49 protein-coding genes (2 of these 49 cut by a window edge) are annotated in these 57,266 nt (G+C 65.7%); 28 read left to right on the top strand and 21 right to left on the bottom strand.

Translation table 11 applies throughout. The features are described 5' to 3' along the window. Positions 1-322: the 3' portion of a hypothetical protein gene (locus tag PXJ20_RS14455; RefSeq protein ID WP_126876015.1), read on the top strand. The gene continues 155 nt to the left of window position 1, outside the view; 322 of the gene's 477 nt are visible here — the last part of the coding sequence; its start codon lies beyond the left edge, outside the window; its stop codon occupies positions 320-322. Between the two features lie 67 nt (positions 323-389). On the opposite strand, the gene PXJ20_RS14450 is transcribed toward PXJ20_RS14455, so the two are convergent. The 5 genes from PXJ20_RS14450 to PXJ20_RS14430 all read right to left on the bottom strand — a co-directional run bounded on the left by PXJ20_RS14450 (position 390) and on the right by PXJ20_RS14430 (position 8,627). Next, complete coding sequence (locus PXJ20_RS14450; protein ID WP_421031326.1) at positions 390-842, bottom strand: nuclear transport factor 2 family protein; 453 nt, start codon at positions 840-842, stop codon at positions 390-392. Positions 843-1,208: 366 nt separating this feature from the next. Beyond that, entirely contained in the window at positions 1,209-3,236 is a 2,028-nt protein-coding gene (locus PXJ20_RS14445) for a sigma-54-dependent Fis family transcriptional regulator (RefSeq protein WP_421031327.1), read from the bottom strand. 362 nt (positions 3,237-3,598) lie between these two features. Then, positions 3,599-4,105 carry an acetone carboxylase subunit gamma gene (locus tag PXJ20_RS14440; protein ID WP_017773431.1) on the bottom strand — a complete coding sequence of 169 codons (507 nt, stop codon included), beginning with the start codon at positions 4,103-4,105 and terminating at the stop codon, positions 3,599-3,601. Positions 4,106-4,146: 41 nt separating this feature from the next. Next, positions 4,147-6,471, bottom strand: a complete 2,325-nt coding sequence (locus tag PXJ20_RS14435) for a hydantoinase B/oxoprolinase family protein (RefSeq protein ID WP_199542110.1) — start codon at positions 6,469-6,471, stop codon at positions 4,147-4,149. 11 nt (positions 6,472-6,482) lie between these two features. Next, positions 6,483-8,627 (bottom strand): hydantoinase/oxoprolinase family protein, encoded by a 2,145-nt coding sequence (locus PXJ20_RS14430; RefSeq protein WP_199542224.1) that lies wholly within the window; start codon positions 8,625-8,627, stop codon positions 6,483-6,485. Positions 8,628-9,067: 440 nt separating this feature from the next. Here PXJ20_RS14430 and PXJ20_RS14425 point away from each other — a divergent pair, with 440 nt between their 5' ends. The 4 genes from PXJ20_RS14425 to PXJ20_RS14410 all read left to right on the top strand — a co-directional run bounded on the left by PXJ20_RS14425 (position 9,068) and on the right by PXJ20_RS14410 (position 14,462). Next, positions 9,068-11,863 (top strand): helix-turn-helix transcriptional regulator, encoded by a 2,796-nt coding sequence (locus PXJ20_RS14425; RefSeq protein ID WP_421031328.1) that lies wholly within the window; start codon positions 9,068-9,070, stop codon positions 11,861-11,863. Between the two features lie 91 nt (positions 11,864-11,954). Beyond that, entirely contained in the window at positions 11,955-12,989 is a 1,035-nt protein-coding gene (locus PXJ20_RS14420; RefSeq protein ID WP_421031330.1) for an alpha/beta hydrolase, read from the top strand. Positions 12,990-13,005: 16 nt separating this feature from the next. Further along, the gene (locus PXJ20_RS14415; RefSeq protein ID WP_421031331.1) at positions 13,006-13,809 is read left to right on the top strand and encodes a sensor histidine kinase; all 804 of its coding nucleotides are present in this window, start codon (positions 13,006-13,008) and stop codon (positions 13,807-13,809) included. After that, positions 13,806-14,462 (top strand): response regulator transcription factor, encoded by a 657-nt coding sequence (locus tag PXJ20_RS14410; protein ID WP_413214081.1) that lies wholly within the window; start codon positions 13,806-13,808, stop codon positions 14,460-14,462. Before PXJ20_RS14415 ends, PXJ20_RS14410 begins: the two co-directional genes overlap by 4 nt. 129 nt (positions 14,463-14,591) lie before the next feature. On the opposite strand, the gene PXJ20_RS14405 is transcribed toward PXJ20_RS14410, so the two are convergent. The 4 genes from PXJ20_RS14405 to PXJ20_RS14390 all read right to left on the bottom strand — a co-directional run bounded on the left by PXJ20_RS14405 (position 14,592) and on the right by PXJ20_RS14390 (position 18,529). Beyond that, positions 14,592-15,266: a response regulator transcription factor gene (locus tag PXJ20_RS14405; protein WP_126876021.1), complete on the bottom strand. Its 675-nt coding sequence runs from the start codon at positions 15,264-15,266 to the stop codon at positions 14,592-14,594. Beyond that, positions 15,256-17,079 carry a PAS domain S-box protein gene (locus PXJ20_RS14400; RefSeq protein WP_421031332.1) on the bottom strand — a complete coding sequence of 608 codons (1,824 nt, stop codon included), beginning with the start codon at positions 17,077-17,079 and terminating at the stop codon, positions 15,256-15,258. Before PXJ20_RS14400 ends, PXJ20_RS14405 begins: the two co-directional genes overlap by 11 nt. Positions 17,080-17,127: 48 nt before the next feature. Beyond that, a complete protein-coding gene (locus PXJ20_RS14395) occupies positions 17,128-17,508 on the bottom strand; it encodes a response regulator transcription factor (RefSeq protein ID WP_413214079.1) in 381 nt (126 codons plus the stop codon). Between the two features lie 199 nt (positions 17,509-17,707). Next, positions 17,708-18,529: an alpha/beta fold hydrolase gene (locus tag PXJ20_RS14390; protein WP_421031333.1), complete on the bottom strand. Its 822-nt coding sequence runs from the start codon at positions 18,527-18,529 to the stop codon at positions 17,708-17,710. Between the two features lie 357 nt (positions 18,530-18,886). Between PXJ20_RS14390 and PXJ20_RS14385 the strand changes: the two genes are divergently transcribed. The 6 genes from PXJ20_RS14385 to PXJ20_RS14360 all read left to right on the top strand — a co-directional run bounded on the left by PXJ20_RS14385 (position 18,887) and on the right by PXJ20_RS14360 (position 25,768). Then, positions 18,887-19,801 carry a bestrophin family protein gene (locus PXJ20_RS14385; RefSeq protein WP_126876024.1) on the top strand — a complete coding sequence of 305 codons (915 nt, stop codon included), beginning with the start codon at positions 18,887-18,889 and terminating at the stop codon, positions 19,799-19,801. 71 nt (positions 19,802-19,872) lie between these two features. Beyond that, positions 19,873-20,388, top strand: a complete 516-nt coding sequence (locus tag PXJ20_RS14380; RefSeq protein WP_421031334.1) for a Dps family protein — start codon at positions 19,873-19,875, stop codon at positions 20,386-20,388. Between the two features lie 113 nt (positions 20,389-20,501). After that, entirely contained in the window at positions 20,502-20,861 is a 360-nt protein-coding gene (locus PXJ20_RS14375) for a hypothetical protein (RefSeq protein ID WP_421031335.1), read from the top strand. A 153-nt stretch (positions 20,862-21,014) separates the two neighbouring features. Further along, entirely contained in the window at positions 21,015-23,363 is a 2,349-nt protein-coding gene (locus PXJ20_RS14370; protein WP_421031336.1) for an FdhF/YdeP family oxidoreductase, read from the top strand. Then, complete coding sequence (locus tag PXJ20_RS14365) at positions 23,353-24,747, top strand: cytochrome ubiquinol oxidase subunit I (RefSeq protein ID WP_421031337.1); 1,395 nt, start codon at positions 23,353-23,355, stop codon at positions 24,745-24,747. Before PXJ20_RS14370 ends, PXJ20_RS14365 begins: the two co-directional genes overlap by 11 nt. A gap of 31 nt (positions 24,748-24,778) precedes the next feature. Beyond that, a complete protein-coding gene (locus PXJ20_RS14360) occupies positions 24,779-25,768 on the top strand; it encodes a cytochrome d ubiquinol oxidase subunit II (RefSeq protein WP_421031338.1) in 990 nt (329 codons plus the stop codon). Between the two features lie 43 nt (positions 25,769-25,811). Here the strand turns inward: PXJ20_RS14360 and PXJ20_RS14355 are convergent, their stop codons facing one another. From PXJ20_RS14355 to PXJ20_RS14345, 3 genes are read right to left on the bottom strand one after another with little or no spacing between them, the layout of a single operon-like run. Further along, positions 25,812-26,273 carry a DUF3331 domain-containing protein gene (locus tag PXJ20_RS14355; protein WP_421031339.1) on the bottom strand — a complete coding sequence of 154 codons (462 nt, stop codon included), beginning with the start codon at positions 26,271-26,273 and terminating at the stop codon, positions 25,812-25,814. A gap of 33 nt (positions 26,274-26,306) precedes the next feature. Beyond that, positions 26,307-26,516 carry a hypothetical protein gene (locus tag PXJ20_RS14350; RefSeq protein ID WP_421031340.1) on the bottom strand — a complete coding sequence of 70 codons (210 nt, stop codon included), beginning with the start codon at positions 26,514-26,516 and terminating at the stop codon, positions 26,307-26,309. After that, positions 26,503-27,483: a helix-turn-helix domain-containing protein gene (locus tag PXJ20_RS14345; protein WP_421031341.1), complete on the bottom strand. Its 981-nt coding sequence runs from the start codon at positions 27,481-27,483 to the stop codon at positions 26,503-26,505. The genes PXJ20_RS14350 and PXJ20_RS14345 overlap by 14 nt, the downstream gene beginning before the upstream one ends. Positions 27,484-28,106: 623 nt before the next feature. Here PXJ20_RS14345 and PXJ20_RS14340 point away from each other — a divergent pair. The 8 genes from PXJ20_RS14340 to PXJ20_RS14305 all read left to right on the top strand — a co-directional run bounded on the left by PXJ20_RS14340 (position 28,107) and on the right by PXJ20_RS14305 (position 36,648). Further along, the gene (locus tag PXJ20_RS14340; RefSeq protein WP_421031342.1) at positions 28,107-29,759 is read left to right on the top strand and encodes a cbb3-type cytochrome c oxidase subunit I; all 1,653 of its coding nucleotides are present in this window, start codon (positions 28,107-28,109) and stop codon (positions 29,757-29,759) included. A 1-nt stretch (position 29,760) separates the two neighbouring features. Then, the gene (locus tag PXJ20_RS14335; RefSeq protein WP_421031343.1) at positions 29,761-30,360 is read left to right on the top strand and encodes a cbb3-type cytochrome c oxidase subunit II; all 600 of its coding nucleotides are present in this window, start codon (positions 29,761-29,763) and stop codon (positions 30,358-30,360) included. Further along, positions 30,357-30,950 (top strand): c-type cytochrome, encoded by a 594-nt coding sequence (locus PXJ20_RS14330; protein ID WP_421031344.1) that lies wholly within the window; start codon positions 30,357-30,359, stop codon positions 30,948-30,950. The genes PXJ20_RS14335 and PXJ20_RS14330 overlap by 4 nt, the downstream gene beginning before the upstream one ends. Further along, positions 30,947-33,238, top strand: coding sequence for a heavy metal translocating P-type ATPase (locus tag PXJ20_RS14325; RefSeq protein WP_421031345.1), 2,292 nt, complete (start codon positions 30,947-30,949; stop codon positions 33,236-33,238). Before PXJ20_RS14330 ends, PXJ20_RS14325 begins: the two co-directional genes overlap by 4 nt. Further along, positions 33,235-34,479 carry a molybdopterin-dependent oxidoreductase gene (locus PXJ20_RS14320; RefSeq protein WP_421031346.1) on the top strand — a complete coding sequence of 415 codons (1,245 nt, stop codon included), beginning with the start codon at positions 33,235-33,237 and terminating at the stop codon, positions 34,477-34,479. Before PXJ20_RS14325 ends, PXJ20_RS14320 begins: the two co-directional genes overlap by 4 nt. 14 nt (positions 34,480-34,493) lie before the next feature. Then, on the top strand, positions 34,494-34,928 hold the full coding sequence (locus PXJ20_RS14315; RefSeq protein WP_421031347.1) for a c-type cytochrome: 435 nt from the start codon (positions 34,494-34,496) through the stop codon (positions 34,926-34,928). 311 nt (positions 34,929-35,239) lie between these two features. Then, positions 35,240-35,587 (top strand): DUF4148 domain-containing protein, encoded by a 348-nt coding sequence (locus tag PXJ20_RS14310; protein ID WP_421031348.1) that lies wholly within the window; start codon positions 35,240-35,242, stop codon positions 35,585-35,587. A 92-nt stretch (positions 35,588-35,679) separates the two neighbouring features. Next, entirely contained in the window at positions 35,680-36,648 is a 969-nt protein-coding gene (locus PXJ20_RS14305) for a LysR family transcriptional regulator (protein ID WP_421031349.1), read from the top strand. Here PXJ20_RS14305 and PXJ20_RS14300 read toward each other — a convergent pair. After that, positions 36,629-37,366 (bottom strand): SDR family oxidoreductase, encoded by a 738-nt coding sequence (locus PXJ20_RS14300; RefSeq protein WP_277599205.1) that lies wholly within the window; start codon positions 37,364-37,366, stop codon positions 36,629-36,631. The genes PXJ20_RS14305 and PXJ20_RS14300 overlap by 20 nt on opposite strands. 295 nt (positions 37,367-37,661) lie before the next feature. Between PXJ20_RS14300 and PXJ20_RS14295 the strand changes: the two genes are divergently transcribed. From PXJ20_RS14295 to PXJ20_RS14270, 6 genes are all read left to right on the top strand, one after another. Beyond that, complete coding sequence (locus tag PXJ20_RS14295) at positions 37,662-38,999, top strand: sensor histidine kinase (protein WP_277599204.1); 1,338 nt, start codon at positions 37,662-37,664, stop codon at positions 38,997-38,999. A 15-nt stretch (positions 39,000-39,014) separates the two neighbouring features. Next, positions 39,015-40,319 (top strand): MFS transporter, encoded by a 1,305-nt coding sequence (locus tag PXJ20_RS14290; protein WP_421031350.1) that lies wholly within the window; start codon positions 39,015-39,017, stop codon positions 40,317-40,319. A gap of 201 nt (positions 40,320-40,520) precedes the next feature. After that, a complete protein-coding gene (locus tag PXJ20_RS14285) occupies positions 40,521-41,558 on the top strand; it encodes a DUF4331 family protein (RefSeq protein WP_126876043.1) in 1,038 nt (345 codons plus the stop codon). Between the two features lie 77 nt (positions 41,559-41,635). Further along, a complete protein-coding gene (locus tag PXJ20_RS14280) occupies positions 41,636-42,715 on the top strand; it encodes a HoxN/HupN/NixA family nickel/cobalt transporter (RefSeq protein WP_421031351.1) in 1,080 nt (359 codons plus the stop codon). Positions 42,716-42,777: 62 nt separating this feature from the next. Beyond that, positions 42,778-43,683, top strand: a complete 906-nt coding sequence (locus PXJ20_RS14275) for an SDR family oxidoreductase (RefSeq protein WP_421031352.1) — start codon at positions 42,778-42,780, stop codon at positions 43,681-43,683. A gap of 143 nt (positions 43,684-43,826) precedes the next feature. After that, positions 43,827-44,567 (top strand): SDR family oxidoreductase, encoded by a 741-nt coding sequence (locus PXJ20_RS14270; RefSeq protein ID WP_421031353.1) that lies wholly within the window; start codon positions 43,827-43,829, stop codon positions 44,565-44,567. 57 nt (positions 44,568-44,624) lie between these two features. Here PXJ20_RS14270 and PXJ20_RS14265 read toward each other — a convergent pair whose 3' ends face one another. The 3 genes from PXJ20_RS14265 to PXJ20_RS14255 form a co-directional block, all read right to left on the bottom strand. After that, a complete protein-coding gene (locus PXJ20_RS14265; RefSeq protein WP_421032607.1) occupies positions 44,625-45,626 on the bottom strand; it encodes a malate dehydrogenase in 1,002 nt (333 codons plus the stop codon). Between the two features lie 122 nt (positions 45,627-45,748). After that, positions 45,749-46,900 (bottom strand): TDT family transporter, encoded by a 1,152-nt coding sequence (locus tag PXJ20_RS14260; RefSeq protein WP_421031354.1) that lies wholly within the window; start codon positions 46,898-46,900, stop codon positions 45,749-45,751. 117 nt (positions 46,901-47,017) lie between these two features. Continuing rightward, on the bottom strand, positions 47,018-47,605 hold the full coding sequence (locus tag PXJ20_RS14255) for a TetR/AcrR family transcriptional regulator (protein WP_421031355.1): 588 nt from the start codon (positions 47,603-47,605) through the stop codon (positions 47,018-47,020). 137 nt (positions 47,606-47,742) lie between these two features. Between PXJ20_RS14255 and PXJ20_RS14250 the strand changes: the two genes are divergently transcribed. From PXJ20_RS14250 to PXJ20_RS14240, 3 genes are read left to right on the top strand one after another with little or no spacing between them, the layout of a single operon-like run. Beyond that, positions 47,743-48,678, top strand: coding sequence for a type 1 glutamine amidotransferase domain-containing protein (locus PXJ20_RS14250; RefSeq protein WP_421031356.1), 936 nt, complete (start codon positions 47,743-47,745; stop codon positions 48,676-48,678). A 54-nt stretch (positions 48,679-48,732) separates the two neighbouring features. After that, positions 48,733-49,641 (top strand): alpha/beta fold hydrolase, encoded by a 909-nt coding sequence (locus tag PXJ20_RS14245; protein WP_421031357.1) that lies wholly within the window; start codon positions 48,733-48,735, stop codon positions 49,639-49,641. Between the two features lies 1 nt (position 49,642). Further along, on the top strand, positions 49,643-50,605 hold the full coding sequence (locus tag PXJ20_RS14240; protein ID WP_421031358.1) for an SDR family oxidoreductase: 963 nt from the start codon (positions 49,643-49,645) through the stop codon (positions 50,603-50,605). Positions 50,606-50,673: 68 nt separating this feature from the next. Here PXJ20_RS14240 and PXJ20_RS14235 read toward each other — a convergent pair whose 3' ends face one another. From PXJ20_RS14235 to glcE, 5 genes are all read right to left on the bottom strand, one after another. Then, positions 50,674-52,326 carry an L-lactate permease gene (locus PXJ20_RS14235; RefSeq protein ID WP_017773419.1) on the bottom strand — a complete coding sequence of 551 codons (1,653 nt, stop codon included), beginning with the start codon at positions 52,324-52,326 and terminating at the stop codon, positions 50,674-50,676. A gap of 143 nt (positions 52,327-52,469) precedes the next feature. Then, positions 52,470-54,644, bottom strand: coding sequence for a malate synthase G (locus tag PXJ20_RS14230; RefSeq protein ID WP_413214053.1), 2,175 nt, complete (start codon positions 54,642-54,644; stop codon positions 52,470-52,472). A gap of 46 nt (positions 54,645-54,690) precedes the next feature. Then, positions 54,691-55,095, bottom strand: a complete 405-nt coding sequence (locus tag PXJ20_RS14225; protein ID WP_017773417.1) for a heme-binding protein — start codon at positions 55,093-55,095, stop codon at positions 54,691-54,693. A gap of 1 nt (position 55,096) precedes the next feature. Beyond that, on the bottom strand, positions 55,097-56,341 hold the full coding sequence (gene glcF, locus PXJ20_RS14220; protein ID WP_421031359.1) for a glycolate oxidase subunit GlcF: 1,245 nt from the start codon (positions 56,339-56,341) through the stop codon (positions 55,097-55,099). Positions 56,342-56,357: 16 nt separating this feature from the next. Continuing rightward, positions 56,358-57,266 carry the 3' portion of a glycolate oxidase subunit GlcE gene (glcE, locus tag PXJ20_RS14215; protein ID WP_421031360.1) on the bottom strand. Its footprint extends 198 nt past the window's final position, so 909 of the gene's 1,107 nt are visible here — the last part of the coding sequence; its start codon lies beyond the right edge, outside the window — the gene reads right to left on this strand; it ends in the stop codon at positions 56,358-56,360.

The following is a 57,266-nucleotide window of genomic DNA, read 5'->3' as shown; positions in this document are numbered from 1 at the left end:
GCCGTATTACCTGCTCTACAAGTTTCACGCGAGCCGCGGCGAAATGGAGCCGGCGCACGAAGTGGCGCGCAAGGCGCTCGCGGCTGCGGCGTTGCAGGCGCATCTGGCCACGGACTGGCGCGCGGTGCTGCCGGGCGACGCCGATTTTTCGACGCCCGGGCCTGCGCGCTTCTGGCTGTTCACGCTGAAGGCGCTGGCGTTCATCAACGTACGACGCGGCGAGCGGGCCGCCGCGCTGGCCCTCGTCACGAAACTGCGCGCGCTCGATCCGGCGGATCGTATCGGGTTCGGCGTGGTGGAAGCGTTGCTAGCGCAGTCGTGATTGTCCGGCTCGGGCAAGGAGTACCGCACGAAACACCGGCCTCGCCGCGAGCCGCAGGCGGGTTGTCTCAGCGCTGCCCCTTGTAATACGCATCCGCCTTGATTACCTCGACGCCGCGCCAGCCCCAGTACACGCGATGGCGGCGAATCAGACCGTTCTCGATGTCCATCGCCTCGACGAAATCCATCTGCTCGCCATTCGGCGTTGCGCGCGGGTATTCCCAGATCAGCCGGCTTCCGTTCGTGAAGTAGCCCTCGCGATGGAACGACCGCGCATCCGGCTTGCGCGGCGCGGCGCGATCAAGCAGCTCGCCGATGCGCTCGCGCCCGTCGAGCGCGCCGTCATGGCCGCCGAGCAAATGAGGAACGAGCGGGCTTTCGAGCACCGCGTTCGGTGCGTACAAGGCGAGCATCGCCTTGAGGTCGTCGGCCGACCATGCACGGTCCCATTCGCGATAGATCCGTTCGACGTCGGCGGCGACGTCGGGCGGCAGGTCGGGTCGATTCAGGTTATCGGTCATCGTCATCTCCGGTGGAGCCGCGGCGGCACGCGTCCTGCGCGGCGTGAAAGGTACGCACCGTTCCCGATGGGAGGCGGACGCTACGCACGCTAATCGGACCATACGGTCTTCTGACGTCGCCACCATTGCCGCGCGTTCAGCCCGAGAGCCGTTCGTGCAATTCCGCAGCGAGATATCGCTCCACCTCTGCGAGATCGGCAAACCCATTGCAGTGCCGCATTACGCGTTCCTGGCTGCAATCGCCGGCGCCCTATGGCGCTTCTGCGCGTGCCTCGCCGCTACGTTCCGGCGCGCAGCAGGGTTTTGAACATGCGAGAAGAAACGACGCACGGAGCAGGGCCTTGCAGGTCGCGCAAGCTCCGACCTTCAATTCGCCGCGCGTCTGCGTACGTCGCTTACCCGCGCAATCAGATCGTAACGACGCAGTTTTTCGTACAGCGTGCTTTTCGCGATGCCGAGCTGATTCGCGGTTTGCGTGAGATTGCCGGCATTGCGATCGAGCGCGCGGCGGATCGTCTCGGCCTCCGCCAGCTTGAGCGAATCCTCAGCACTTCCCGGCTCCACGGCCGCTGCCTGTTTCGCGACGTATCCGGCAAGCGCGCCCGTCACGCGAACTTCGGCGGGCAACTTGTCCGCCGTGATGACGGAGCCGCTCGCCAGCAAAAGCGAGCCCTCTATCGCGTTGCGCAATTCGCGCACGTTGCCGGGCCACGGGTACGCCAGCAGACGCGCATAGGCTTCGTCGTCGAACGAGCGGGCCGGCACGCCGTATGACTGGCACAGGCGCTCCAGCCAGTACGCAATGAGGGCCGGCAAATCCTCGGTACGCTCGCGCAGACTCGGAATCGAAATGGTCGTCACAGCGATCCGGTAGAACAGGTCCATTCGGAACGTGCCGCTGGAGATCGCGTCTTTGAGGTTGCGATGGGTCGCCGCCACCAGGCGGAAATTCACCTTGCGCGGCGTATTTTCTCCAAGCCGGTAGATTTCGTTTTCTTCGAGCACGCGCAGCAGATGCGGTTGTATGTCCACCGGCATCTCGCCTATTTCGTCGAGAAACAGTGTGCCGCCGTCGGCTGCCTCGATCTTGCCCGCCGCGCCGGACTTGCGCGCGCCGGTAAAGGCTCCCTCGGCGTAGCCGAAGAGTTCGCTCGCGAGCAGATCTCTCGATAACCCGCCGCAGTTGAGCGCGATGAATGGTCCGTCCGCGCGTTCGCTTGCCTGGTGAATGCCTTGTGCAAAAAGCTCTTTGCCCACGCCTGTTTCGCCGAGCAACAGCACGGGAACCCGCGACCGCGCGAGTTGACGCGCCTTGTCGACGGCGTCCCGCAAGACGCGGCTCTCGCCCACGAGACGCTTGAATGCGCCGGTCGAATCAGGCTGCATATCGCGGCCGCGCGCGATCGGAACCGATCCGCGCACGACTTCGCTGCCCGGTATCACGATCATGAAGCCGAGTATCGCGTCGCCTTCGCGCAAGGTTTCCACGTGCGCGTGATGCAGCCACGCCGGCGCATTCGCCGACGGTCCCGCGTCGGCCAGGTGGCTCAAACCCGGCACCGTGAAACTCGCGTCGATCTGCACGTCGAAGCCGAAGCGCCGCAGCGCGGGCACGACCTGCGCATTGGCCTTAACGAGACGTCCGCGTTCGTCGACAATCAATACGGCATCCGAAGCAAGCGAACCGAAACGCGACGCGCACCGGTCCAGCATGCGCAGGCGGCGCTCCATCGCGTCTTTCGCGATGCGGCTTTCGATGCGGCCCGCGAGCGACACGGTCAACGCGAGGCTATAGCGGTTGTAGGTGTCCGCGAGCCCCGATACGTCGATCACGCCCAGCACTTGCCCGTCCAGCGGGTCGCGAATGACGGTTGCCGAGCAGGTCCAGCGCTTGATGCCTGCGCAGAAATGTTCCGCGCCATGAATCTGCACGGGCTGCCGCAGCGCGAGCGCGGTGCCGATCGCGTTGGTACCGCAATTGAGCTCGGTCCAGTTGCAGCCCGGCACCAGACCCACTTCACGCGCCGGGTCGATGATGCGCATGTCGCCTTCGTGCTGAAGGATCATGCCTTCGGGGTCGGCGAGCAGCATGACGGTGCCGGTCTGCGCAAGCAGTTCGCGCGTTTGCTGCATCAGCGGCAAGCTCGCGTTGACGAGCTGCGCATTCCCGGCCAGCCAATGTCTCAGTTGATTTTCGCCGATGGGCGGCGGCGCACGATCCACCGCGGGGTCGACGCGGCCCACAAGGCAGCGTTGCCAGGAATCGTCCACCACGCCGCGCACCTCGGACGAATGCCACTCGCCCCCTCCTACGAGATGCTCCCATGCGGACATGATGCTGCCGTCGCGCTCCGGACTGGAAAACCAGTCCATTGGCGTACCTGTATGTTGCATGCGTGTCTCCTGGCGATTCGCATGGCGCGAATCGCGTAGCCGTATGTTTCGGCCCTCTTTGAGGTGGAGCGTCGCGGCCATAGCCCGACCACCCCTCTCGCATCGTACTCTGATGCGCGGCTCGAACAAGCAATGTGCACGCCAATTCGGCGGGTACGCGCGCACAGGCTTCTTCCCCGCGCAGAGCACTGCACAAGGGGCTCACGGCCACAAATAGCGCAGGAAGACAGGCACACCGTTCGAAAATCGAACGTCCGAAAAACGAACGCCCCGCTTCGCCTGAGCGAAAGCGGGGCGGGTTGGCACCGTCGCCAACGCCATTCCTCCGGCGCCATTACGCGCCAGCCGGATCAAACGTCGTACTAATCGGCGCGTTCAGGCACCGGCAGCTTCAGCCACTCTGCGTAGAAACCCTCGATGTCGGGTTCGAAGTCGTGAACCACCGGATACCACGGCGTGGGCGCCTCGACGTCGTGCATCGCGCCGCAGGTGGGGCAGTAGTACTCGCGATACACCTGCCATTGCGTGTCGGGCGCCATGAGGCGCGGGTAGACCTCGTCCATGGCCTCCTCGGAATCCCGCACGAAAATGCTCGCGTGCAGCTTCCAGTTCTCGCGGTAGTCGCAGAACACGTGACCGCAATCGCATTGCGTGACCCACTTCTTCGACGCCTGCTGCTGGACGATATAGAGGTGCGGGCCCAGCGGCAGGATGATGCGATCTTTCCAGCCCAGCTTGCGTTGCAGGGCGTCGAGGTACATCTCGAAGCGCTCTCCGTCCTTGGGCATCGAGAGCATGCGCAACGTCGTCTCCCAGTCGAGCGTGCCGTCGACCAGGTTCGCGATCTGTTCCTTCGTGTAGGTAGACATCTTCACTTTCTCCGTAGACAGTTTTCAGGACAAGCCGCGCGTTATTCCTCGACCAGTACGACCGTGTTCACGTCGGGCATCTTCGAAAGATCCATGCGGAACTTCGAGCCGTAGGTGGGCACGTCGAGTTCGTCCTCCGTGAGCGTCCACGATTCGGGCAGATCCCAGAACGTGCGGAACTGCGCTTCGAACTTCGTCGAAAGGCCGAAGCTCGTCGCGAACATGTGCTTGACCTGCGTCGAGGCATGCTTGACCAGGATGCGCTCGCGCTCGCTCTTCATCCACTCGCGCGTGGGCTGCGAGCGCGCAAGCCGCTGGTTGCGAATCTCGATGCGCAGCAGCGCCGTCTGCTTTGCATCGACATGCCAGATGCCGTGCGCGTCTTTCGTTGCGACCGCGCCGTAGACCTTCTGCGCGTACTCGGGCAGCAGCACCGCATTGTTGAGATCGCGCTCGATCGCCTCGATGCCGCGATCGAGCGGATCGCCGAAGCCGGGCCCGCCGCGCAGGTAGTTCAGATACAGGTCGTAGTTGTCGTAGCAGTCTTCCGTCGTCATGCACTGCTGGTCGCGCTTGATGCGTGCGCCCGCGTTCAGATGGTTCTCGTAGTCGGGCACGTCCGGGTTGGTGTCGCCACCCAGCGGCAGGCTCTCGCCCTGTGCAATACGCTGGTCGAGGCCCGTGTGATGCGCCTCGAAGCGGTAGCCCGTGGCCGCCGGGTATCCGCCCATGAGCCCCCAGTCGCTGTTCATGTAGCCGTTGCCCATGAAGAACATCGTCCAGTCCTGGGCTTTCCAGACCATGCGCAGCGTCTCGAAACCGCAGCCGCCGCGGTACTTCCCGTAGCCGCCCGAATTGGCCTTCACGTTGCGGCCCAGATAGAGCAGCGGCTCCGCCATTTCCCAGATCTCGATGTCCCCCATGTCGCCTTCGGGATTCCAGATCGCGGCCGCATGGTTGAGCCCGTCCTTGATCGCGCACGCGCCGGTGCCGCAAGACGACGCCTCGAAACTGTTCACCGCGTGAATGTCGCCGTCCTGATTGATGCCGCCGCCTTGCAACCAGTTGGACGTGTTCGCGTTGCCCGCGTTGACTTCTTCGAGATAGCCGCGGCTGAAATAGGCTTGCGAGAGGCCGCGCCACAGCGCACTCCAGCCCGAGACCAGGAAGTGCCAGGCATACGCGTGGCCCGTGCGGCGGTCGTCGGGATTCATCCATGCGCCCTTCGGCAAATGGAATTCGGTGCCGAAGTACGCGCCGTCGTTGATGCGCTGCGTCGGCACGAGGGTTTGCGTCATCATCACCCAGATACCGCTCGTGAACGCGACCTGGTGCGCGTTATACGAGTGCCAGCCCCAACGGCTCGCGCCTTCGAAGTCGAGCCGCCAGGTGGCGTCGCGCCGGATCTCCATTTCCACGGGCGAATGCATGATGGAGTCGAGCTTCGCGAAGGCCGACGAGGTCTGCACGTCGGGATGGTTGTACGGCACGTCCACGAACGCGACCTTGCGGTACTTGCCGGGCAGCGTCATGGCCTTGATGCGCGTCTGCAAACCGCGGCGCCCTTCTTCAATTACCTCGTACGCGAATTTCTCATAGGCCTCGATGCCTTCGTCCTCGATCACCTCTTCGATCAGGTCACGAATCATGTGGCAGCCTGCAATGCGCGTGCGCTCGTCGAGAATCCAGTATTTCGGCGTGCGCACGGAACGCTGGCTCTCATGCAGCCAGTCGCGCAGCGGCGTGTCGTTCACGCCCGTCTTGCGGCACGTGATCATGTAGCCGTCGCCGAAGCGCTGCACCTGCCCCGTCGACATGGAACCCGGCGTCACCGCGCCCGTGTCGATCACGTGCGTGACGCCGCCCACCCAACCCACGAGCTTGCCGTGCGCGAAGATCGGCACGATGGTGGCGATGTCGCACGGGTGCACGTTGCCGATCGAACAGTCGTTGTTCGTGAACATGTCGCCGGGATGAATGCCGGGGTTGGCCTCCCAGTTGTTCTCGATCATGTACTTGATCGCGGCGCCCATCGTGCCGACGTGGATGATGATTCCCGTGGAGGTGAGCACGCAGTCGCCGGCCGCGTTGTAGAGCGTGAAGCACAGCTCGCCTTCCTGCTCGACGATCGGGCTCGCTGCGATCTTCTTCGCCGTCTCGCGTGCGTGCACGAGGCCGCCGCGCAGCTTCGAAAACATCTTCTCGTAGCGAATGGGGTCGCTCTCCCTGAGTTCGAGCCTGGCGAGACCGTTGTAGTGGCCCGATTGCGCGGTGCGCCCGAGAATGCCGTCGCGGAACTGCTTGAGCGTCTGACCGTTCTTGAGAAGATCGGCGAAGCCGACTTCCTGGTTGGACATCATATTCATGGTGTGTCTCCTTACCGGACTTCTCTGAGATGGAAGAGGCGATGCTTGTCGAGCGTGGTCGCGAAACCCTTCGGAACCACGAAGGTGGTGGCATCCGATTCGATGATCGCGGGGCCCACGATCTCGTTGTCCGGCTTGAGCGCCTCCATGCGCCAGACCACTGCGTCGTGCCACTGCTTGTGGCGATAGAGCTTGCGCGTGCCGACGCGCGCGGCCTGCGGCGGCGTGGGACCGCCCGACGCGTCCTCGGGCAGCACCGGTTTTTGCGTGAGCACCATGCCGCGCATGATTGCGCCCGTCACCGAAAAGCCCAGTTCGGGAGAGCGCGCCGAGCTGGCGTAGACGCGTCCGTAGGTGTCTTCGAACGCGGTCACGATACGGTCCCAGTCCTGCGCGGTGGCCGCGCTCGCGATGGGCGACTCGATTTCCAGGTCGTTGAGCTGGCCCATGTACTGCATGCGAAAGCCAGGCCGCAGAATCACGTCTTTTTCGCTGAAGCCGTTGATGCGGAATTCCTCGATCACTTTCGCCGTGAGTTCGGCCCACGCCTTCTGGATGGTCTGCGCGGCCGCTGCCTTGTCGGCATCGGAGGCCGCCTGGGGCAGCGCAAGATCCACGCTCTTGTCGTAGCGATATTCGAAATCCGCGCATGCGCAGCCGAACGCCGAGAAGCCCGCGGCCCAGGCCGGCACGACGACGTCCTTGAAACCGAGCCCTTCCGTGTAGCCATAGGTGTGCACGGGCCCGGCCCCACCGTATGAGAAGCAGACGAACTCGGTTGGGTTGTAGCCTTTCGCGCTGACGTTCGAGCGCAGGTACTCGCGAAGCTGCAGATCGAGCAGCTCGATCACGCCGGCCGCGGCGTCCTCGACGGTAAGGTGGAGCGGATCGGCGATCTGCGTCTTGATGTGTTGGCGTGCGCGTTCGACGTCGAGCTTGATCTGACCGCCCAGGAAATTCGCGGGGTTCAGATAGCCGAGCACGACGTGACAGTCGGACACCGAAACCGTGGTGAGGCCGCTGTCCGGCCAGCAGGTGCCCACGCGATAGCCCGCGCTGTCCGGCCCGAGCTTGATGGAGCCGCTGTAGGGGTCGAGCCGCACGAAGCTGCCCGCGCCCGCGCCCACCGAGTCCATCGTGACGAGCGGCAGCGAAAGAACGAGGCGCGCCATGTCCGGGTCCGAGGCGATCGCGAAGTTGCCCTTCGTGATGAGCGCCATGTCGAACGACGTGCCGCCGATATCCGAGCACGCGATGTTGTCGTAGCCGAGCGCCTCGCCCAGCAGCTTCGAACCGATCACGCCGCCAATAGGCCCCGAAACGATGGTGCGCGCAAGCTCTTTCGCCTTCCAGCTGATCGTGCCGCCATGCGTGGCCATTACGCGCAGGTCGAACTTCGCGCCGTGCTTCTGGAAGCGGTCGCTGACCTTCTTGAGCGTCTGCCGCGAAGGCTCGGCCGCGTAAGCTTCGAGCACCGTCGTGTTCATGCGGTGGCTTTCCTTGCGCTGCGGGTAGTAGTCCACCGAGGCGAACACCGGCACGTCCGCACGAATCGACTTCAGTTCGTCGCGCACGATGTCGCGTGCCTGCCGCTCGCTCGTCGCGTTCTTGTGAGACTGCAGGAAGCAGATCACGATGGCCTTCGCGCCGGCTGCCACCAGTTCGCGCGTGGCCTGCCGAACCTCCGCTTCGCGCAGCGGAATCACGACGTCGCCCTGCACGTCGGTGCGCTCCGTCACGCCGCGCGTACGCGCGAGCGGCACGAGCGGTTCGTCGTAGCGATGCGTGTTCAGGTGGATGCGCTCCTCCAGCGCATAGCCGAGGTAGCTCTGGATCGCGCGCCCCATCAGATGCACGTGCTCGAAGCCCTTGTTCACGAGCAAGCCCACGTCGAGCCCCTTGCGCTGCACCACGCGGTTGAGCATGGCCGTGCCGGAATACACGCACGTCACGAGTTCCGGGTAGACCTGATCGACGTCGCGCTGCCAGTGGGCGAGCGCGTCCTGCGACGAATTGAAGATGGCGAGCGACTCGTCTTCGGGATTGCTCTGCGCCTTGCCGACGACAAACCGCCCGTCCGCACGCACGAAAAAGGTATCGGTCATCGTGCCGCCGGCATCGATGCCCAACACCTGGACTTGCGAAAGCCCTTCCATGTTTTCGTCTCCAAAGATTGGTGTCATGTCGTCGCGGCAGCCACCGCGACACGACCACGCCGCATCTGCGACGCCGACGCGCTTTGTGCAACAGGCATGCCATCGCGCGCTGTTCGGCTCGCAGTCGGGCTCGCGAGTCGCGTAGGGCAAGGCTTTGGGCGAATGTGGGTCGGATTCGACGGAAGGCGTGAATCGCCGTTGCGGAGGTCGGACGGACGGAATCCGGACAATCGTGCAGTCCGGAAATCGGTCGTTTTGCGGGCGGGGTAGACTAACGCGATTTCCAACGCGAGCCGTTCACCATGCTGGGCGGCGCACGCTATCAACCCGGTACGCCCGCATTTGACGAATCACATAGCGCTCCTCCCGATCCCACAGACGGCACGGTGCGCCAGAACAGATCGACATAGGCCCGGCGGCACCTCTGCGACGGTTGTGGGATGACCAAGCCGACCAAGAAGGCAGCCGTGCCGCCGCAAACGCGCACGGATGAAACGCCATTGATGCCGCTGGCGCTGGAAGGCCGGGAGCACGATATCGCCCTGATCAATCATCTGATCGATCAGATCGACCGGGGCGGCTCAACGCTCGTTATCACCGGCGAGCCCGGAATCGGAAAATCCGCGCTGCTCGAAGTCGCGAAACATCGGGCGGCCGAGCGCGGCATTGCCGCGCTGACGATGACCGGCGTGCGGGCCGAAGTCCATTTGCCGTTCGCCGCACTCGAACTTGCGCTACGCCCGCTCATGAAGCGGGCAGCGAACCTCGTGCCGCGGCAGCGCTCGGCCTTGCTCACGGCCTTCGGCGTCTGCGACGACGTGGGGCCGCCGGACATCTTCCTCGTGGCGCTCGCAACGCTGACGCTGCTGACCGCCACCAGCAAGCCCGTGCTGCTTGTTGCGGACGACGTGCAATGGCTGGATCAGGAAACCTATGACGTGCTGGCCTTCATCTCGCGCCGATTGAGTGCGGACTCCGTCGTTCTGCTCGTGGCCATGCGCGACGACTTCAACCGTTCCTTTGGGGATGCATCCACGCTGCGGCTGCGGCTTTCAGGACTGAACGAAGCCGATGCGGAGCGGCTGCTGGACAGCCATGCCCCGCACCTTCCGGCCGACCTGCGCAGCCGTTTTCTCCAGGAGGCGGCGGGCAATCCGCTGGCTTTGCTGGAACTGCCTCACGGCGAACGCGCCGGGCCGCTCCAGGACGCGCCCTGGCTGCCGCTGACAGAGCGCCTGGAGCGCGCCTTTTCGAGCCGTTTGTCCGACCTTCCGGATGCGGCGCGAACGCTGCTGTTCGTCGCCGCCGAAAACGACGGCACCTCGCTCCACGAAATCATCTCTGCGGGCGAAGCCGTGCTCGGCAAGCAGTCGGGCTTCGACGCCCTGTCGCCAGCTATTGCCGCCGGGCTGATCCAGATCGACGGAACGGAGGTGCGGTTCCGGCACCCGCTCGTTCGGTCCGCGATGCACCAGGCGGCAGATCTGGCCACGCGCCAAAAGATTCACGCGGCGCTTGCGGCGACCATTCAGGATCAGGTGGACCGTCGGCTGTGGCATCGTGCGGCCGCCACCATCGGAACCGACGACGCACTCGCCGAAGACTACGACCGCATGGCGGCGCGCGCGCTGCGGCGCGGCGCCGTGGCCATGGCGATCGAGGTGCTGGAAAACGCGGCGCGTCTGAGCGGCACGGCGAGCGCGAGGACCGACCGGCTCTTGCGGGCGGCCGAACTCGCGGCCGATCTGAGCCAGCCGGAACTGCTGGAGCGTCTGCTGCGCCAGGCCGACGTGGACACCACCGATCAACTCGCCTCAGCGCGCGTGGGCTGGTGCCGTGAGATCAGTCAGCCTTCCGCGATCAGCGATCCGGCGAAGATACCGGCTCTGATCGACTTCGCGGCTCGGGCCGACGCCGCAGGGGCCAAAGATCTGGCGGGCAATCTGGTGTGGCGCGCCGCGCAACGCTGCTGGTGGAGCGGTGCAAGCGACGGACTGGGCGCGAGGGTTCTGGCTGCGGCAAGCCGGCTAGCGTTGCCGCAGACCGATCCGCGCTCGATCGCCATCTCCGCCTACGTCGAGCCCCTGCACCTGGGCGGCGCCCTGCATGCAAGGCTGCGGCAGCTCGTGGAAACAAGAGATGGCGACCCCGCCGTTGCGCGCATTCTGGGCAGCACGGCCAATGTCATCGGCGCCTTCGACCTTGGCGTCAGTTTTCTCTCGGAGTCGAGTGCCGCACTGCGGGAACAGGGGCGACTTAGCGACCTCGCCCGCGTACTCTTCGCGCAGGCGTGGGCCGAGATGGAGGTGGGCAACTGGACGAGCGCAATGCGCGAAGCCGAGGAAGCCGTCCGCTTTGCCGAAGAGACAGGCGGCACGCCGTGGATCGCCGCGGCCACAATCGTGAAAGCGAGGCTGGCAGGCATGCAGGGCAACGTCGAGCAATCCGAGGCCTTCGCGGCGCAGGCCGAACGCCTCGCGCTCTCCCTAGGCGCCAGCTTCCTGCTCGCGATGTTGCAGGTGGCGCGCGGCATCTCGGCAATCGGAGCGGGCCGGCATTGGGAGGCATACGAACACCTGCGGCGCCTTTTCATCCCTTCAGACCCGGCCTTCAACTCCGGTCTGCAGTTCTTTGGACTCGCGGACTTCGTGGAAGCCGGCGTTTTTTCCGGCAACGCGGACGCCGCGCGCCGCGCAATTGAAGAAGCGGAACGTATCTCGGCCCCGATGCCCGTGCCGTGGGTCAAGACCATGCTGAATTACGGCAAGGCGCTGCTCGCCGCGCCCGCCGACGCCGAGCCGTTCTTCCTGGAAGGTCTCGGGCCGGGCGCGAAGAACTGGCCGTTCCTGCGTGGACGGCTGCTGCTCGCGTACGGCGAATGGCTGCGTCGCCAGCGCAGGTCGGCGAAGGCAAGAGCGCCGCTGCGAGAAGCGCGCGACATCTTCGATGCGCTCGGTGCCTCGCCTTGGTGCAATCGCGCGCGTGAGGAACTGCGCGCCTCGGGCGAAACCAGCCGCCGGCGAACGGAGCGCGCATGGGAGACGCTCACCCCGCAAGAGCTTCACATCGCGCAACTTGCGGCCGATGGACTGTCGAACAAGGAGATCGGCGTCAGGCTGTATCTGTCTCACCGCACTGTCGGCTATCACCTTCGCCAGATTTTTGCGAAGACCGGAATCACGTCACGGTCTTCGCTGGGCGCTATTGTTGCCAAGGTCGAGAACCCGGCTGGGTGACGGCCTATCCGTCATCGGACTGGTCATTTGACAGAAGCGAGGGTCGGCTGCGCCGAGCACACTAGGTCACTCCAACCCGGAGACTATGACCATGAAGCTCGTGTTCTCACTCGCAGCACTGACCCTCGGAGCAGCCCTCATGACGCAAACCGCCTTTGCGGCGCCGGACGCAGCGACCGACCCCCGGATCGACCCACAGGTTCGCGCCTTTCTGCGGGACATCAACAAGGACACGAGCCCGTTCTGGGAACTCCCTCAGCCGAAGCCGCAGGACATCCTGACCGCGCTGCAGAACAAGACGCCGGTCGATATGTCCGGGGTGGGCACAACCGAACAGACCATCACGCAGGATGGTCAAACCGTGAAGATCTACATCATGAAGCCGGAGCAGGTGGCCGGTAAGCCGGGCGTGCTGCTGTTCATCCACGGCGGCGTGTGGATCGTCGGCAACTTCCAGAACCATCAGCGTCTGTTGCGGGACCTGGTGGTCAACTCCGGGCAGATCGGCGTATTCGTCGAATACACCTCCTTGCCTGCGGCGCGCTTTCCTACCCAGCTCGATCAGTCCTATGCCGTACTGAAGTGGGTAGCGGCCCATGCCGAAGAATTCGGCGCGGACGGCAGCCGCATTGCCGTGGCGGGCAATTCCGTGGGCGGCAACATGACCGCGGCGCTCACGCTCATGGCCAAAGACCGCGGCGGCCCGAAGATCAGCTATCAGGTGCTGATGATCCCCGCGACGGACGCGAGCGTGGACACCGCGTCCTACCACGAATACGGAACCGGGCGGTTCCTTGCCCGCGCGTTCATGAAGTACGGCTGGGATCTGTACGCACCGGGCGCCGCCGAGCGCAACAACCCGTATGTCTCGCCGCTGCGCGCGAGCCTGCAGCAGTTGCGCGGACTTCCGCCCGCGCTCGTCATCACCGCGGAAAACGACCCGTTGCGCGACGAAGGCGAGGCCTACGCCCGCAAGCTCAAGGAGGCCGGCGTTTCGGTGATCGCTACGCGCTACAACGGGATGATTCACGACTTCGTCCTGTTGAACGGCATTCAAAGCGACCCGGAGCCGCAGGCCGCCATCCACCAGATGTCGGCGCAGATCAAGGCGCATCTCGCGCCCTGAGCGGGTCTGTCCAGCCATGAAGTGCCTGCTCGCCATGCTCCCGGTGACGATTGCCGGTATCGTCAACCGCAGACGAAACAGCGGGTCGCCGTGCAAGGCGGCGCGCGTCACGACCTGTGGCGAGATGGCCGCCATGGTTGCGCACGAACTGGGGCAGCCGCTTGCTGCAATCGGCGCAGAAAGCGCCGCGGCGCTGAACTGGCTGGGCAGGGATTCGCCCGACATCGGCAACACGTTGTCGTGTCTGCAGCGTATTACGGCCGAATGCCAGCGCGCCGCCGAAATCATCCGGCACCTGCGCGCGCTGACCATGCGCACGCCGCCGCACGTCACGCCGCTCTTCATCAACGACGTCGTCGAAGACGTCGTCCCGCTCGTGCGGCGCGAACTCCTGAATCACGACGTTACGCTCAAGACAAAGCTCGATCCCGACTTGGGCCCGGCCCTGGGCGACCGTATCCAGCTTGCGCAGGTGATCGTGAATCTCGTGATGAACGGCATTCAGGCAATGGATCGGGCGGCCGGTCCCGCACGCGAGCTTGTCATCGAATCGCGCTGCGACCATCGCGGCCACGTCGTCGCCGTGCGCGATTCGGGATCAGGCATCCACGCCGAAAACGCGGAGAGGCTTTTCGAGCCGTTCTTTACAACGAAGCCCGACGGCCTGGGTCTGGGGTTGTCGATCTGCCGAACCATCATTCAATCGCTGGGGGGCGAAATTTCGATGAAGAACAATGACGGGCCTGGCGCCACCGTGGAATTCAGCGTGCCCGCGGCAAGCGCCATGCCTTGCGGATTCGACAGACGGAGCACGGCATGACGGGAACGCCAGGCGGCGCGAACGAGCCGACCGTCTTCGTGATAGACGACGACAGCGCGATGCGTCAGGCCGTCGAATCGCTGCTCGACTCGGTGGGTTTGAACGTGAGGCTGTTCGCCACGGCGCAAGCGTTCCTCGCGCTCGAGTTGCCCGACGCACCAGGCTGCGTCGTGCTCGACGTTCGGCTCAGGGGGCAAAGCGGACTGGCGGTGCAGCGGCAGATTGCGCACAGACTGCGCCTTCCCGTAATCCTGATGACGGCGCATGGCGACATTGCCATGTCGGTTGAGGCCATGAAGGCGGGAGCCATCGACTTCCTGACGAAACCGTTCCGGGCTCAGGACATGATCGATGCGGTCACCCGCGCGCTGGAGACCGACCGCAAGCGGCGCGCCGCCGAACGGTCCGCGGCCATCCTGCGCGCATGCTACGAACTGCTGACGCCGCGGGAGCGCACCATCATGACGATGGTGGCGAACGGCTTGCTGAACAGGCAGATCGCAGACGAATTGAATCTGAGCGAGATCACGGTGAAACTGCATCGCGGCCAGGCGATGAGGAAAATGAAGTCGCCGTCGCTCGCCGATTTCGTGCTGAAGGCCGACGCGCTGGGCCTCGTCGATCGCGAGAGGCGGCAGGCGGAGAATGGTTGAAGGCGTGGTTGAAGGCGTGGTTGAAGGCGTGGTTGAAGGCGTGGTTGAAGGCGCGGTTGAATGTGCGACTGAATACGCGCCAACGAGCGAGTCTCGCTGAAGGCAACCGCCATCATGCGACAAGCAGATTCAACTGCTCCGAACCTTCGCCGCCGCAGCGGCTTCCCCCGGCTGATTGATGCCCAGTGCCTCTGCCTTGCGTACGAAGTCGGCCAATGAACGCGATTCCATCTTCCTCATGGCCTGGCCCCGGTGAATCTTCACGGTGATTTCGCTCAGGTTCATTTCAGCTGCAATCTGCTTGTTCATCAGACCGCTCGCCACGAAGGCCATCACTTCGCGTTCGCGTGCCGACAACGTCGCGTAACGGCGACGAAGCTCTGCAAGCGACCGGTGCTCGCTTCTCCACTGCTCGTCCCGCGCAAGCGCAGCGGTCACGGCGTCCAGCATGTCCTGCTCGCGAAACGGCTTGGCGAGAAAATCCATTGCGCCCGCCTTCATCGCCTTCACCGACATCGCGATGTCGCCATACGCGGTCATGAAAATGACCGGCAGATGCAGGTCCGCAGCCGCGATCTGCTCCTGAACCGCGAGACCGCTCTGGCCTTTCAGGCGCACGTCGAGAATGAGGCAGCTCGGCACGTCCGGTTTGTCGAACGCGAGAAATTCCTGCGCCGACGCGAACGCCTCCACGCGCAATCCCACCGACCGAAGCAGCATGTCGACCGCCGTTCGCATCGACTCGTCGTCGTCGACGACATAGACGATGGATTGCCCGGCTGGATCTTCCGCGTCAGTGCTCATGACACATTTCCTCGTCGAGTGGCAACACGAACTGCATGACCGCACCCGGATGCTCGCGGAACTCGGCCCAGATACGGCCGCCATGGGCTTCCACGATGGACCGGCAAATCGAGAGTCCCATGCCCATGCCGTCCTCTTTCGTCGTGAAGAACGCGCTGAAGAGCCGATCGAAATCCGCCTCGCGAATTCCCGTGCCGGTGTCTTCCACGACCACTTGTGCGTGGCGATGGTCGAATGCACGCGTGCGGATCAGCAGGCGGCGCGCGCCGGGCTTGACGCCCGACATCGCCTGCACCGCGTTCAGCATGAGATTGACGACCACCTGCTGCAACTGCACGCGGTCGCCGCGTACGCGCTGGGGTGAGCCCGAATAGTCAGTTTCGACGTCGATCTTCTGGCTCTCCAGCTCGCGCCGAACGAGGTCGAGCGATTCTCTCACAACCATATTCAGATCGAGCACCGCCTCGTCCGGCGCGCGTTTGCGCGCCATACCGCGGATGCGGCGAATCACGTCGGTCGAGCGCTTCGCGTCGCGAATCATCTGCTCGATGGATTGCCGAGCTTCCGCCACATCGGGCTGCGGGCGGTCGAGCCAGCGCAACGCCGCGTCGCCCGCCGTCACGATGGCTGCAAGCGGCTGCGTCACTTCGTGCGCAATCGAGGCGGCCAGTTCGCCCAGCATCGTCACCCGCGTGGCATGCGCAAGCTCGGCCATCGAACGTTCGAGCGCGTCCTGCGCGACAACACGCTCGGTAATGTCCATCAGCGCGCCGACATATTCGGCTTCGGCCTGCTGAGCCACCAGATGCGCGACATAGTGGACGTGCTTCACACGGGCATCGGGCATCAGCAGACGAAACTGGATATCGACGTACGGCTCGCCCGTCATCACGCGGTGCTGCGCCTCGCCCACGGCAGCCGCGTCGTCGGGATGAACGCGCGCCACGATCTGGTCGATGCCGGGCGCCACGTCAACGGGGAGTTCGACAATCCGGTACGTTTCTTCCGACCACCACATGGCCCCGTCGGCGAGACGCGTGGCAATGCTGCCCGTGTGGCTGAGACGCTGCGCGTCCGAGAGAAAGGCCTCGCTGCGCCGCAGCGCGTGCTCCACCTGCTTGCGGTCCGTGATGTCGTTGTTGGTGGCCAGAATGGCGATGGGCTGGCCGCGCAGGTCGCGCCACAGCGCCCATCGGCTGGAGATCATCACGATCTCGCCGTCTTTGCGCACGCGCTGCACCTCGCCATGCCATGCCCCGGAGCGCAGTACTTCGCGGCGAATGTCTTCGAGCGAGCTGGTGGCGTGCGTTTGCGTCAGTTCGTGAATGGGCTGGCCGATGGCCTGCACGGCCGTCCAGCCGTAGAGTTTTTCCGCGCCCTGATTCCAGAACGTGATCCGGTCGTTCATGTCGTACACGACGATGGCATCGTGCGTGAGATCGAGCAGTTCGAGCCGTTCGCGCAGGATCGCCGTATTGGCCTGATCGCGCAGCGCGAGCATTGCCGTTATCACGATGGCGAGCACGCTGACCGCGCAGCGCGCCACCGCGCCGCCCGAATAGTGTTCGTCGTGCGACAGCGCAAACGCGATCAGCGTCAGCGCCACGCAGCCGTATGCAACGGCGGCGGTGGTCCGGCGCGATCCGGCGGAGGCCACCAGCAGCACGACGACTACATACAGCACAGCAATCGCGATATCGAGCGACGTGAACGCGTCGATCGCAAAAACGGTCAGCGCAACAGCGCCCGCAACGGCATACGGCAAGCCCGCGTTCTCCCGCCAGAGTCTGGTCGATCCTGGATTCAACGCCATCCGGCGGCATGCCGCCCCGAGAAAGAGAAAAACGGCGCGCCGGCGCGTTTAACGAGCCGCATTCGCGCCACCGGCCTTCACCGTTTCCAGATGACGCGAAACCTCGGCGGCATCGACAGGCTTGCTCAGCACGCACAGCGCGCCGATGTCGAGGGCTTGCCGGCGCACGAGGTCCGACGCGAAGGCCGAAATGAAAATGACAGGCAACCGGACGCCGCTGTCGAGAAGACGCCGATACATCTCCAGCCCCGAAATGCCGGGCATCTGCACGTCGGAGATGATGCAGGTCACGCCGTCCACCTCGTCGCTCGCGAGGAACTGCTCGGCGGATGCGTAGAGCCTCGCGCCCCAGCCGAGCGAGCGCACGAGGCTCGATGTCGCGACGCGCACCGACTCGTCGTCGTCGATAATCGAAACGATCAGATTCATGTGCAAACGACGGGTCCTCGGCCGAAATGACGCTGTGAGCGGGCGGGATTGCCCCGGGCGGGACTGCCCGCTACGTCGAACGGATCTTAATGAAAACGCCCGGCCGCGAAAATCATATGTAGGTATAGGAGCGGTTGCATCGCGGAAAAAGTCGTCGCCGGCCGGTTCGCGAATGCAAGCGCCTTTGCTCTGCCGCCCGTCAAGCCTCGATGAACGTGAGCAGGTCGGCGTTCACCTGGTCGGCGTGCGTCGTGCACATACCGTGCGGCGCGCCCGGATAGACCTTCAGACGGCCATCGGGAACGATCTCGACCGAAAGCCGGCCGGAATCGTCGATCGGAACGATCTGGTCGTCGTCGCCCTGCAAAACGAGCGTGGCTACGTTCATCTTCTTCAGGTCGTCGGTGAAGTCGGTTTCCGAGAATGCCTTGATGCAGTCGTACGCGCCCTTGATCGAGCATTGCATGCCCGCGTACCAGAACGCATCCACCGTGCCCTGCGACGGGCTCGCGCCTGCCCGGTTGAAGCCGTAGAACGGCGTGGCCAGGTCTTTGAAGAATTGCGAGCGGTTTTGCATGACGTTCTTGCGAATGTCGTCGAAGACGGATAGCGGCAAGCCGCCGGGATTGGCGGGCGTCTTCAGCATGAGCGGCGGAACGGCTGCGATCAGCACCGCCTTCGCGACGCGGCCCGTGCCGTGCCGGCCGATGTAGCGGGCCACCTCGCCGCCGCCCGTGGAGTGCCCGACCAGCACCGCGTCCTTCAGATCGAGGCAGTCGATCAATTCGGCCAGGTCGTCGGCGTAACGGTTCATCTCGTTGCCCGCCCACGGCTGGCCGGAGCGCCCGTGGCCGCGGCGGTCGTGCGCGATCACCCGATAACCGCGTGCGGCGAGATACATCATCTGCGCATCCCACGCGTCGGCGTTCAGCGGCCAGCCGTGCGAGAACACGACGGGGCGCCCGCTGCCCCAGTCTTTGTAGAAGAGTTCCGTGCCGTCCTTCAATACAAGCGTTGCCATCGTTCATGCTCCCGGTCGATGCCGCTTTTGCAGCGCTGCACGAGGCAGGCCGCAAACGGCGATTCGCGCGACGCCCGTCCCGCTCGTGTCTTGCAGGCAGCCTGGTCGCGCACCGGCATCAGTATCGAAGCGCACAGGCGCAAACCTTTTCAATCCGAACCGGCGTTTTCTGTTCTGCACGGTCACAGCGCCCAGTCTTCGCTGCTTCGTGGCACCTGCCGCCGGCCGCCGTGCGAATTGTCTGCACGGCGGGCGAATTCGAAAGCCGCGCGGCGCGTGAGCCGTCAAGATCGGCTCACGATTTTGCCGCTCGGCCCTTGCTGCTCATCTCTTACCGCGACGTCGGCGCCCCACGAAATGATCGTCAGAAACCATGAAAACTGGCTTCGCATGCTTTTCGTCTGGAAGGGCTCAGTCCTTCGCACGATCATTCCGCAGCTCGCCCTGCTGCTGCTCGTCGCGTTGTTCGCGCTCTTCAGCAACGGCACGATCTTTGGCGAAAAAATCCTGCCCGACACCACGCCGTTTACGCTGATCGGGCTGACGCTTGCGATCTTTCTCGCGTTTCGCAACAACGCAAGCTACCAGTGCTACGTGGAGGCGCGGGCGCTGTGGGGCCAGGCACTCGTCGCATCGCGTGCATTCGCGTCGCACCTGCTGTGCTTCGCGCCCGCCGTCTCCCACGAAGACAGGATCGAACTCGTGAAGCGCATCATCGCGTTCTCGCATGCGCTGAAGTCGCAGTTGCGCCCCGTGCCCGTCGAGGGCGGGCAACGCGCGGACTCGCTGCCGGTGGCTACCACCGCCACGACGAAGGCCTACCCCGCCGCGGAGATACTCCACGAGATGCGCGGTCGCATTGCCGCGCTCGCGACGACCAACGACGTGCGCGACACGTCGCTATACGTCTGGAACCAGCACATCGACGAGCTGCACGCCGTGGCGGGCGGATGCGAACGCATCGCGTCGACGCCCATGCCGTTTCCGTACGCCGTGCTTGTTCATCGCACGGTCTACACGTACTGCCTGCTGCTGCCATTCGGGCTCGTCAATTCCGTCGGCATCTTTACGCCGCTCATGTCGGTGTTTCTTTCGTACACGCTGCTCGCGCTGGAAGCCATCGCGGCGGAGATGTCCCAGCCGTTCGGCACGACGCAGAACAGCCTTGCGCTCGACTCGATCGTCCGGCACATCGAGCGAACACTGCTCGAAATGTGCGGCGCGCCCCTGCCGCCTCCCCTTCCCACCCGCGACGGCTATGAGCTGACCTGACCGCCGCCGCGCCCTGCATGGCGGGCACCCCGCGCGCCCCGTCATCCATATTCATCGAAAGGAGTCTCACCATGTCAGACGCCACACATGCCACGCACGCCACTCACGCGGCCGACACGCGATTGCCCGCCGGCTTCGACGAGTGCGCCATCGGCGAAATCTCCGATGCACTGAACCCGCTGCTCGCCGACGTGTTCGCGCTCTATCTGAAAACGAAGAACTTTCACTGGCACATGCTGGGTTCGCATTTTCGCGACTACCACCTGATGCTCGACGAGCAAGGCGCACAGATCTTCGCCATTGCCGACGACATCGCCGAGCGCGTGCGCAAGATTGGCGGCACGACGCTGCGTTCGATCGGCGACGTGGCGCGACGTCAGCGCATCGCCGACAACGACGCGACCCACCTGAGCCCCGAAGCAATGCTTAGCGAGCTGCGCCACGACAACCTCCAGCTTGCCGCCTTCATGCTGGCCGCACATGAAGTGTGCGAACGCCACCGGGATGTCGCGACGGCGAGCCTGATCGAGAACTGGATCGACGAGGCGCAGCGGCGCGCCTGGTTTCTCGCCGAAGCAAGCCGCTAACGCAAGCAGCCAACTTTCGAACGCTCGTCCCACGCCGGCATGCACCGGCGGCTTCGGCGGCCCTGCGGCGCCGGCAGACGGGTTGGCGATTCGTGTCGCACGGAGTGTTACCCATGAAGCCGATCGTCGTGAGATCCGTGAAGCCGTTTCGCCTGATCGCGCTGGCAGCGGTGACTGCTGGTGTGACCCATGTCGTCGGGTTGCCCGCGTTCGTCGACGCGGTCATGTCCGTCGGCGCCGACATGCAGTTGCCGCTGGAACGCATGGCAAGCGACGCCCCGGACGCACTGGAAACGCTGAACGCACCGCAAGCCGCACATGCTGCGCGTCGTCAGGGAACGCCCGCGTCCGCGGCGAATGCGACGCGATTGACCGACTCGAAGAACGCGCTGCACCCGCGCGCGGCGCCTCGCCCGTTCGGTCTCGCTCCGGGCTACCGGCAGTCGATTGCCGACTCGAAACACTGGACCTGAGCGACGCCATGGCTGCGCGCAACGCCTCGCACAGCGGTAGCGGCAACAGCAACGCTAAACCCAGCGTGCGAATTCAAAACGCGCACGGCGATGCCTCAATCCCATCCGGCGCCGATCAGCGAGGATCGAGTCGAACGGAACAAGGAATCTGACATGGCCCGCAAGAAAGTCGTACGGATCTACAGCGAACCCGCCGGCGGATGGGGCGCGCTCAAGGCGACGGGCGAGGCGCTCGCGGTGCAGGGCATCGCCGTGTCCGGTGCAAAGACGCTGCTGCACATGAACCAGCCTGAAGGATTCGACTGCCCCGGCTGCGCGTGGCCCGACCCCAAACACACGTCGTCGTTCGAGTTTTGCGAGAACGGCGCCAAGGCCGTGGCCTGGGAGGCCACGGCGAAGCGTTGCACGCCGGCGTTTTTCGCCGCGCACAGCGTGGCGGAACTCGAAACCTGGGACGACTACGATCTCGAAATGGCCGGGCGCCTCACGCACCCGATGGTCTACGACAGCGCCTCGGACCGCTACGTGCCCATCGAGTGGGACGCCGCGTTCGCGCTGATCGGCAAGCACCTGAATGCGCTCGACCACCCCGATCAGGCCGACTTCTACACCTCCGGGCGCGCCTCCAACGAAGCCGCATTCCTTTATCAGCTCTTCGTGCGCGAGTTCGGCACGAACAATTTTCCCGACTGCTCGAACATGTGCCACGAGGCGACGAGCGTGGGACTTCCGCAATCCATCGGCGTCGGCAAAGGCACGGTGCTGCTCGAAGACTTCGCACACGCCGACGCCATCTTCATCTTCGGGCAAAACCCCGGCACGAACAGCCCGCGCATGATGAGCGATCTGCATGCGGCGTCGCGCCGGGGCGCGAAGATCGTCTCGTTCAATCCGTTTCGCGAGCGCGCGCTCGAACGCTTCGCCGCACCGCAAGACCCGCTCGAAATGGCGACGCTCGGCTCCACGCCGATCAGCACGTTCCTGTATCAGGTGCGGGTGGGCGGCGACGTCGCCGTGCTCAAGGGCATGATGAAGGCGATCGTGGAAGCGGACGATGCCGCACTCGCCGCAGGCGCGCCACGCATTCTCGACACCACGTTCATCGCCGGCCATACGGCCGGCATCGACGCGTTGCTCGCAGACCTGCGCGCCACGCCGTGGGACGCGATAGAACGCTGCGCCGGGCTCTCGCAAGCGGACATCACGAACGCCGCGCAGGTCTACATGAATGCGCAGAACGTGATTCTGGTCTACGGCATGGGACTCACGCAGCATCGGCGCGGTACGGAGAACGTCCAGCAGATCGCGAACCTCGCGCTGTTGCGCGGCAATATCGGCCGCCCCGGCGCGGGCATCTGTCCCGTTCGCGGACATTCGAACGTGCAGGGCAACCGCACCGTCGGGATCACCGAGAAACCCACGCCCGCGCTGATCGACGGCATCGAACGCGCCTTCGGCTTTCGTGCGCCCGCCGCGCACGGCCACGATGTGCTGGCCTCCATCGACTCGATGATGCGCGGCTATGCGCGCGTGTTCGTCGCGCTCGGCGGTAACTTCGCGGCGGCCGTGCCGGATTGGGTCCGCGTGCAGGGCGCGATGCGCAGGCTCGACCTCACCGTGCATGTGGCAACCAAGTTGAACCGCAGCCATCTCGTGCACGGCAGGCAAGCGCTCATCCTGCCGTGCCTGGGCCGCACCGAAATCGACATTCAGGCCGAAGGACCGCAGTCCATCACCGTGGAAGATTCGATGTCGATGGTCCACGCGTCCGCGGGGCGTAACGCGCCTGCCTCGGACCACCTTCGCAGCGAATCGGCCATCGTCGCGGGCATGGCGCGCGCGGCGATGGGCCACGCGTCGCGCGTGCCCTGGGAGCAACTGGTTGCGAACTACGATCGCATTCGCGACGCCATCGAAACCGTGTTTCCGATCTTCCAGGCCTACAACGAACGCATTCGCGTGCCGGGCGGCTTCCATCTGGCTTCCACGGCGCGCGAACGCGTGTGGGCCACGCCGAGCGGCCGCGCGAATTTTCTCGTGTTCAGCGGTCTGGACGAAGACCTGCATCATGACGACCCCGACGCGCTGCGCCTCACGACCATGCGCAGCCACGACCAGTACAACACGACGCTCTACTCGCACTCGGACCGCTATCGCGGCGTGTTCGGGCAGCGCGACGTCGTGTTCATGAATCCGCGCGAATTGAGCCGGCGCAATCTGCATCCGGGCGAACGGGTGGACATCGTCGCGCTCTCGATCGACGGCATCGAACGCATCGTGCGCGGCTTCAAGGTGATCGAATACTCGCTGCCCGACGGCTGCTGCGGCGCCTACTACCCTGAAGCGAACCCGCTCGTGCCGCTGGATGCGTTCGATCCGCAGAGCCGCACGCCCTCGTACAAGTCGGTGCCGGTCAAGGTGATTCGCGCCGCCGCCGTGGGGCCGGACTCCGCAGCATTCGCCGTGGCGCTCGACGCCGGGGAGCACGGTCATGCTCAGTGACGTCGTCGGCCTCTCGCGCGCACAGTTCGCGCTGACCGCGATCTTCCACATTCTGTGGCCCATCCTCACCATCAGCCTTTCGGCGTTCCTGCTGCTCGTGGAAGCACTGTGGGTTCGAACCGGCGACGCGCTCTACTATCGCCATGCCCGCTTCTGGAGCCGGCTGCTCGTGCTCAATTTCGCGGTCGGCGTGGTGAGCGGCATTCCGATGGAGTTCCAGTTCGGCACGAACTGGGCCGGCTTTGCGCAGTTCAGCGGGTCGTTCTTCGGCAACATCCTGGGCTTCGAAGGCGCGATGGCGTTCATGCTCGAAGCGGGATTCGTCGGCGTGATGATGCTCGGCTGGGGCCGCGTGTCGCCCCGGGTCCATCTCTTCGCCACGTCGATGGTCGCGCTGGGCTCCTCTATCTCCGCGTTCTGGATCATGGTGGCCAACTCCTGGATGCAAACGCCTGCCGGCGTGAAGGTGGTGGACGGCAAGCTGGTGGTGACCGACTACCTCGCCGCCATCTTCAATCCGGACATGGCGTGGGGCGTCTCGCACATGTGGGTTGCCGCGATGGAAACCGGCATGGTCGTGATCGCCGGCATCTCTGCCTGGCAGTTGCTTCGCCGCCGGCATCCCGCGTTTTTTGCGCGTTCGTTCAAGCTGGCTCTCGCTGTGCTCGTCGTCGTGGCGCCGCTCCAGATCTGGCTGGGCGATTCGAGCGGCGTCAGCGTATTCGCGACGCAGCCGGCGAAAGGCGCCGCCATCGAAGGCCATTGGACTACCAACGCGCCCGGCACCGGCGCGCCGTGGTCGCTGGTGGCCTGGCCCGATCAGCAGCAACAGCGCAACGACTGGTCGATTGAAATACCGGGGCTGCTCAGCCTCATCGGCACGCACTCGTTGCACGGCCAGGTGAAAGGTCTCGCCGACTTCCCGCGCGCCGACCAGCCGCCGATGATTCCGCTCATCTATTACGCCTTCCGCGCGATGGCCGGCATCGGCTTCGTGCTGGCGTTGCTCGCGGTGTGGACGATGTACGCCCTGTACCACGCGCGAGGCGACCTGGCCCGGCTGCTCGCGAGGCGCAGGCTGTTGATGGCGTGGGTGCTCTGCATTCCGCTGCCCTACGTCGCAGTGGAAGCCGGCTGGATCGTGCGCGAGGTGGGCCGGCAACCGTGGGTGATCTACGGGCTGTTGCGCACGAGCGAGGCCGCATCCGCCGTGCCGCCGGGCTCCGTGGCGGGAAGCCTCGCGATGTTCGCCGCGTTCTACGTGACGCTGCTCGTCACGTTCTTCGCGCTTGCGCGCCGCTGGTTGAAGACCGGCCCCGACCTGACCTGCGCATTGCCTCGCGCCCGCGCCATCCGCGAGCGGGCCACGATCGCCGACTATTGACTCCTTGCACGCCCACCCGGGCGAATTGCCCATGAACACCTCCGCTCATTTCATCCTGGCCTTCACGTGGTTCGCGCTGATTGGCCTGATGCTCGTTTTCTACGTCGTGACCGATGGTTTCGATCTCGGCGTCGGCATGCTCACCTTGCTCAAAAGCAGCCGCGACGACCGCGACGTGATGGTCGAGACGATCGGCCACGTGTGGGATGCGAACGAGACCTGGCTCGTCGTGGTGGGAGGCGCGCTGTTCGGCGCCTTTCCGGCCGCCTACGCGCTGCTGATGCAGAGCCTCTACGTGCCCGTGATGACGATGATCGCCGGGCTCATCATGCGCGGCGCGGCCATCGAGTTTCGCCACGGCGGCCGGCATGGGCCGGCGTGGGATGCGGTGTTCGGCCTGGGCAGTCTCGTGGCCGCGATTTCGCAGGGCATCGTGCTGGGCAGGATCGTCACCGGCCTTGTGCCGGGCGCGTTCGGCATGGCGTTTTCCATCGTGGCGGCAATCGGCGTGGTGACCGGTTATGCGTTGCTCGGCGCAACTTATCTCGCGAAGAAAACGGTTGGTTCGCTCGAACAGTGGGCGCGGCGCATCGCGCTGTTGAGCGCCGTGCTGACCGTTGCGGCCGCCGCTGCACTGACTGCGGCCACCTGGGCCGGCAGCGCGGTGGGACGCGAGCGGTGGCTCGCGCCCGGCGTCTTCCCGCTGCTTGCGGTGCTGGCCGCGTGCGCGGCGCTTTCGTTCGCGTGGCTCGTCGGGTCGCTTTATCTTGGTAGCCCGCGCGGGCCGTTTCGCGCTGCCATCACGCTCTTCGTGGTCTCTTTCACCGGTCTCGCGGTGAGCGTCTATCCCGACTTCGTGCCCGGCAAGCTCGGCATTCTTCAGGCCGCATCCGACACGGCCACGCTCGTGTTCATGCTGATCGGCATCGGCTTCGTCTTCCCGGTGATGATCGGCTACAACCTTTACCAGTATTCGGTCTTTCGCGGCGAGGTCGTGGGGACGGCGCGAGCGGGCGAGTGACCCGCTCCGGGCTCCGGGCGCTGAGCACCGGACGCCCGGCCGGTCAATCCGCTTCCACCTCGCAGAGCACCGAAGCCAGAATCATCGCGCCGTCGTTGAGCGGCCTGGGGCGGCTGCGCCGCGGCTGGTAGACGAGGTCGCCGCGCCGGATTGCCCGGCCGCTCATGACGCAGATGCCGCTTCTGCGCGCGTGCGAGACATGCCAGAGCTGGTCGCCATACGAGCAGTGAGTCGAATCGCGCCAGGCGATGGTCACGGTGGTCGACGTTGGGCGCTCGATCACGCTCAACGAGACCGAGCGGCGCACGGCGCCGGCAGACTGCGCACTCGCGGCCAACGCTGTTGCGGACCCGGCTGCAAGCCGGGTCGCGGAATTCACCTTGCGCGCAGGCGAGGTGTCGCGTGCGCGCGCCGCGGGCCGCGCATCGCCGCCGCAGAGTTGGGAAAGCAGACCCAGCGTCTGCGTCCAGGGATCCACCGGTATCACGCTTGCAGGGAAGTCCATTGCCGTCCTCGTTGTGTCGATAGATTGAATCGCTCAGGCACGCTGGGCGGCCGGCGTGTCGTCGCTCGCCGTGCGTCCCATCCGGCTGGCGTCGTCTACACGGAAACCGCAGCACGGCATCCGCACGCTCAGAAGCGGTTCGGCCGAAAGCCATCCATGCTTCGCCGGCGAAGCGCTGCCGGCCATGCGAAAAAAGGCCTCGCTGATCGCGAGGAACGTGGGGATCTGCTCATCGATCGACATGTGCCTTCATCCTCCAGCAGTAAGGGGTCTCGCCGACAAAGCGTTTGAACACCGTCGTGAAGTGAGCCTGCGAGCGAAAGCCGCAGCTAAGCGCAACGTCCAGCACGCCGTGGCGCGTTTCGAGCAACAACTGCTGCGCGTGCTCGATGCGTCGCCGCATCAGGTATTCGTGCGGACGCAGTCCGGTCGCGCGGCGGAACTGCGCCGCGAAATGCATGCGCGTGAGCCCCGCGCTCTGCGCCATGTCGGCCAGGCCAATCGAATCGGCAAGGTGCGCGTCGATGTATTCGACCGTGCGCCGCATGCGCCACGGCGGCAGCGCCGCGGCGCCCCGCGCGTCGCGCCCGTCGACCGCGAAGTGCCGCGCGACGACGCGCGACACGATCGCAAGGCTCACGCTGTCGGCGAATACCTTGCCGAGCGTGGCATCCTGCGTGTGCGACACGGCAAGCGCCTGGCCCAGCCGTTCGAGTGCGGGGTCGCGTACGAGACGCGGATCGTCGATGACGATATCGCCCGCACAGGGACGGCCGAACAGGTCTTCGTAGCATTCCGCGAACACTGGTTGCGACGCGAAGAGATGCAGCACGTCGCTCGGCGCATCGAACACTGCGCGGCACGCCACGCCGGGTGCCGTGATCTGCGCGGCGCCTGCCGTCACGCGCCCTTGCACGAGCGTGCGGCCGGCATGCGAGAACGTCAGCGTGGTGCACTTCAGGTTGATGCCGATGCAGTGCCAGCGCGCGCTGCCGTCGTTGACCACTTCGAGCGATTGCGCCGCGTTGCGCGTCCAGCGGGAGAGCGCGATGTCGGCGTCGGCATCACAGGCAGTTGCGCCCGGATCGCGCCACGCGCGCTCGGCACTGATCGGACTGGACACCGGCCGCGAGGCGGCGAACGCCACGGCATGGGAGGCCGAGACGGCCGGGGCGGCGGATTCGGAAAGTTTCGGTGACGAGAGAATCATGACTGGCTACCTGGGATCGTGAACCATTGCGCGCGGGCACGGCGGCGCGGTGAACACAAGGTATCGAAACCCGCTGCGCCGAACCAGCCGTACAAAAGGGTTGCCCGAAGCCATGAAAGGGTGGCTCAGACCCGCCGATGGTTTGATCGCGTCATATGAAGGTTTAGTCGCGCGCAGCCATCGCGCACGCTGCGGCGGCGAACAGATGAGACGTTCTATACGTCCGTATAGGTGGGCCCGCAACGTGACGAACGGCGCGGCGGCGGCCGCCGTGCAAATCGCAAAGGCAACGGTTCGAAGTGAAAGCGCACGGGCAGAGACAAGGTGCATGCTGGCGACGTAGGACAGGCGTGCCTTTCGCGTGAAGCGTGTCGTGCGATATGGCGTGCCGCCACACCGTTGACGACCATGCGATACCAAAAAGGTATGCCAGCGATGACGAATTTGAATATTACAAGCGCGATAGCGCTACCTATACTCGCTCTCGCCGTAGCGCCCTGTTTCAGACCGTAGCCGCATCCGTTCGCCCCTCTCCCGACGCACACCATCGAGCCCTTGCCGCTCGAGGGGGACGCTTTACGCGCTCACGCCGCGCATTCATCTCAACGAGGAGCTTTGTCGCAATGAACTTTACGATTGGCACGCTGCTCGCGCTGTCGTTTCTGATTTCCGTGCTTGGACTCTTTCTGTTCCTCTGGGCACAAATGAACGGCTTGATGCGAGCCGGGCCCGATGCCGCCGAGGTGATCTTCGCCGAAGGCGAAGTGGGACAGACCGAAGACCCGGCTCTTTCTGCATCGCATCGCGAAGCCCTTCAGCAGGCCGCAGTGCACGGCGCGCCGGCCGGCCTCGGCCATTCGCCCGCACTGAGCCGCGAACTTGAGGAACGCGCGCAGCAGGACGCATCGAGCCGGGGGCCGGCCTTCGTCTTTCTGTGCTCCTCGGTGTTCTGGCTGTTGCTGGGTTCCGTGGCGGGCCTGATCGCTTCGCAGAAGCTCACCTCGCCGGACTTTCTCACGCAGTCCGCCTGGCTCACGTTCGGCCGCGTGCGCACCGCGCATCTGAACATGGTGGTGTACGGGTGGGCCTCCATGGCAGGCATCGGCATCTCCCTCTGGATGCTGCCGCGCCTGCTCAAGACACAACTCGCGGGCGAACGTTTCGCGATTGCCGGCGCCTGGCTCTGGAATGCCGGCCTCGCCGCGGGCATCGCCGCCATTCTCTCGGGGTGGACCGACGGCCTGCAATGGCTCGAAATTCCCTGGCAGATCGGCATCCTGCTCGCCGTGGGCGGCGCGCTCGTGGCGGTGCCGCTCCTCATGACCATCGCACGGCGCACCACGCACCACCTCTACGTTTCCGTGTGGTATCTCGCCGCCGCGCTGCTGTGGTTTCCCATTCTCTACATCGTCGCGAAGGTGCCGGGCGTGCACTTCGGCGTGGAGCAGGCCATCGTCAACTGGTGGTTCGCGCACAACGTGCTTGGCCTGTGGCTCACGCCGATCGGACTTGCCGCCGCCTACTACTTCATCGCGAAGGTGCTCGGGCGGCCCATCTATTCGTACGCGCTCTCGCTCGTCGGCTTCTGGGCGCTCGCAATGTTCTACAGCCAGGCCGGCATTCATCACCTGCTGGGCGGCCCGGTGCCGCAATGGCTGCAAAGCGTTTCCGTCGTGCAGAGCGTGATGATGATTGTCCCCGTGCTGGCCGTCGGCGTGAACCATCACATGACGGTGGCGGGCCACTTCGGCGCGCTGAAGCATTCGCCCACGCTGCGCTTCGTCGTGCTGGGCGCCGCGCTGTACACGCTCGTGTCGTTGCAGGGGTCGCTGGAGGCCTTGCCGTTCTTCAACCGGCTCGTGCACTTCACGCAGTACAAGGTGGCACACGCGCACCTCGGTCTCTACGGGTTCTTCTCGATGATCATGTTCGGCTCGATCTACTTCGCGATGCCGCGCGTGCTCGAACGCGAATGGCCTTACCCGAAACTCATCTGGCTGCACTTCTGGCTCGCGGCCATCGGCTTTGCCATCTACTTCGTTTCGCTCACGATCGGCGGCGTGCTGCAAGGCATCGCGCTGCTCGATCCCGCGCGTCCGTTCATGGCATCCGTGGAAGTTCTCACGCCGTATCTGGAGGCTCGCACGCTGGGCGGCGCGCTCATGACGGCCGGCCACTTCGTGTTCGCGTATCACTTCTTCGCGCTCGTCTTCGGCCGGCAGAGCGCGCGTTCCGACGCGGCGCCGGCTCGCCACGCGATCTCGATGGGAGCCTGACATGAACCGCGTCCTCACTGTCGTAATCGGTTCGCTCATCATGCTGGCCATGGCGACGCTCGTGCTCGTCGCGCTTCCGTACCGGCAACTGCGCGACGAAGCGCCGCCCGAGCCGCTCAAGCCCTACACCCTCGCGCAACTGCGCGGGCGCGCCACCTACGTGAACATGGGCTGCGTCTACTGCCATTCGCAGCAGCCGCGCGCCTCGTCGCTCGGGCCGGACGAACTGCGCGGATGGGGACGCCCCTCCGTGCCCGCAGACTATGTCTATGACTATCCGCACCTGCTCGGCGTATCGCGCACGGGGCCCGATCTCTTCAACATCGGCGCCCGCCAGCCGAGCGATGCATGGCACCTCGCGCACCTCTATCAACCGCGCGCCGTGACGCCGGGCAGCGTGATGCCGGCCTATCCGTTCCTGTTCAAGGTGGTGGATCACACGAAGCCGGGTGACGTCGTCGTGCAACTGCCGCCGAAATTCGCGCCGACCAACGGCAGGCAGGTCGTGGCGTCGCAGGACGCACTCGATCTCGTCGCCTATCTCACGGCCCTCAATCACACCTATCCGGCTCCGGCCGATCCGTCGGGAGCAATGAAATGAGCGAGCAAGACAACGCCAATGCCGTCCGCGCGCGCGAGCATGCGGAACCGGTCGAGCGCAGCAACCCGGTGCCCTGGCTGCTCGGCCTCGTGGCCGCCGCGCTGGCGGTCTGGGGCGTGAGCTACTTCCTGCTGAATCCCGCGCTCGGTTCGAGTTCGACCGCAGAGCCCAGTGCCACGCCAGGCGCCGCAGGCACCGTTGCCGCGGCTCAAGGCGCGCCCAACGGCGCCCTGATCTTCGCGAGCCGCTGCGCCTCGTGTCACCAGGCCACGGGCGCGGGTCTGCCGGGCGTCTTTCCACCGCTTGCGGGCTCGGAGTGGGTGAACGGCGACCCGAAGGTCGTGGCCCGCATCCTGCTGCTCGGCGTCACGGGCAAGATCATGGTGGCGGGCAGCACCTTCAACGGATCGATGCCGGCTTTCGGCACCACGCTGAGCAACGAGGAGATTGCGGCCGTCGCCTCGCATGTGCGCTCGAGCTTCGGCAACCACTCGCCGGCGTTGAGCGCGGACGTCGTGAAAGCCGAGCGGACGGCCATAGGCAACCGCACGACCCCGTGGGCCGGCGAAGACGAGCTGAAGCGGCCATGAGTGAGCCCGCCGCCATGGCACCCGTTGCACGCGACGCGTCGGCTGCGCCCGACAGCGCGACGCTCGACGTGCGCGGCATGTGGTGCACGAGCTGTGCGAACGCGCTCGAACGCGTGCTGCAACGCCAGCCCGGCACGCTCGACGCACGGGTGAGCTTCGCCTCCGAATCCGCGACGCTCGAATGGGACCCGCGCCGCACCTCGCTCGGCCATTTGCTCGCCGCCGCGGCGAAGCTCGGCTACGAATGCGTGCCCGAAAGCGAGACGCCGGACCGGCGTGCGCATACGGCCGCGCTGCTCGATGACCTCACCGTCCGCCTCGTCATCGCCGCTTTTTGCTCGATGTGGGTGATGACGGCGCAAACCACGCTTTACTTCACCACGGCTGCCACGGTGCCCGAGCGCATTCGCTACGGGCTCGCCGTACTCGCCGGCGTCGCCACACTGCCCGTCGTTGGCTATTGCGCGCAGCCGTTTTTCAAGGCTGCGTGGCGAACCTTGCGGGCGCGCGTGCCCGGCATGGACTGCCTCGTCGCAATGGGGACGAGCGCGTCGTTCCTGCTGTCCGTCTGGCGCGTGGCGCGCGGCGAACCGGTGGTCTATTTCGATTCGGCGGCCATGATCGTCACCTTCCTGCTGGCTGGCCGCTGGCTCGAACTGCGCGTGCGCAGCCGCATGTCCGACGCCGTTCGCACCCTGCTCGATCTGCCTGCGCAAACCGCACGCGTGCTGGCGGCCGACGGCGCACAAACCGTGGTGCTCGCGAAGCGCGTCGCGCGCGGCAGCGTCATTCGCGTGCTGCCGGGCGAGCGTCTGCCGCTCGACGGCATCGTCACGGGCGGCCAGTCTTCGCTCGATCGTTCGCTGCTCACGGGCGAAAGCGAACTCGTCGGCGTGGGGCGCGGCAGCTTCGTGGAGGCAGGCGCCCTCAACGCCGACGGCGAACTGCTGGTGTGCGTGAAATACGGATGGGGCGAGCGGCGCGTGGATGCGATCGCGAAAAGCGTACGCGCGATGCTCGCCCGCAAGACGGCCTCGCAAGCCATCGCCGAGCGCTTCACGCGCCGCCTCGTTCCGGCCATCGCCATGGTCGCGTTGCTGGTGTTCCTCGCCGGCGGTCTGCTGGGCATGGGGTGGGCAGACGCGCTCGCGCGTGCCGTCGCGGTGCTCGTCATCACCTGCCCGTGCGCGCTCGGCATGGCCGTGCCGCTCGCGCTGAGCGCGGGCGTGGGACGCGCGGCGCGCGAAGGCATTCTGTTTCGCGACGTCGAGGCCATCGAGAAGGCCGGCAAACTCTCCACGTTCTTCCTCGACAAAACCGGCACGCTGACCGAGGGCAAGCCCCGGCTCGTCCGTGCGCTTGCCGCGCGCGACGTTGGCGAAGCGGATCTCATCGAAGAAGCGGCACGCGCCGAACGCGGCAGCGAGCATCCGATCGCAGCCGCCATTCGCGCGCTCGTCGCGCCTGACAGGCTCGCCTGCGCAGTGGACGCCCCGCCGGGCACCTCGCGCGCGGTGCCCGGCGCCGGCGTGATCTGGCAAGGCGCCGACGGCGAGCGCATTCTGGCCGGCTCCGCGGCGTTCCTGCGTAACCACGACGTGCCGGTACCCGATATCGACGATGCGAACACCGCCGTCCATGTTGCCCGCGACGGCCACTGGCGCGGCATGCTCGGCTTCGCCGACCGCCCGCGCGAGGGCGCCCGACACGCCGTCGATTCGCTGCGCGCACACGGCGCAACGGTGGCCATGCTGACGGGCGACCGGCCCAACGTTGCGCACGCCATCGCGCAGGCCGTGGGCATGGGCGACGCGCCCCTCTTCGCGGCGCAGACACCCGAGCAGAAAGCAGCACACATCGTGGCCGAGCAAGGTACGCGACAGGGCGCGGTCGCCTTCGTCGGCGACGGGCTCAACGACGCGCCGGCGCTGGCCGCCGCCGACGTCGGCATCGCCGTGGGTAGCGCTTCGCCTGCTTCGATGGCCGCGGCGTCGATCGTGCTGGTCGACGCGGGCGTGGAAAAACTCGGCCTTGCCTTGCGGCTCGCGCGCCGTACCGCGCGCGCCATGCATCAGAACCTCGCGGCCGCGGTGGTCTACAACGCGCTCGCAATTCCGGCCGCCGTCTTCGGTTTCGTTTCACCCGCCACAGCAGCCGCGCTGATGGTGGCAAGTTCAGTGTCGGTCACCCTGAACGCCGCCCGCCTCGCGGCCCGCACCGACGTACCGTCGCCTGTATCGCCTCCTACACGCGCTTTGCCCATCGAACAGATCTGGAGCCCCTCATGAGCCAACACGATCACGATCCCTTCTCGCCGCACCGGCGCCGACTGCTGAGCGGCCTTGGCGCGCTCGGTGCCGCGGCGTTCATGACGCCCATGCTCGCGCGCGGCGCGCAAAGCGGCACCATCGAGTTGCCGTTCGAAAACGGCAGCCGTCCGCTCACCTCGGACCTGCCGCAGAAATCCGGCGTGATCCTGCAGCGCACGCGCCCGCCGCTGCTCGAAACACCGTTCGACGTTTTCGACCAGGGCGTCTTCACGCCGAACGACCGCTTCTACGTGCGCTGGCATCTCGCCAACATCCCCACCTCCATCGATCCGGCCACCTACCGCGTCGCCGTTCATGGTGCCGTCAAGCGAACCTTGAATCTTTCGCTCGACGACCTGATGCGCAGGTTCCCGCGCTACGAAATCGCGGCGGTCAATCAATGCTCGGGCAATTCGCGCGGCTTCTTCAGCCCGCGCGTGCCGGGCGGCCAGTGGGGCAACGGTGCGATGGGCAATGCGCTATGGAAAGGCGTGCGGCTCAAGGACGTGCTGGATCACGCGGGCGTGCGCGGCAACGCGGTCGCCGTGCGCTTCAACGGCCTCGATTCGGGCGTGATTCCGCAAACGCCGAAGTTCCTCAAGTCGCTCGACATCGACCACGCGCGGGACGGCGAAGTCATGCTCGCCTATGCGATGAACGGCGAGCCGTTGCCGCTGCTCAACGGCTATCCGCTGCGGCTCGTGGTGCCCGGCTGGTACGCCACGTACTGGGTGAAGATGGTGACCGACATCGACGTGCTCGACACGCCCGACGACAACTTCTGGACGGCCAAGGCGTACAAGGTTCCGGCCAATCACTTCGCCAACGTGCGCCCCGGCGAGACCGACGTGCCGCAGATTCCCATCAACCGCATGCTGCCGCGCTCGTTCTTCACCAACCTCAAGACGGGCGACAAGGTGGGCACAGGGCAATCGGCGCTCGTGCGCGGCATTGCGTTCGGCGGCATCAATGCGCTGGCGCGCGTGCAGTTGTCCGTGGATGGCGGGCACAGCTGGGCCGATACGCAGCTGGGACACGACTACGGCAAGTACAGCTTCCGCCAGTGGCAGACCAACGTACGCTTCACGCAGCGCGGCCCGCAGACGCTGATGGTGCGCGCCATCGACTCGACGGGGCAGGCTCAGCCCGCCACCCCGAACTGGAACGGCGGCGGCTTCATGCGCAACGTGATCGAATCGATTCAGCTCGACGTGGCCTGACAAGGAACAAGAACATGAACGCAAGACTGAAGCGTATGGCGGTGATGCTCGCGGTACCTGTCACGCTCGGCGCGCTGCTCGGCGTGGCGGGCCGGCACTACCTTCCTGAATCCATCGCAGCGCAGGCGGCGCGCCAGGACGCTATCGCGCCGCCGGTGCACCTGAGCGCCCTCAACGTGACGTTGCCGCCCGGACAATCGACGTTTCCGCCGGGCCCTGGAGTGGACATCGCAAACTCGAACTGCGTGATGTGCCATTCCACGGGCATGGTGCTGCGGCAACCGCCGCTCACCACGAGCGAATGGAAGGTGGAAATCAACAAGATGCGCAGTGCCTTCGGCGCGCCCATTACGCCGGACCAGATCGACGCGCTGGCGCATTACCTCAACACCGTCAATGGCCGCAAGCCGCAGGCGGGGCCTTCGGGCGTCGACAATCAGGCGAGCTGAACGCCATAACGGCGTGTCATGGCGAGCATCGAAACAATGCATTTTTCGCAGGCGCGTTGCTCCACTAACCTTCATTCATCGACTCGCAACCCATAGCCGCACCGGCGAAAACCGGCTCAGTCGAACGGCACAACATCTGCCGCACCACGCAGGGAATAAGTTGGACCCGCAGGTGTAAACAGAAGTGACACGCCGCAAACGTGGGCATGAAAGCGCCGCCCACGCTTCGGCGAGCCGTGCGGTATTGGTCAACAGCGATCGGTCAACAGCGAAACGTGTTTCGCGCTCAAACCAACTGAAGGAGTCTCATCATGAAAACGCTTGCCTGCCTCGCCCTCGTTATCGGCACCCTTGCTACGCCCGCGCTGAGCTTCGCTCAAAGCACGACGCCCATCACGCGTGCGCAAGTGCGCGCCGACCTGATCCGCGTCGAGCAAGCCGGCTATAACCCGGCGACCGCGAACGACCCGCAGTACCCCGCCGACATTCAGGCTGCCGAAGCAAAGGTCGCCGCCGAGCAGCAGCAGGCAGCCGGCGACGTGGGCGGCACGCCGATGAACGGCACCGCCGCAAGCGGCATGCCCCACCACGCGGCCACGCACGCATCCGCCTCCTGCGTCGGCCCCGTGAGCTTCTGCAATCTCTACTTCGGTAGCTGAGCGCTTATGCTGCACACTGTTCGCACTGCCCAGCCAGCCCGTCCAATGGCCGGCCGCGCTGGGCAAGCACAGTCCCTTGTCTTTGAGCCCCTATGAACTTCACTCATCTGCTCGCCTTTTACGAAGTGGCTCGTGCGGGCAGCATCAGCGCCGGTGCGGAGCGACTGCATGTGAGCCAGCCGGCCGTGACGCGCGAGATTCGGGAGCTGGAAGATCGACTCGGCATGATGCTCTTCGATCGCCTGCCGCGCGGTGTCGCCCTGACCGAAGGCGGCAAGCTGCTCTACGAGTACGCGAGCCGCATCTTCACGCTGGCGGACGCTGCCGAAAAGGAACTGGCCGAACTCGCCGGCCTCGGCTCGGGGCACATGAAGATCGGCGCAAGCGGCACGCTTGGCGTGTACTTCGTTCCCGACGCGATCGCACAGTTCAACGCGCGCCACCCTCAGGTTGCCATCGACCTGACGGTCACGAACACCGAACGCGTGGAAGCCGGACTGCGGGATCTGACGTTCACGATCGGCTTCATCGAGGGGCCTTTCGACGACTCCATTCTTCACGCGCGGCGCATCGGCTCCGACGAGATCGCCGTAATCGCGGCGCCGGGGCATCCCTGCGCGGGCACGAAGCTGCACGCGCGGGAACTCGTGGATCAGGCCGTCATCATGCGCGAGCCCGGCTCGGGCACACGCGCCATCATCGAAGAAGCGTATCGCCGCGCGGGGCTCGACATCGAGCCGCTGATGTCGGTGAGCGACACGGAAGCAATCAAGCGGATGCTGCTTTCCCAGCACGCGCTCGCCTATATCTCGACGCTCAGCGTGACGGAGGAATTGCGGCGCGGCGAGCTGACCATCATCGAAGTGGAAGACCTGCACATCGTGCGGCCGCTGCACATGGTATGGGCGAAGGGACGGTCGCTGTCGCCCAGCAGCCAGGCGCTGTTCGATCTCGTGGCAAGCGGCACGCTCAATGCAACGGCTGCGGAAGCAGACGCAGCCGGCGCTTCCGAAGCCGTTGGCTCCGAAAGCGCCCGTAGTGTCAGGCAAAACCGCCGTTGACGTACACGATCTGGCCGTTCACCCATTCGCCGTCGTCGCCCACCAGAAATGCCACGGTTCCCGCAATGTCGTTCGGCTCGCCAAGCCGCTCGAGCGGCGCGAGATGCGCGAGGTGCTCGATCTGTTCCTCGGTCTTGCCCTTCAGGAAGAGTTCGGTCGCCACGGGGCCGGGCGCGATGGCGTTCACGGTAATGTGCCTGCCGCGCAGTTCGTTGGCGAGCACACGCACCATTCCGTCGACGCCCGCCTTCGAGGCGATATAGGCGCCATAGCCCGGAAACGACTTGGCGATGACACTGCTGGAAAACGCGACGATGCGCCCGCCTTCGCCCAGATGCGAGAGTGCATGAGCCATGATCAGATAGCTGCCTCTCAGGTTCACGCGAATGGTGCGGTCGAACACGTCGAGTCCTTCCGGCACGATCGGCGAGAGCGGCATGATGCCGGCGCAATGGACGACGGCATCGAGGCGGCCGAACGTGTCCATCGTGCGGCGGTAGAGGGCATCGACGTCCGCGGCTTCGCTCACGTCGCCTTTGACGGCGACGGCCTCGCCGCCGCGCCCGAGGATTTCCGTGACGAGCGCATCGGCTCCGGCGGGATTGCCCGCATAGTGGCCGACCACAGCGAATCCGTCCGCTGCCAGACGCAAAGCCACGGCCTTGCCAATGCCGCCCGAGGCGCCCGTGACGAGGGCGACTTTCGACGCTTTCGACATTTCTGCTCCTTTCAGTGTGGTGAGGCACCGGCCTGCCCGGTGCGTGTCCCAATATGCGCGCCGCACCGACACGATGTTTTTCGATTTGCACGCTCTGCAAGCAGACAAACGCAGACACTGCGAAAATCGGCGTCACGAACGAATGCGATGTGCCCGCAAAGGCGCTGCAAAAAGCATTTCAAGACTGTTTTCGCAGCATTTTGGTTTTGTATAATCGCCGCAACTTTCTTGTCGCGACTTCCCGCCGCCGCAGTTCAGGGAAAGTTGTCCACACGCCCGTATCGGGACCTGCCGCATGAATCAGCCAAATGCCGAGGCGATAGCCGCGCCGACACAGAAACCGTTGAATGCGTCCGCGCACGTTGCGAACGAGGCGCTTGTCGAAACAGACGGGCTGTTCCGCGATGCGCCCATTCCGATTCTGATCGAGGACTGGTCAGGTATCAAAGCGTGGGTCGACTCGCTCAGAACGAGTGGCGTAGACGATCTCGAGTCCTACATCGATCGGCACCCCGAGGTGATCGACAGGCTGCGTGAACTGCACACGTTCGTCGATGCCAACGACGCGACGCTCGCGCTCTTCGATGCGGCGTCGAAGGAAGTTTTTTTCGAATGGTCGCGCGAGTTGCTGCCGGCGAACCGGTTCAGCAACTCGCAGGTGCTGCGCGCGATGTTCGAAGGCGACGCATCGTGCCAGGGCGAGCGTGTTCTCACCACGCTCACCGGCCGAAGAGTGCCTATCGTCTGGCGCTGTTCGCTGCCGAAGGACATCGCTCAATATACGCACCTGCATTTCTACGCGTTCGACGTCACCGAGCACAAGGAAAACGCCGACCGGCTGCAGACGCTGCGCGCGCAGATGGCGCGCAACGCGCGCGTCTCGATGGTCGGGCAGCTCGTGGCATCCATCACGCACGAGATCGGCCAGCCGCTCGGCGCGGTCCGCACGGGGCTCGACGCCGCGGTGCGCTGGCTGGATCGGCCCGAACCCAACGTGGCCGAAGCACTCGCCGCGTTCCGCCATGCGTCGCAGTGGACCGACGACATCGCGGGCATTTGCCGGCGTTTGCGCGGCTTTCTTGCGGGCGCGCCAGTGGAGGCGGTCGAACTCGACTGCGCCGAGATCGTGGATTCCGCGATGCTGCTGATCGCATCGGAAGCGAACGCAAACGCGATCACGCTGGCAAAGGAGATCGAGCCCGCAGTAACCGCCTACGCGGACCGCATCCAGCTGCAGCAGGTGCTGACCAATCTCCTGATCAACGGCATCCACGCGATTGCCGCCGCGAGCGCCGCCGGCCGCGAGCCGCTGCTGACCGTGCGGGCACGCCGCTATAACGACTCGCAGACGCTTTTCGAAGTGGTGGATACGGGTAACGGCATCCAGGCCTTGCAGCCCGACGCGATCTTTCAACCGCTTTCCAGCACCAAGAGCGACGGCATGGGCATGGGCCTGCCCATCTCGAAGTCGATTGTCGAAGCGCATGGCGGCGCAATATGGGTGGCGGACACGGGCGACGCCGGCACGCGGTTCTGCTTCACGCTGCCCCGTTCGGCTCGCGCGCACGGCACCGGCAGACCCGTCGCGCACGCCACGCGTGCGGCCGTGCCCGGCAACGACGGTTCGCGCTGAAGCAGCGCAATGCGCATGCACAATTCCCCGGGCTACAGCCACGCCAACGCAACGGCTTCGCACCGTCTAGCGCCGGCAACGTTGGCCACCATCGTGCTCGCGAATGCGATCGAGTTCTTCGACTACTTCTGCTACACGGTCTTCGCCGCCTTCATTGCGCGCACGTTCTTTCCGCATGCCGTAGGCGCATACGGACCGCTGCTCTCGCTCGGCACGTTCGCGGCGGGATTCCTGTCGCGGCCTGTCGGTGCACTCGTCATCGGTACGCAGGCGGACACGGCCGGGCGCAAGCCTGCGCTGTTGCTGACGGCGGCACTCGTCACCGCGGGCTCGCTCGGCGTGGCGCTCACGCCCGGCTATACGACGCTCGGCGTATTCGCACCGATAGCGGTATTGCTCTGCCGGATCCTGCAAGGCGTGGCGGTGGGCGGGGAAATGGGCTCGTCGGGGGCCCTGCTGATCGAGCATTGCCCGACCGGAGGAAAGAGTCTGTACGCCGGCTGGCTGATGGCGGGGCAAGGGCTCGCGCTCGTCGCGGCAGGCGTTTGCGGCATCGCGCTGCACGATCTCCTCACCGCGGAGCAGATCGGGCGATGGGGTTGGCGCGTGCCGTTCGCGCTCGCCGCCGCGCTCATTCCCGTGCAGATCTACCTGCGCCGTCATATTGCCGAGACGTGGCAGCCGCCGCACGAGGCGCAGCCGTTTCGCGGCATGCTGGCCCGCTTGCGCGGGCAATGGCTGCTCGCCATCGTGCTGATCTTCGGCGGCACCGTGCCCACCTATGTAGCCACTTACGCGACCACGTTCGGCGTGGCGGGCGCGTCGCCGTCCGCCTACGCCTCGTTCATGACGACGGCGGCAGTGGGCATGGTCACGCTGGCGCTCTCGGTAGCAGGGGGTCGGCTCGCGGACCGCATCGGCCGCGTGCGAACCATCGCAGTCGCCCGCGCGCTGACGATGTTCGCCGTAGTGCCCGCGTTCCACTACGCGGCTAGGCATCCGCAACCCATCGCGCTCTTTTGCGTCGTCGCGCTGTTTGCGGGGCTGTCCGCACTCGCGGGCGGACCGACCATCGTCGTGATCCTCGAAATGTTTCCGGTACGCGGGCGTGCCCTCGCCATGTCCTTCGTCTATGCCACGGGCGTCGCGCTGTTCGGGGGCACGACGCCGTTCGTCGTTGCCTCCGTCGCCGCATGGAGCGGCTCGCACGCGGCCGCCGGGTGGTACGTGTTCGTGTCCGCCGCCGTCACGTTGATCGCCCTTCTCCTGTTGCGCGCCTCGAACGCCGCGGGCGCGCAAGGCCCCGCCGCCAACGCGTAGCGAGGCGCGTTAGTCGCACGTTAGTCGCCTGCAAGCATGGCATCGTCGCCGTGCGAATCGGCAACGCCCTCACGTTTGCCGACAGCGCGTGCCCCGCTCGCCCGCCACACTCCTTTCCGTCGTCCAGCGCAATGCGCGGCAACCGGCGCGCGCGATGCGGCGCCGCCCCATCGTCGTTGACCCTACGGAAAGGATCGAACCATGTCTCACCATCTCGACTCCCCGCTCGCCCGTCAGGACGTGCGCCTCGATATCACGGATCTGTACTGCTTTCGCGGCGAAACGGGCACTGCGTTCGTGATCAACGTCTGCCACTCGATAGCGGGGGAAGGACGCACGCCCGGCTACCATCCCGAAGGCTTCTATGAATTCAAGATCGATCTGGATCACGACGCCGTCGAGGACCTGACTTATCGCATCACGTTCGACGAACGTGACGCACAAGGCAAACAGCGCTTCGTCGTGCGCCGCATTGCCGGCGCCGACGCAACGGACCCGCACGCGCAGGGCGAAGTGGTGGCGCGCGGCGGCACGGACGAAACGGTGACGGCGCCTTCCGGCCTGCGCGTGTGGGCGGGCCGCGCGGGAGACCCGTTCTGGATCGAACCCGACGTTCTGCATGCGGTGGGCCACGCATTCCAGGACGGCACGCCGCTCGACCTCGGCAACTGGCAACCCGCCGACGCACGCAACCTCTTCGCGGGCCACACGGTGTACTCGATCGTACTGGAGGTGCCCGACGCCGACCTGCTCGCCACAGCCGGCGCCAACCGCAACATCGGCGTATGGGCGGTCGCGACACTCGCCACGGACGCAGGCGGCTGGCGCTCCATCAACCGCGTGGGCCTGCCCATGATTCACCCGCTCTTCACACAGTACAACGAAGTCCTCGGCGACCGCCTGAATGCAGGCCGTCCCGCCGACGACTTCGAGACGTACGGCGCGCAGCTCATCCGCTCCATTGCCGGCGCCGTGCGGGCCAACGGCACGACCGAAGACCCCGAGGGCTATGCCACAGCCGTCGCACATCGCTTTCTGCCCAACATGCTGCCGTACAAGGTGGGCACGCCGGCCGTGTTCGGCGTCGCGCTCTGGAACGGCCGGACCATGACGGACAACGCGCCCGACCTGATGTTCACGATGGCCGCGAACACGCCGATCAGCCTCGGCATCGGCAAGGAGTCGGTCACGTCGAAGCCTTCTTCCACGTTTCCGTACGTGCCCAAAGCCGCCGCATAACGCGGGTGCGCTCCGCCGCGCGAGCCGTGCGCGGCGAGGCGTGCCGCCCTCGCCTTCTCTCTATTGACCGGGTCGCCATGTCTACACGTCCTGTCGCCGCGATGGGCGGTTTCATCGCGCTCCTCCACCTTGTCGGTTGGGGAACGCTGCTCGCGCTCGTCGCGCCGCTGCATCGCGGCGGGGGCTCCACGGCATTGGGCATCGGTGCGGGCATCGCCGCATACGCGCTCGGCATGCGCCATGCGTTCGACGCCGACCATATCGCCGCCATCGACAACACCACACGCAAGCTCGTGGGCGAAGGCAAGCCTTCGTTGTCGGTGGGCTTCTGGTTTTCGTTCGGGCATTCGAGCATCGTGTTCGGACTCTCACTGCTGATCGCGGTAGGCATGCGTTCGGTGTCGAGCCATCTGGCCGATAGCGGCTCCACGTTTCGCACGCTGACGGGCGTGCTGGGCGCCGTCATTTCGAGCGGCTTTCTCTTTGTGATCGCGTTGCTGAACGTGGCTGCGTTCCGTGACATCTATCAGGTCTTCCGGCACATGAAGACCGGCCGCTACGACGACGCGTATCTGACGCAGCGCCTCGAAGCGCGCGGCCTCGTGACCCGCGTGCTCGCGCCGCTCATGCGCATCGTGCGCAAGCCCGCACAGATGTATTTCGTCGGCCTGCTCTTCGGCCTGGGCTTCGATACCGCCACGGAAATCGCGTTGCTCGTGCTGACAGGTTCGGGCGCGGCATCGGGGCTGCCGTGGTACGCCATTCTCTGCCTGCCCGTGCTGTTCGCGGCGGGCATGCTGCTGTTCGACACGATCGACGGCTCGTTCATGAGCTATGCCTACGGATGGGCGCTCGACAAGCCCGTGCGCAAGATCTACTACAACCTCGTCGTGACCGGCCTTTCCACCAGCGTCGCGGTGGGCATTGCCACCATCGAAGTGCTGGGCCTGCTCGATGCCGCGCTCGGCGCAGCGGGCAAGCACGGCGTCCTTGCGGCATGGACCTCAAGCGTGAATCTCAACCAGGCGGGCTACGCCATCGTCGGACTCTTCGTCGCGACGTGGGCCGTTTCCGCTGCGATATGGAAGTTCGGACGCATCGAAGAACGATGGTCCGTCGTCCCCGAACACACCGTGCGCGACGCACACGACGCATGACTTCATGGGTTGTCCCATTGACCCGCGTTTCACGCCATCCAACCGTTCAAGGAGATTCGATCATGAACCAAGTCGTCCTCATCACCGGCGCCTCCAGCGGCTTCGGGCGCCTGACTGCCGAAGCGCTGGCGAAAGCCGGCTACACCGTCTATGCGTCGATGCGCGACACGCGCGGCCACAATGCGGCGGTCGCCGAAGAGATGACGGCTCGCGCGCGTGAGGCCGGTACGGACCTGCGCACGGTGGAACTCGATGTGTCGTCGGAAGCGTCGGTGGAGGCGGCGGTCGCGAAAGTGATCGCCGACGCCGGACGCATCGACGTGCTGATCCACAACGCCGGCCATATGGCGTTCGGCCCGGCCGAAGCGTTCACGCCGGAACAGTACGCGCAACTCTACGACGTCAATGTGGTGAGCACGCAGCGCGTGAACCGTGCGGTGCTGCCGCACCTGCGCGGCCAGAAGCAAGGGCTCGTGGTGTGGGTATCGAGCAGCAGCGCCGCCGGCGGCACGCCGCCGTACCTTGCGCCCTACTTCGGCGCGAAGGCCGCCATGGACGCCATCGCCGTACTCTACGCGCGCGAGCTGTCGCGCTGGGGCATCGAAACGTCGATCATCGTGCCGGGTGCTTTCACGCGCGGCACCAACCACTTCCCGCACGCGGGCCTGCCCGCCGATCAGGCTCGCGCCGCCGAGTACGAAACAGGACCGTACGCCGGCTTCGGCAAGGAAGTTCAGGAAGCGTTCGCCGCCATCGTGCCGCCGGACGCCGATGCGAGCCTCGTCGCCGACGCCATCGTGAAGGTGGTCGACGCGCCGTTCGGCAAGCGGCCGTTTCGCGTGCACATCGACCCCACCGAAGACGGCGCGAATGTGGGCTTCACCGTCCTGGACCGGCTGCGGGCCGAGATGCTGCATCGAGTAGGGCTAGGCGAGCTGCTCGTGCCGCAGGTCCACACCGCCGCTTGAGCGGGCACGCTGCGTCGGCGCGCGTGCCAGCGTCGCCGGCGCAGCGCGATGCCATCTCGATACATGCCATCCACTCAACCGTCCGGCGCCGGTCGTGCGATGCCCGCCGACCGCGACCGGGCATTCATCTCAAGGAGCGCGGTATGTCCTCATCATCCGGCAAGGTTGCCATTGTTACCGGTTCGTCGCGCGGCATTGGCGCCGATATCGCCATTCGCCTCGCGCAAGACGGATTTCGCGTCGTCGTCAACTACGCGAGCCATGCAGGTCCCGCAGAGGAAGTCGCCGCGAAGATTCGCGAGGCGGGTGGCGACGCCTTGCTCCTCAAAGCGGACATTGCCGATCCGGCAGCCACCATCGCCCTGTTCGACGCAGCCCAAAAGGCGTACGGCGGCATCGACGTCGTCGTCAACAGCGCCGGCGTCATGAATCAGGCAAAGATCGTGGATTTCGATGACGCCACGTTCGATCGAACCGTGGCCATCAATTTCAAGGGTGCGTTCAACGTGTCGCGCGAAGCCGCACGCCGGATGCGTGACGGCGGACGCATCGTGAACCTGACGACGAGCGTGACCGGCGTGCGTCTGCCGACGTATGCGGTCTATATCGCCACGAAATGCGCCGTCGAAGGTCTCACACAGGTTCTCGCGCAGGAAATGCGCGGGCGCGGCATCACCGTGAACGCCGTGGCACCCGGGCCCGTTGCCACCGATCTGTTCCTCGCGGGCAAGAGCCCCGAACTTATCGACCGCATGGCGAAAATGAATCCGCTGGAACGGCTCGGGCAGACCGAAGACATCGCGAGCGTGGTCGCATTCCTGGTGGGCCCGGAAGGCGGCTGGATCAACGGCCAGGTCGTGCGCGCGAACGGCGGCATGTGCTGAATCACGGATGAAACGCGTGGAAGAACGGACACGGGCGTGTCCGTTCCCATGCGTCTATCAACGTTCACTGCGTTGCGCCGAGAGTACGGCCTCGACAGCGAGCGATTCCTCCACCAGTTCCTGTACCGACGCACCGATCTTCGCGCGAGCGAACTCGTCAATCTCGAGCCCCGCAACGCTCTCGAACGTGCCGTCGCGACAGATCACAGGCACGCCGAACATGAGCCCTTCGGGCACACCGTAAGAGCCGTCCGACGGCACGCTCATCGACACCCAGCCGTCGGCGCTGCCATGAATCCAGTCGCGCATCTGGTCGATGGCGGCATTCGCGGCCGAGGCTGCGGAAGAGGCCCCGCGCGCTTCGATGATCGCCGTGCCGCGACGCGCCACTTCCGGAATGAAGACCTCGCGGTTCCACTGCTCGTCCGCCACGCGTGCCGGCGCCGGCAGCCCGTCGATCAGCGCGAAGCGGTAGTCCGGGTACATCGTCGGCGAATGATTGCCCCACACGATCATGCGGCTGACGGCGTCCACCGCGACGCCACAGCGCGCGGCAAGCTTCGAGACGGCGCGATTGTGGTCGAGACGGATCATGGCCGAGATCGCGTCGGCCGGCAGGTCCGGGGCATAGCGGCGGGCCACCCATGCATTCGTATTGGCGGGATTGCCGACCACGAGCACCTTGATCTCGCGGCTCGCTACCTCGTTGAGCGCCTGGCCCTGCGTGCGGAAGATCGCGCCGTTGGCAGCCAGCAGGTCGCGCCGCTCCATGCCTTTGCCGCGCGGACGCGAGCCCACGAGCATCGCGTAATCGGCGTCGCGAAACGCCACGCGCGGGTCGTCACTGATTTCGATGGAATGCAGCAATGGGAACGCGCAGTCTTCGAGTTCCATCACGACACCACGCAGCGCCTCGAGCGCTTGCGGCAATTCGAGCAACTGGAGGATGACGGGCTGATCTTCGCCGAGCAGATCGCCGCGTGCGATGCGGAACAACAGCGAATACGCGATCTGGCCGGCGGCGCCGGTTACGGCCACACGTCGTGCGGTTTTCGACATCATGAGATTTCTCCAAGGGAGGGGAACGTAAGGGCACAGGGATCGCCGGGATTCCCACGCCCATTCGATACGCCACGCGTTTCGCACACTTCGTGGACCGACGTGGCGTGAGAGCGATCGGATCAGACCAGCGCTGATCGCGAGGGAGCAACGAGGCACGGGGCATGGAACAGTTCGCCACGCGCAAGACCGCGCAACGTACGCGACAGCACGACCACCCAGAAGGCGCCCAGCATCGTCGCGAGCACGCCACCGAACACGGCAAACACAGCGAAGCCTGTCGCGCGATACAGCCCGAAGGTCGCAACGGTGTAGACGCCGAGGGGGAACGTGAACCCCCACCATCCAAGATTGAAGGGCAGGCCTTCGCGGGAATAGCGCACGGTGAAGAGCACGGCCGTGGCCAGCCACCAGAGGCCCACGCCCCACAGCAGCAAGCCGCCGATCAAACCGATTTCTCGCGCGACCAGCGCTGTGGCGGCGAGCGGCGTGCCGGCATACGCAGCGGGCGCGGCGAGGCCGAGGGTCAGCAGACCGAGCGCGCCGGTGCCGATTGGACCCAGCGTGAGCCAGCTCGACGGGCCGAGGTCGCGATGCGGAAGCTTGTGAATGACGAGCCGAAAGAAGACGACGGTGAGCACGCTAAACGCGAGCGGCACCGAAAGCGCCCAGAGCACGTAGCCGGCGGCCACGAGGAAGCGAGCCGTTTGCGCATCGACATGCGGCGCCAGCACGGCGGCGCTGGCCGCAGCGACTTCGGGCGCGACGATGGGCAGCAACAGCACCGCCGTGATGCGCTCGAACGCATGGCTTTGGGCCGTGAACATCATGTACGGCACGCCGATGGCCACTGCGATCGCGAGTAGCGCATCGAGGCACCACAGCTTATAGGCGAGCTGATAGGCGCCGTCGCCCAGATGCGGGCCGGCAAAGAGCACGACTCCGTTGATGATCGGGGCCAGCCCCATTGGCACCGCGCCGAGGAACATCGACTGCAGCGGGTGGTGCAGCATCGGCCGGATCGTCTCGGGATAGAAGATCCCGCGCCCGAGCAGCATCGCCGTGAAGACGGCATAAAGCGCGATGCTGACGGCCCAGAGCGTCTGGGCCAACGTCGTCTGCCCCGCGAAATGCCACGGCAGTCCGGCCAGCACGAGATACACGATCCCGTTGCCCATCGTCATGGCGAACCAGTTCGGCGTGAATTGCCGCACTCTTTCCGCCCATCCTTGCCGACGGTGCGTCGGTAATGCGCCATACGTTTTCGCGTTCATCGCAGTGTCCCTCTTCAAAGACATCGGATGAATGCAATGTAGAGCGCGAGCTGCCATACGAAAAATACATGTTTGGTCTCTGCGGGATACCTGATTGGCATGGCACGCCTGGCATGATCAGCCCCGGTTGAAGAGGCTCGATACCTCCACCAGTTGCGACAATGGACGCTTGATGTGGCCGTCCGCCTTCAGCATGACAAGCCCATGCAGTTGAGCCCAGACCAGATGGGCTTCGTCGTCGACGCGATCTGCGGGAGTCGTAGCGGACAAGGCTTCGCGCAAGCGGTTGAAGGCGCCCACGGCGGCGGCTTCCAGCGCGCTTCCCGAGCCCGCCTTGGGCACGAGGTGCGACGCGAACATCAGCCGATAGAGTTCGACATTCGCTTCGCCGAATGCGACATAGGCAAGCGCCATCGCTTTCAGCGCGCCGCCTGCCTCTCCAGCCGATGCGGCGGCGGCCAGCGTCGCCGAGAACTCGTCGAACCCTTCCGTCGTGACCGCCTCGAGCAATGCGTCGCGGTCCGCAAAATGCCGATAAGGGGCCGGCTGGCTAACGCCGGCAAGCCGCGCAAGCGAGGCCAGCGACACCGCATGGGCACCGCTCTGCGCAATCTCTTCCCGTGCGATTCGCACCAGCGTCCGCCGAAGGTCGCCGTGATGGTAGCCGGCCCGCGCGGAGGTTTTTCCGTTTGAATTTTTCGTCATGTGATTATCTATAACATTTTGCTTGACGGCCAGTCAAGCCGCCGCTATGTTATATGTCATCACATCGACGCCTGAGCCCAGACTTCGATGTAACCGAGGCAATCGAGCCAACCGTCTCCATCGAAAGGACTTTCGCCATGAGCCAAATTCTGCTGCCGCTTCCCAGCCGCGATTTCGATCCCTCCGAAGTCGCAGTGAGCTGGAAAATCCTGACCCAGCGCGGCCATCAGGTCGTCTTCGCAACGCCGGACGGCAAACCGGGCGCCTGCGACCCGATCATGCTCTCTGGTATCGGGCTAGACCCCTGGAGCGGCATCCCGGTGCTTCGCAATGTCCGCGTCCTGGGCCGCCTGCTGGGTGCCAACGCGGACGCCCGGCGCGCCTATGCCGAAATGCAGCGTGACGCGAACTTTGCGAACCCCATCCGCTGGGACCAGATCGGACACAAGGACTTCGACGGCCTGCTGTTGGGCGGCGGACACTGGGCGCGCGGCATGCGCGAGTACCTCGAAAGTTCTCACCTTCAGCGCGTCACCACCGACTTCTTTGCCGAGGAAAAACCGGTGGCCGCGATCTGTCATGGCGTGCTGCTGGCCGCCCGCAGCACGCGGGCCGATGGCCTCTCCGTGCTATACGGAAGAAAGACCACGGCGCTCACCTGGGCGCTCGAACGCAAGGCAAGTGTGCTGGCCCATGTCGGGCGCTTCTGGGATCGCAACTATTACCGCACCTATACGGAGGCCGCGGGGCAACCGGCCGGGTACATGTCCGTACAGCAAGAAGTCACGCGCGCCCTCGCCAGCGCCGGGGACTTCGTCGACGTTCCCGCAGGCGACCCCGATTTCCGACGCAAGACGAGCGGTACAGCCCGCGATACCGCGACGGACAATCGTCCCGCCTGGGTGGTGCGCGACCACAACTACGTGTCCGCGCGCTGGCCGGGAGACGTCCACACCTTTGCCCGCATGTTTGCCGCAGTGCTCGACGCTGCGGCAGTCGAGCGGTCACGATGCGCGGACGGTAACTCTGGCTCCGGGCAACCGGCCGCACAAACCGCTACCGCTCGCGCCTGACCACACTAACGCCTGCAGAATCGCCAGCAATACGCACTTTACTTCGCATTCCCTATGAATCAGGAAATCATGGTTACTCAAGACGCAGTCGACTATACGCAACACTGGTGGCCCAGTCACAAACCGGCTTTCATGTCGTTGACGAACGGCGGCCCTCAGGTCCGCTATCTGCGCGCGGGCCACGGTCCGGCGCTGGTTTTGCTGCACTCCCTTCGTACCCAGCTGGACCTGTTTCAGCGCGTCATCCCGAAGCTCGTCGGTCGCTTCACCGTGTATGCGTTCGATTACCCCGGCTTTGGGTGGTCGGAAATCGTGCCGGGCGCCGACTATCAAGAGCCGGCAATGCGCACACATGTCGTGAACTTCATCGAACGGCTCGATCTGCGCGACGTCACCCTGGTGGGTGAGTCGCTAGGCGCCACGTTGGCATTGACCGCGGCAGCCGTACTCCGCGATCGCGTGAAACAAGTCGTTGCCTTCAACCCGTACGACTATCTTCCGGGTGTGGAGCGGGCAAATCTGCTTGCGTCCCTCGTCGTCAAGAGCGTGCGCGCGCCCGTTATCGGGCCGGCTTTCGCGGCCATGGAAAGCCGGTCCACACTCGCCGGCATCCTCGAAGGCGGCCTTCACGACCCGCGCAACCTGCCGCCGGACTTCATCGACGAATTGCTGAAAAGCGGAAAACGCCCGGGCTACTCACAGCTCGCGCGCGCCATGTACAGAGCCTTGCCGAGCTACGTTTCGGCAAGACAGGGCTACACAAGGATCGACGCCCCCGTCACGCTGGTCTACGGCGATCGCGATTGGTCGCGTCCGGTCGAACGCGAAGCGAACGTGAAGCTGATCAGGAATGCAAAGACGATCGTTCTGAATGACGCCGGTCACATCGTTTCGCTCGACAAGCCGGACGACTTTGCCCGCTTCGTTCTGGACACCCAATCAACCCTCCGCCCCGCCGTCTGAAATGCTCCTGGATGGCCTGCCCCCCCTAGGCACACGCTGCGCGCTCCAACGGCTGGCAGCGTACTCAAACTCACGTTCTATCAAGGACCCACACCGCATGTCGAACACCATTCTTGTTACCGGTGCCACCGGCACCGTAGGCCGCGAACTCGTCAACGCGCTTAAAGCGGCCGGAGCGGACCTCGTGGCCATGTCGTCCACCGGCAAAGCCGTTGAAGGCATCGAAACCCGCCATGCCGATCTCGCGAACCCCGCGAGCCTCGTGCCCGCGTTGCGCGGCATCCACACCCTGTTCCTGCTGCTTCCGCTGCAGGCCGACATGGTCGAGCTGGCCCGCAATGCCCTCGACGCGGCCAGAATGGCCGGCGTCAAGCACATCGTTCGCTCGTCGGGGGCCGAAGCCGTGTCCGCAAACCCTTCTGCGGTGGGTCTCGTCCAGAGGCAGATCGACGAGTTGGTGAAGCAGTCCGGTATGGCGTACACGCTGACGCTGCCAAATTGCTTCATGCAGAACTATCTGACGTTCTACGGCGATGCGATCCGCGCAGGGACGCTTTATCTGCCACAGGGCGAGGGAAAGGTCTCGTTCGTCGACGTGCGCGACATAGCGGCCGTCAACGCTTCGATTCTCCGGCAACCTGCCGCGCACGCCGGCAAGACGTACACGCTGACCGGCCGTGAGGCGTTGTCCAACGACGACGTCGTTGAGCGCATTGGCGCAGCGCTGGGACGCAGCATCGGCTACGTGGCCGTGCCGGATGAAGCAGCGATCGCCTCCATGCGGGAAGCGCAGCTGGACGCGTGGTCGATCGAAACCGTCATGAGCTTGAATCGCGCTATCGCGGCCGGCCACGCGGCGGCAGTGAGCCCCGATGTCGAGACGCTGCTCGCGCAGCCCCCGCGCACCTTCGAGCAGTTCGTAACGGATCACGCGGCAAGCTGGGGTGGGAAAGCAGCGCGCTGACGCTGACCGTCCCGGCTGGTACAGTAGGTGCCGCCAGCCGGGACGCAGGACTCGCTTGAAGCCTCCGCTCAATGCGGCAACGTCGGAATCATCCAGCTCAGCACGTGCTGCTGCAGGAACACGAGCACGCCGAGCACCAGCGTCAGGAACACGCTGTGCCAGAAGGTCCGCACGAACACCACGCCTTCCTTGCCTTTGAGGTCCGTGGTGGCCACGCCGGTCGCGATGTTTTGCGGCGAGATCATCTTGCCCATCACACCGCCCGACGAGTTGGTCGCCGCCATCAGCACCGGATCCAGCCCAAGCTGCTTCGCGGCCACCACCTGCAGGTTGCCGAACAGCGCGTTGCCCGACGTGTCGCTACCCGAAAGAAACACGGCGATCCAGCCCAGCGTGGCCGAAACGAGCGGGAACAACACACCCGTGGATGCGACGCCCATGCCGAGCGTATAGCTCATGCCCGAGTAATTGAGCAGGTAGGCCAGCGCCACGATCATCATCACGGTGACGATGGCGATGCGCGTCTGCTTCCAGGTCTGCGCGACGCAGGCAAGGAAGCCGCCGAATCCCACGCGGGTCCACAGCGCCGTAATCACCGCGGCAAGCAGAATCGCCGTGCCGGTTCCGAGCGGCTGAAACGACCAGACCGCCGCATAGGACTTGTGATAGAGCGTCATGTAGACGGCATTGTGCAGGCCGGGCCACTTCACGTTCGCCTGGCCGATCGATGCGATGCCCGCATGCACCCAGAAGATCACAACCACCGAAACGATGATCCACGGCAGCCAGCCGCCGTAGCCGATACGGTCTGCGTGGTTCTTCGCGCGAGCCGAATTGCTCCCTGCATCGCGTGCGATCGCGAACGCCGGATCGGGCTCGGGCTTCCAGACCTTGAGGAAGCTGATCGTGACGATCAGCGAGGTGAGCGACGAGAGCACGTCCGTCAGTTCATAGCCGAGGAAGTTCGAGGTGATGAACTGCGCCAGCGCGAAGCTGCCGCCCGACACGACGAGTGCCGGCCAAAGCTTGCGGATGGAACGCACGCCGCCGTACATGCCCACCACGTAGAACGGCAGCAGGAACGCGAAGAACGGCAACTGGCGGCCCACCATCGCGCCGAGCGTCTGCGGATGCAGCGACGTCACGGCGCCCAGCACCGTGATGGGCACACCAAGCGCGCCGAATGCAACCGGAGCCGTGTTGAAGATCAGCGTGAAGGTGAGCGCCTCGACGGCGGGAAAGCCGAGTCCGACCAGCAGCGCGCTCGTGATCGCCACCGGCGTGCCGAAGCCCGAGATGCCTTCCAGCAGACAGCCGAACGAGAACGCCACGACGAGCAGCACGAGGCGCCGGTCGTCGGGAAGATGGTCGAGCATCCATTGACGGAACTGGTCGAAGCGTCCCGACTTGACCGCGATGTTGTAGAGCAGCAGCGCGTTGACGACGATCCACATGACCGGCATCAGCGCGAGCGTCATGCCGGCGCCTACGGCGTCGAGCGCGAGGCCGGTGGGCATGCCCCACACGCCGATCGCGATCACGAGGCCCGACACCAGCCCCGCGAGCGAGGCCTGCCAGGCGGGCCGGCGCAGAATGCCGAGCATGGCGAGCGCAACCGCGATCGGAACGAGGGCGACGAGAAACGACAGCGCAAGCGAGTTGCCGACGGGTGTCAGCGGCTGCGCGAACAGGGTTCCTGCGGGTAATGCCGAAGCGGCCAAAACGGGATTCACTATGTCTCCAATGTCCCGTGGACGGGACTTTTATCGATATGCTGCCGCGCTCGCAATGAAGCGCTGCTTCGGGATGCGGCGCTGCCCGAAGCAGACGAAAAAAACGGGCGCCGAAGCGCCCGCCCCGTTGCTCAGTCCACCCGCTCCTGACGCTTGAACGCAAGCCGATACCGATGCAGCAGCGGCTCGGTATAGCCGGCCGGCTGGTCCTTGCCTTGCAGCGCGAGCGCGCACGCGGCCTTGAAGGCATACGACGCGTCGAAGTTCGGCGCCATCGGACGATAGTGCGCGTCGCCTGCGTTCTGCGTGTCGACCACGGCCGCCATGCGGCGGAATACGTCGAGCACGAAGTCGCGCGACACGACGCCATGCCGCAGCCAGTTCGCAATGTGCTGACTGGAGATGCGCAGCGTGGCGCGGTCTTCCATCAGGCCCACGTTGTTGATGTCCGGCACCTTCGAGCAGCCCACGCCCTGCTCCACCCAACGCACGACATAACCGAGAATGCCCTGCGCGTTGTTCTCCACTTCGCGGCGGATGTCTTCGTCGCTCCATTGCGCGCGCTCCACGACAGGCACCGTGAGCAACCCGTCGAGCAGCGCGTCGCGCTCGCTGCGGTAGTCGATGCGCTCCATGTCCTGCTGAACGGCCTGCACGTCCACGTCGTGATAGTGCAAGGCGTGCAGCGTGGCGGCCGTCGGCGACGGCACCCACGCCGTGTTGGCGCCCGCGCGCGGATGCGCAATCTTCTGCTCCAGCATGGCGTGCATCAGGTCCGGCATCGCCCACATGCCCTTACCGATCTGCGCGCGGCCACGCAGCCCCGCGGCCAGACCCGCGAGCACGTTGTTGCGCTCATAGGCCGTGATCCATGCCGTGGACTTCATGTCGCCCTTGCGCAGCATCGGGCCCGCTTCCATGGCCGTATGCATTTCATCGCCGGTGCGGTCGAGGAAGCCCGTGTTGATGAACGCGACGCGCGAAGCTGCCGCCGCAATGCACGCGGAGAGGTTCACGCTGGTGCGGCGCTCCTCGTCCATGATGCCCATCTTGATCGTGGCGCGCGGCAGGCCAAGCAGGTCTTCCACGCGTGCGAACAGCGTGTCGGCGAAGGCCACTTCGCTCGGGCCGTGCATCTTCGGCTTCACGATGTAGATGGAGCCCGTGCGCGAGTTGCGCTTCGACTTCAGGTCGTGCATCGCGCACAGCGTCGTCACGACGCCGTCCAGAATGCCTTCCGGAATCTCGTTGCCGTCGCGGTCCAGCACGGCGCCCGTCGTCATCAGGTGGCCCACGTTGCGCACGAACAGCAGCGAGCGGCCGTGCAGCGTGAGCGCCGAGCCGTTCGGCGCGCGGTACGCGCGGTCGGCGTTCAGGGCGCGCGTGAAGGTGCGGCCGCCCTTCGCGACGGTCTCCGTCAGCGTGCCCTGCATCAGACCCAGCCAGTTGCGGTAGAGCGCAACCTTGTCTTCGGCGTCCACAGCCGCCACCGAATCTTCGCAATCGATGATCGTGGAGACGGCCGCCTCCAGCAGCAGGTCCTTCACGTGAGCCGGATCGGTCGCGCCGACGGGCGTGGAAGCGTCGATCTGGATCTCGATGTGCAGGCCGTGATGCTTCAGGAGAACGGCGGTGGGCGCGGCAGCGTCGCCCTGGTAGCCGACCAGTTGCGACGGGTCGGCGAGCGCCAGCGTGCCCTGTGCGGTCTTGACCACGAGCGCGCCCGCCTCAACCACGTAGCCGGTCGCATCGCGATGCGAGCCGCCGGCGAGCGGCGCGGCGCGGTCGAGGAAGGCCCGCGCGAAGGCGACCACCTGAGCGCCGCGCACGGGGTTGTACGCGCCCTCGCGCGTGGCGCCGCCGTCTTCGGGCAGTGCGTCGGTACCGTAGAGCGCGTCATACAGGCTGCCCCAGCGCGCATTGGCGGCGTTGAGCGCGTAGCGCGCGTTCGAAAGCGGCACGACGAGTTGCGGACCGGCCTGCGAGGCGATCTCGCTGTCCACGTTCGCCGTGGTCGCCGCAACCTGCGCGGGCGCGGGCACGAGATAGCCGATCTGCGAGAGGAAGGCGCGGTAGGCAGCCAGATCGCGCACCGGGCCGGGATGCGCGCGGTGCCAGCCGTCCAGTTCGTTCTGCAGGCGCTCGCGCTCGGCGAGCAATGCGCGGTTCTGCGGCGTCAACTCATGGACGAGCGTGGCAAAGCCTTGCCAGAACGCATCGGCTGCTACGCCCGTGCCGGGCAGCGCTTCTGTTTCGATGAAGCGGGCAAGCCCTTCGTCGACCTGAAGTCCGTGGTGTTCGATCATTTCGCTTCCTTCCTTCGTCGGCTGATTCTTTAACTCTGATACACGCTCAGGCGGCGACGCTCTTCGCGCCCGCGCTGGCAACCTGTGCGTCCTGGTCGGACTTCACGCCCGACACGCCGACGGCGCCCACGACCACTGCGTCGACGACCACCGGCACGCCGCCCTCCAGTGTCGCGCAGAGTGGCGCGCTAAGAAAGGCGGTGCGACCGCCATTGATCATCTCTTCGTAGGCTTTCGTCTCGCGGCGACCGAGTGCCGCGGTGCGCGCCTTCTCCTGGGCGATGTAGGCGCTGATGGGCGCCGCGCCGTCCAGACGTGCGAACGCGAGCGGGTGCCCGCCGTCGTCCACCACGGCAATGGCCACGGCCCAGCCGTTGCGCTCGGCTTCAGTACGGGCGGCTTCGAGAATACGGTGTGCCTCGGCGGCGCCGAGCACGGGTTTGGTCTGCATGTCAGAGTTTCTGTTGGGGGTTGGGGGAAAGCAGGGAATCCACAAGTTCGATCCAGTGGCTGACGGGCGTGCGGCCTGCACCGTTCAGGTGCGTCTGGCAGCCCACGTTGGCCGTGACGATGGCCTCGGGCTGGCCGGCTTCGAGCGCATCGAGCTTGTTGTCGCGCAGTTGCTTCGCGATCGCGGGTTGCGTAAGCGAGTACGTTCCGGCCGAGCCGCAGCACAGATGACCGTTCGCCACGCTCGTCAGATCGAAGCCCAGCCGCATGAGCACGCCCTCCACCGCGCCGCCCAGGCGCTGCGCATGCTGCAGCGTGCACGGGCAATGGACGGCGATGCGCTTGCCGGCGACGGGCGCAAACGCGTCGAGCGGCTCCGCGGCGATGACCTCGACCAGGTCGCGGGCCAGCGCACTCACGCGCCGCGCCCTGTCCGCATAGGCCGGATCGAAGCGCAGCAGGTCGCCGTACTCCTTCACGAAGGCGCCGCAGCCGCTCGCCGAAATGACGATCGCCTCGGCGCCCGCTTCGATGGCGGGCCACCAGGCGTCGATGTTGCGGCGCGCACGCGCGAGCCCCGCCTCCTGGGCGTTCAGGTGGTATTCGTTGGCGCCGCAGCAACCGGCCCGGGGCGCAGGCGTCACGCTGATGCCGAGGCGGTCGAGCACGCGCGCCGCAGCCGCGTTCGTGTTGGGCGTCAGCGTGGGCTGCACGCAGCCTTCCAGCATCAGCACGCGACGCGCGTGGCGCGCGGGCGGCCGAGGGCTCGGGCGTGCAGTGGGCGCGTGCGCGGGAATTTTCTCGCGCACTACTTCGGGCAGCAGCGCACGCGCGGCGCGGCCCGCACCGAGCAGCCCGGCAAACACACCGGGCCGCGACACGCTGTGACGCAGCCCGGCCCGCAGCCAGCGCTCGCGTGCAGGCCGTACCGTGCGCCGTTCGACCTCGGCGCGGCCGATGTCCAGCAGCGCGTGATAGCGCACGCCCGAAGGACACGTGGTCTCGCAGTTCCGGCAGCTAAGGCAGCGGTCGAGGTGCAACCGCGTCTTTTCCGTCACAGGCTGCCCTTCGAGCACCTGCTTGATCAGATAAATGCGCCCGCGCGGCCCGTCGAGTTCGTTGCCCAGCAACTGGTAGGTGGGACAGGTGGCGTTGCAGAAGCCGCAGTGCACGCAGGCGCGCAGGATGGATTCCGCCTCTTCGGCGCGCGCAAGCGACTGCGCGGCTTCGCTCAGATTGGTTTGCATCGTGAGGCACCCAGCGTCAAAGGTCCGCGTACAGGCGGCCCGGATTGAAAATTCCCTGCGGGTCGAGTTGTGCCTTCAGGCGCCGGTGCAGTTGCGTCAGGGCGTCGGGCAGCGGCTGGAACGGCGAGTCGGTCACGCCTTGCGTGAACGCCGTTGCGTGGCCGCCAAGCTCGCGCGCGAGGCTGCGGATGTCATCGGCGCCGGCTGGGGTCTTGAGCCAGCGCTGCGCGCCGCCCCAGTCGAGCAGCGCATCGCCCGGCAGCGCTGCGAGCGGCGCCTCGAGCGGCACCCCTGCGGGCAGCGACAGGCGCCAGAGCGGCCGTTCGTCTGCGAAAAACGGCAGCGTGAAGTCGCGCAGTTGGGTCCAGAAGGCTGCGTCGGCGTCGGCACCGCCGATCGCCTCGCGCGCGGTCCGCACGGAGCCGGTGCCGCCTTCCAGCCGCAGTTGCAGCACGCCCTGGGCGTAGCAGGCGCCCGTGATGGGCAGCGCGTCGCGGCGCCAGCCGAAGAGCCGTTGGCGCGCGTCCTGCGGCGCAAGTTCGAGCGCGAGGTGGCGCGTGGCGCGCGGCTGCGGCAGCACCTTGAACGACACCTCGGTGACAAGCCCGAGGCAGCCGAAGCTGCCCGCCATCAGCCGCGAGACGTCGTAGCCGGCCACGTTCTTCATCACCTCGCCGCCAAAGCGCAGGTGCCGCGCGTGTCCCGTGATTACCCGGCAGCCCAGCACGTAGTCGCGCACCGCGCCCACCCACGGACGCCGCGCGCCCGAGAGCCCCGCCGCGAGCATGCCGCCCACGGTGGCCGCGCCGCCGAAGAGCGGCGCCTCGAACGGCAGCATCTGCCCCGCTTCGTTCAGCACGGCCTCCACGTCGGCGAGCGGCGTGCCCGTGCGCACCGTCATGACGAGTTCGGTCGGGTCGTAGTG

It is taken from the genome of Paraburkholderia sp. A1RI_3L (assembly GCF_048957895.1).
In the GTDB taxonomy this organism is placed as follows: Bacteria; Pseudomonadota; Gammaproteobacteria; order Burkholderiales; family Burkholderiaceae; genus Paraburkholderia; species Paraburkholderia kururiensis.
This window is presented reverse-complemented; position numbering and strand designations above follow the sequence as displayed.

Excerpts from the sequence above, each read along its gene's own strand:
- PXJ20_RS14325 (WP_421031345.1), top strand. The coding sequence starts at position 30,947 with ATGAGTGAGCCCGCCGCCATGGCACCCGTTGCACGCGACGCGTCGGCT.
- PXJ20_RS14295 (WP_277599204.1), top strand. The coding sequence starts at position 37,662 with ATGAATCAGCCAAATGCCGAGGCGATAGCCGCGCCGACACAGAAACCG.
- PXJ20_RS14330 (WP_421031344.1), top strand. The coding sequence starts at position 30,357 with ATGAGCGAGCAAGACAACGCCAATGCCGTCCGCGCGCGCGAGCATGCG.
- PXJ20_RS14290 (WP_421031350.1), top strand. The coding sequence starts at position 39,015 with ATGCACAATTCCCCGGGCTACAGCCACGCCAACGCAACGGCTTCGCAC.
- PXJ20_RS14385 (WP_126876024.1), top strand. The coding sequence starts at position 18,887 with ATGATCGTCAGAAACCATGAAAACTGGCTTCGCATGCTTTTCGTCTGG.
- PXJ20_RS14275 (WP_421031352.1), top strand. The coding sequence starts at position 42,778 with ATGAACCAAGTCGTCCTCATCACCGGCGCCTCCAGCGGCTTCGGGCGC.
- PXJ20_RS14315 (WP_421031347.1), top strand. The coding sequence starts at position 34,494 with ATGAACGCAAGACTGAAGCGTATGGCGGTGATGCTCGCGGTACCTGTC.
- PXJ20_RS14370 (WP_421031336.1), top strand. The coding sequence starts at position 21,015 with ATGGCCCGCAAGAAAGTCGTACGGATCTACAGCGAACCCGCCGGCGGA.
- PXJ20_RS14425 (WP_421031328.1), top strand. The coding sequence starts at position 9,068 with ATGACCAAGCCGACCAAGAAGGCAGCCGTGCCGCCGCAAACGCGCACG.
- PXJ20_RS14305 (WP_421031349.1), top strand. The coding sequence starts at position 35,680 with ATGAACTTCACTCATCTGCTCGCCTTTTACGAAGTGGCTCGTGCGGGC.
- PXJ20_RS14430 (WP_199542224.1), bottom strand. The coding sequence starts at position 8,627 with ATGGAAGGGCTTTCGCAAGTCCAGGTGTTGGGCATCGATGCCGGCGGC.
- PXJ20_RS14390 (WP_421031333.1), bottom strand. The coding sequence starts at position 18,529 with ATGGCAACGCTTGTATTGAAGGACGGCACGGAACTCTTCTACAAAGAC.
- PXJ20_RS14320 (WP_421031346.1), top strand. The coding sequence starts at position 33,235 with ATGAGCCAACACGATCACGATCCCTTCTCGCCGCACCGGCGCCGACTG.
- PXJ20_RS14250 (WP_421031356.1), top strand. The coding sequence starts at position 47,743 with ATGAGCCAAATTCTGCTGCCGCTTCCCAGCCGCGATTTCGATCCCTCC.
- PXJ20_RS14365 (WP_421031337.1), top strand. The coding sequence starts at position 23,353 with ATGCTCAGTGACGTCGTCGGCCTCTCGCGCGCACAGTTCGCGCTGACC.
- PXJ20_RS14280 (WP_421031351.1), top strand. The coding sequence starts at position 41,636 with ATGTCTACACGTCCTGTCGCCGCGATGGGCGGTTTCATCGCGCTCCTC.
- PXJ20_RS14225 (WP_017773417.1), bottom strand. The coding sequence starts at position 55,095 with ATGCAGACCAAACCCGTGCTCGGCGCCGCCGAGGCACACCGTATTCTC.
- PXJ20_RS14255 (WP_421031355.1), bottom strand. The coding sequence starts at position 47,605 with ATGACGAAAAATTCAAACGGAAAAACCTCCGCGCGGGCCGGCTACCAT.
- PXJ20_RS14265 (WP_421032607.1), bottom strand. The coding sequence starts at position 45,626 with ATGTCGAAAACCGCACGACGTGTGGCCGTAACCGGCGCCGCCGGCCAG.
- PXJ20_RS14445 (WP_421031327.1), bottom strand. The coding sequence starts at position 3,236 with ATGCAACATACAGGTACGCCAATGGACTGGTTTTCCAGTCCGGAGCGC.
- PXJ20_RS14245 (WP_421031357.1), top strand. The coding sequence starts at position 48,733 with ATGAATCAGGAAATCATGGTTACTCAAGACGCAGTCGACTATACGCAA.
- PXJ20_RS14270 (WP_421031353.1), top strand. The coding sequence starts at position 43,827 with ATGTCCTCATCATCCGGCAAGGTTGCCATTGTTACCGGTTCGTCGCGC.
- PXJ20_RS14440 (WP_017773431.1), bottom strand. The coding sequence starts at position 4,105 with ATGTCTACCTACACGAAGGAACAGATCGCGAACCTGGTCGACGGCACG.
- PXJ20_RS14410 (WP_413214081.1), top strand. The coding sequence starts at position 13,806 with ATGACGGGAACGCCAGGCGGCGCGAACGAGCCGACCGTCTTCGTGATA.
- PXJ20_RS14350 (WP_421031340.1), bottom strand. The coding sequence starts at position 26,516 with ATGTCGATCGATGAGCAGATCCCCACGTTCCTCGCGATCAGCGAGGCC.
- PXJ20_RS14335 (WP_421031343.1), top strand. The coding sequence starts at position 29,761 with ATGAACCGCGTCCTCACTGTCGTAATCGGTTCGCTCATCATGCTGGCC.
- PXJ20_RS14405 (WP_126876021.1), bottom strand. The coding sequence starts at position 15,266 with ATGAGCACTGACGCGGAAGATCCAGCCGGGCAATCCATCGTCTATGTC.
- PXJ20_RS14435 (WP_199542110.1), bottom strand. The coding sequence starts at position 6,471 with ATGAATATGATGTCCAACCAGGAAGTCGGCTTCGCCGATCTTCTCAAG.
- PXJ20_RS14400 (WP_421031332.1), bottom strand. The coding sequence starts at position 17,079 with ATGGCGTTGAATCCAGGATCGACCAGACTCTGGCGGGAGAACGCGGGC.
- PXJ20_RS14340 (WP_421031342.1), top strand. The coding sequence starts at position 28,107 with ATGAACTTTACGATTGGCACGCTGCTCGCGCTGTCGTTTCTGATTTCC.
- PXJ20_RS14300 (WP_277599205.1), bottom strand. The coding sequence starts at position 37,366 with ATGTCGAAAGCGTCGAAAGTCGCCCTCGTCACGGGCGCCTCGGGCGGC.
- PXJ20_RS14285 (WP_126876043.1), top strand. The coding sequence starts at position 40,521 with ATGTCTCACCATCTCGACTCCCCGCTCGCCCGTCAGGACGTGCGCCTC.
- PXJ20_RS14375 (WP_421031335.1), top strand. The coding sequence starts at position 20,502 with ATGAAGCCGATCGTCGTGAGATCCGTGAAGCCGTTTCGCCTGATCGCG.
- PXJ20_RS14310 (WP_421031348.1), top strand. The coding sequence starts at position 35,240 with ATGAAAACGCTTGCCTGCCTCGCCCTCGTTATCGGCACCCTTGCTACG.
- PXJ20_RS14415 (WP_421031331.1), top strand. The coding sequence starts at position 13,006 with ATGAAGTGCCTGCTCGCCATGCTCCCGGTGACGATTGCCGGTATCGTC.
- PXJ20_RS14230 (WP_413214053.1), bottom strand. The coding sequence starts at position 54,644 with ATGATCGAACACCACGGACTTCAGGTCGACGAAGGGCTTGCCCGCTTC.
- PXJ20_RS14345 (WP_421031341.1), bottom strand. The coding sequence starts at position 27,483 with ATGATTCTCTCGTCACCGAAACTTTCCGAATCCGCCGCCCCGGCCGTC.
- PXJ20_RS14380 (WP_421031334.1), top strand. The coding sequence starts at position 19,873 with ATGTCAGACGCCACACATGCCACGCACGCCACTCACGCGGCCGACACG.
- PXJ20_RS14260 (WP_421031354.1), bottom strand. The coding sequence starts at position 46,900 with ATGAACGCGAAAACGTATGGCGCATTACCGACGCACCGTCGGCAAGGA.
- PXJ20_RS14395 (WP_413214079.1), bottom strand. The coding sequence starts at position 17,508 with ATGAATCTGATCGTTTCGATTATCGACGACGACGAGTCGGTGCGCGTC.
- glcF (WP_421031359.1), bottom strand. The coding sequence starts at position 56,341 with ATGCAAACCAATCTGAGCGAAGCCGCGCAGTCGCTTGCGCGCGCCGAA.
- PXJ20_RS14420 (WP_421031330.1), top strand. The coding sequence starts at position 11,955 with ATGAAGCTCGTGTTCTCACTCGCAGCACTGACCCTCGGAGCAGCCCTC.
- PXJ20_RS14450 (WP_421031326.1), bottom strand. The coding sequence starts at position 842 with ATGACCGATAACCTGAATCGACCCGACCTGCCGCCCGACGTCGCCGCC.
- PXJ20_RS14360 (WP_421031338.1), top strand. The coding sequence starts at position 24,779 with ATGAACACCTCCGCTCATTTCATCCTGGCCTTCACGTGGTTCGCGCTG.
- PXJ20_RS14355 (WP_421031339.1), bottom strand. The coding sequence starts at position 26,273 with ATGGACTTCCCTGCAAGCGTGATACCGGTGGATCCCTGGACGCAGACG.
- PXJ20_RS14240 (WP_421031358.1), top strand. The coding sequence starts at position 49,643 with ATGCTCCTGGATGGCCTGCCCCCCCTAGGCACACGCTGCGCGCTCCAA.